At 73.3% G+C, this 42,658-nt stretch carries 47 protein-coding genes; 17 read left to right on the forward strand and 30 right to left on the reverse strand.

The window, feature by feature from the left end; translation table 11 throughout:
- A partial coding sequence (locus AB0K37_RS16215) for a phosphate acyltransferase PlsX (RefSeq protein ID WP_363980979.1) occupies positions 1 to 909 on the forward strand: 909 nt, incomplete at its 5' end.
- On the opposite strand, the gene AB0K37_RS16220 is transcribed toward AB0K37_RS16215, so the two are convergent.
- Positions 903 to 1,628, reverse strand: coding sequence for a spheroidene monooxygenase (locus AB0K37_RS16220; RefSeq protein ID WP_363980981.1), 726 nt, complete (start codon positions 1,626 to 1,628; stop codon positions 903 to 905). The two genes, AB0K37_RS16215 and AB0K37_RS16220, sit on opposite strands and share 7 nt — an antisense overlap.
- A gap of 52 nt (positions 1,629 to 1,680) precedes the next feature.
- On the opposite strand from AB0K37_RS16220, the gene AB0K37_RS16225 reads away from it, so the two are divergent.
- Positions 1,681 to 2,286, forward strand: a complete 606-nt coding sequence (locus tag AB0K37_RS16225) for a glycerol-3-phosphate acyltransferase (RefSeq protein WP_363980983.1) — start codon at positions 1,681 to 1,683, stop codon at positions 2,284 to 2,286.
- Here the strand turns inward: AB0K37_RS16225 and AB0K37_RS16230 are convergent.
- The 5 genes from AB0K37_RS16230 to wrbA form a co-directional block, all read right to left on the reverse strand.
- Positions 2,237 to 3,370 (reverse strand): glycosyltransferase family 2 protein, encoded by a 1,134-nt coding sequence (locus tag AB0K37_RS16230; protein ID WP_363980986.1) that lies wholly within the window; start codon positions 3,368 to 3,370, stop codon positions 2,237 to 2,239. The genes AB0K37_RS16225 and AB0K37_RS16230 overlap by 50 nt on opposite strands.
- Before the next feature lie 23 nt (positions 3,371 to 3,393).
- On the reverse strand, positions 3,394 to 4,863 hold the full coding sequence (crtI, locus tag AB0K37_RS16235) for a phytoene desaturase family protein (protein WP_363980988.1): 1,470 nt from the start codon (positions 4,861 to 4,863) through the stop codon (positions 3,394 to 3,396).
- Positions 4,851 to 5,663 (reverse strand): carotenoid biosynthesis protein, encoded by an 813-nt coding sequence (locus tag AB0K37_RS16240; RefSeq protein WP_363980991.1) that lies wholly within the window; start codon positions 5,661 to 5,663, stop codon positions 4,851 to 4,853. The genes crtI and AB0K37_RS16240 overlap by 13 nt, the downstream gene beginning before the upstream one ends.
- 52 nt (positions 5,664 to 5,715) lie before the next feature.
- Entirely contained in the window at positions 5,716 to 7,158 is a 1,443-nt protein-coding gene (locus tag AB0K37_RS16245; protein WP_363980994.1) for an MFS transporter, read from the reverse strand.
- A gap of 115 nt (positions 7,159 to 7,273) precedes the next feature.
- Complete coding sequence (gene wrbA, locus AB0K37_RS16250; RefSeq protein WP_363980997.1) at positions 7,274 to 7,915, reverse strand: NAD(P)H:quinone oxidoreductase; 642 nt, start codon at positions 7,913 to 7,915, stop codon at positions 7,274 to 7,276.
- 78 nt (positions 7,916 to 7,993) lie between these two features.
- On the opposite strand from wrbA, the gene AB0K37_RS16255 reads away from it, so the two are divergent.
- A complete protein-coding gene (locus AB0K37_RS16255; RefSeq protein ID WP_363981000.1) occupies positions 7,994 to 8,449 on the forward strand; it encodes a MarR family winged helix-turn-helix transcriptional regulator in 456 nt (151 codons plus the stop codon).
- Between the two features lie 53 nt (positions 8,450 to 8,502).
- Here AB0K37_RS16255 and AB0K37_RS16260 read toward each other — a convergent pair whose 3' ends face one another.
- A complete protein-coding gene (locus AB0K37_RS16260; RefSeq protein ID WP_363981003.1) occupies positions 8,503 to 9,510 on the reverse strand; it encodes a helix-turn-helix transcriptional regulator in 1,008 nt (335 codons plus the stop codon).
- Between the two features lie 181 nt (positions 9,511 to 9,691).
- Between AB0K37_RS16260 and AB0K37_RS16265 the strand changes: the two genes are divergently transcribed.
- Entirely contained in the window at positions 9,692 to 11,059 is a 1,368-nt protein-coding gene (locus tag AB0K37_RS16265; protein ID WP_363981006.1) for a carbohydrate-binding protein, read from the forward strand.
- A gap of 53 nt (positions 11,060 to 11,112) precedes the next feature.
- Here AB0K37_RS16265 and AB0K37_RS16270 read toward each other — a convergent pair whose 3' ends face one another.
- The gene (locus AB0K37_RS16270; protein ID WP_363981009.1) at positions 11,113 to 11,607 is read right to left on the reverse strand and encodes a hypothetical protein; all 495 of its coding nucleotides are present in this window, start codon (positions 11,605 to 11,607) and stop codon (positions 11,113 to 11,115) included.
- A 232-nt stretch (positions 11,608 to 11,839) separates the two neighbouring features.
- Between AB0K37_RS16270 and AB0K37_RS16275 the strand changes: the two genes are divergently transcribed.
- From AB0K37_RS16275 to AB0K37_RS16285, 3 genes are all read left to right on the forward strand, one after another.
- Positions 11,840 to 12,133: a hypothetical protein gene (locus tag AB0K37_RS16275; RefSeq protein ID WP_363981012.1), complete on the forward strand. Its 294-nt coding sequence runs from the start codon at positions 11,840 to 11,842 to the stop codon at positions 12,131 to 12,133.
- Between the two features lie 94 nt (positions 12,134 to 12,227).
- The gene (locus AB0K37_RS16280; RefSeq protein WP_363981015.1) at positions 12,228 to 13,268 is read left to right on the forward strand and encodes a permease; all 1,041 of its coding nucleotides are present in this window, start codon (positions 12,228 to 12,230) and stop codon (positions 13,266 to 13,268) included.
- Entirely contained in the window at positions 13,265 to 14,014 is a 750-nt protein-coding gene (locus tag AB0K37_RS16285; RefSeq protein ID WP_363981018.1) for a TIGR03943 family protein, read from the forward strand. Before AB0K37_RS16280 ends, AB0K37_RS16285 begins: the two co-directional genes overlap by 4 nt.
- A 182-nt stretch (positions 14,015 to 14,196) precedes the next feature.
- Here AB0K37_RS16285 and AB0K37_RS16290 read toward each other — a convergent pair whose 3' ends face one another.
- Both AB0K37_RS16290 and AB0K37_RS16295 read right to left on the reverse strand, forming a co-directional pair.
- Positions 14,197 to 15,120 carry a glycoside hydrolase family 19 protein gene (locus AB0K37_RS16290; protein ID WP_363981021.1) on the reverse strand — a complete coding sequence of 308 codons (924 nt, stop codon included), beginning with the start codon at positions 15,118 to 15,120 and terminating at the stop codon, positions 14,197 to 14,199.
- The gene (locus tag AB0K37_RS16295; protein WP_363981024.1) at positions 15,117 to 15,671 is read right to left on the reverse strand and encodes a lytic polysaccharide monooxygenase auxiliary activity family 9 protein; all 555 of its coding nucleotides are present in this window, start codon (positions 15,669 to 15,671) and stop codon (positions 15,117 to 15,119) included. The genes AB0K37_RS16290 and AB0K37_RS16295 overlap by 4 nt, the downstream gene beginning before the upstream one ends.
- A 545-nt stretch (positions 15,672 to 16,216) precedes the next feature.
- Here AB0K37_RS16295 and AB0K37_RS16300 point away from each other — a divergent pair.
- On the forward strand, positions 16,217 to 17,824 hold the full coding sequence (locus tag AB0K37_RS16300; RefSeq protein ID WP_363981027.1) for an FAD-dependent oxidoreductase: 1,608 nt from the start codon (positions 16,217 to 16,219) through the stop codon (positions 17,822 to 17,824).
- Positions 17,825 to 17,864: 40 nt separating this feature from the next.
- Here the strand turns inward: AB0K37_RS16300 and AB0K37_RS16305 are convergent, their stop codons facing one another.
- From AB0K37_RS16305 to AB0K37_RS16315, 3 genes are read right to left on the reverse strand one after another with little or no spacing between them, the layout of a single operon-like run.
- The gene (locus AB0K37_RS16305; protein WP_363981030.1) at positions 17,865 to 18,296 is read right to left on the reverse strand and encodes a protein-tyrosine phosphatase family protein; all 432 of its coding nucleotides are present in this window, start codon (positions 18,294 to 18,296) and stop codon (positions 17,865 to 17,867) included.
- On the reverse strand, positions 18,293 to 18,883 hold the full coding sequence (locus AB0K37_RS16310) for a CGNR zinc finger domain-containing protein (protein WP_363981033.1): 591 nt from the start codon (positions 18,881 to 18,883) through the stop codon (positions 18,293 to 18,295). The genes AB0K37_RS16305 and AB0K37_RS16310 overlap by 4 nt, the downstream gene beginning before the upstream one ends.
- A 51-nt stretch (positions 18,884 to 18,934) precedes the next feature.
- Entirely contained in the window at positions 18,935 to 21,433 is a 2,499-nt protein-coding gene (locus AB0K37_RS16315) for an ATP-dependent Clp protease ATP-binding subunit (protein ID WP_363981036.1), read from the reverse strand.
- Positions 21,434 to 21,621: 188 nt separating this feature from the next.
- Here AB0K37_RS16315 and AB0K37_RS16320 point away from each other — a divergent pair, with 188 nt between their 5' ends.
- The gene (locus AB0K37_RS16320; RefSeq protein ID WP_363981038.1) at positions 21,622 to 22,086 is read left to right on the forward strand and encodes a nitroreductase family deazaflavin-dependent oxidoreductase; all 465 of its coding nucleotides are present in this window, start codon (positions 21,622 to 21,624) and stop codon (positions 22,084 to 22,086) included.
- A gap of 33 nt (positions 22,087 to 22,119) precedes the next feature.
- Complete coding sequence (locus AB0K37_RS16325) at positions 22,120 to 22,422, forward strand: nuclear transport factor 2 family protein (RefSeq protein WP_363981041.1); 303 nt, start codon at positions 22,120 to 22,122, stop codon at positions 22,420 to 22,422.
- Between the two features lie 37 nt (positions 22,423 to 22,459).
- Here the strand turns inward: AB0K37_RS16325 and AB0K37_RS16330 are convergent, their stop codons facing one another.
- Positions 22,460 to 23,449 (reverse strand): pyridoxal-phosphate dependent enzyme, encoded by a 990-nt coding sequence (locus tag AB0K37_RS16330; RefSeq protein WP_363981044.1) that lies wholly within the window; start codon positions 23,447 to 23,449, stop codon positions 22,460 to 22,462.
- A complete protein-coding gene (locus tag AB0K37_RS16335) occupies positions 23,446 to 24,219 on the reverse strand; it encodes an SDR family oxidoreductase (RefSeq protein ID WP_363981047.1) in 774 nt (257 codons plus the stop codon). Before AB0K37_RS16335 ends, AB0K37_RS16330 begins: the two co-directional genes overlap by 4 nt.
- 85 nt (positions 24,220 to 24,304) lie before the next feature.
- Here AB0K37_RS16335 and AB0K37_RS16340 point away from each other — a divergent pair, with 85 nt between their 5' ends.
- Positions 24,305 to 24,925, forward strand: a complete 621-nt coding sequence (locus AB0K37_RS16340) for a TetR/AcrR family transcriptional regulator (RefSeq protein ID WP_363981050.1) — start codon at positions 24,305 to 24,307, stop codon at positions 24,923 to 24,925.
- A 53-nt stretch (positions 24,926 to 24,978) separates the two neighbouring features.
- Here the strand turns inward: AB0K37_RS16340 and AB0K37_RS16345 are convergent, their stop codons facing one another.
- On the reverse strand, positions 24,979 to 25,296 hold the full coding sequence (locus AB0K37_RS16345) for a DUF6191 domain-containing protein (protein WP_363981053.1): 318 nt from the start codon (positions 25,294 to 25,296) through the stop codon (positions 24,979 to 24,981).
- Between the two features lie 120 nt (positions 25,297 to 25,416).
- On the opposite strand from AB0K37_RS16345, the gene AB0K37_RS16350 reads away from it, so the two are divergent.
- Positions 25,417 to 26,115 carry a hypothetical protein gene (locus tag AB0K37_RS16350; protein WP_363981056.1) on the forward strand — a complete coding sequence of 233 codons (699 nt, stop codon included), beginning with the start codon at positions 25,417 to 25,419 and terminating at the stop codon, positions 26,113 to 26,115.
- 96 nt (positions 26,116 to 26,211) lie between these two features.
- Here AB0K37_RS16350 and AB0K37_RS16355 read toward each other — a convergent pair whose 3' ends face one another.
- From AB0K37_RS16355 to AB0K37_RS16380, 6 genes are all read right to left on the reverse strand, one after another.
- Positions 26,212 to 26,715, reverse strand: coding sequence for a potassium channel family protein (locus AB0K37_RS16355; RefSeq protein ID WP_363981059.1), 504 nt, complete (start codon positions 26,713 to 26,715; stop codon positions 26,212 to 26,214).
- A gap of 142 nt (positions 26,716 to 26,857) precedes the next feature.
- Positions 26,858 to 28,195: an NADP-specific glutamate dehydrogenase gene (gene gdhA / locus AB0K37_RS16360; protein WP_363981109.1), complete on the reverse strand. Its 1,338-nt coding sequence runs from the start codon at positions 28,193 to 28,195 to the stop codon at positions 26,858 to 26,860.
- 181 nt (positions 28,196 to 28,376) lie between these two features.
- A complete protein-coding gene (locus tag AB0K37_RS16365; protein ID WP_363981062.1) occupies positions 28,377 to 29,027 on the reverse strand; it encodes a DUF4360 domain-containing protein in 651 nt (216 codons plus the stop codon).
- A gap of 94 nt (positions 29,028 to 29,121) precedes the next feature.
- Positions 29,122 to 29,559 (reverse strand): DUF4360 domain-containing protein, encoded by a 438-nt coding sequence (locus AB0K37_RS16370; RefSeq protein WP_363981065.1) that lies wholly within the window; start codon positions 29,557 to 29,559, stop codon positions 29,122 to 29,124.
- A gap of 255 nt (positions 29,560 to 29,814) precedes the next feature.
- Positions 29,815 to 30,171 (reverse strand): DUF488 family protein, encoded by a 357-nt coding sequence (locus tag AB0K37_RS16375; protein WP_363981068.1) that lies wholly within the window; start codon positions 30,169 to 30,171, stop codon positions 29,815 to 29,817.
- An 83-nt stretch (positions 30,172 to 30,254) separates the two neighbouring features.
- Positions 30,255 to 30,569, reverse strand: a complete 315-nt coding sequence (locus tag AB0K37_RS16380; RefSeq protein ID WP_363981071.1) for a hypothetical protein — start codon at positions 30,567 to 30,569, stop codon at positions 30,255 to 30,257.
- A 104-nt stretch (positions 30,570 to 30,673) separates the two neighbouring features.
- On the opposite strand from AB0K37_RS16380, the gene AB0K37_RS16385 reads away from it, so the two are divergent.
- On the forward strand, positions 30,674 to 30,865 hold the full coding sequence (locus AB0K37_RS16385) for a hypothetical protein (protein WP_363981073.1): 192 nt from the start codon (positions 30,674 to 30,676) through the stop codon (positions 30,863 to 30,865).
- A gap of 62 nt (positions 30,866 to 30,927) precedes the next feature.
- On the opposite strand, the gene AB0K37_RS16390 is transcribed toward AB0K37_RS16385, so the two are convergent.
- The 3 genes from AB0K37_RS16390 to AB0K37_RS16400 all read right to left on the reverse strand — a co-directional run bounded on the left by AB0K37_RS16390 (position 30,928) and on the right by AB0K37_RS16400 (position 34,166).
- Positions 30,928 to 31,728, reverse strand: coding sequence for a hypothetical protein (locus tag AB0K37_RS16390; RefSeq protein ID WP_363981076.1), 801 nt, complete (start codon positions 31,726 to 31,728; stop codon positions 30,928 to 30,930).
- Between the two features lie 9 nt (positions 31,729 to 31,737).
- Entirely contained in the window at positions 31,738 to 31,989 is a 252-nt protein-coding gene (locus AB0K37_RS16395; protein WP_363981079.1) for a hypothetical protein, read from the reverse strand.
- Positions 31,990 to 32,573: 584 nt separating this feature from the next.
- Positions 32,574 to 34,166: a CocE/NonD family hydrolase gene (locus AB0K37_RS16400; RefSeq protein ID WP_363981082.1), complete on the reverse strand. Its 1,593-nt coding sequence runs from the start codon at positions 34,164 to 34,166 to the stop codon at positions 32,574 to 32,576.
- Positions 34,167 to 34,272: 106 nt separating this feature from the next.
- Here AB0K37_RS16400 and AB0K37_RS16405 point away from each other — a divergent pair, with 106 nt between their 5' ends.
- Positions 34,273 to 35,178, forward strand: a complete 906-nt coding sequence (locus AB0K37_RS16405; protein ID WP_363981084.1) for an arginase family protein — start codon at positions 34,273 to 34,275, stop codon at positions 35,176 to 35,178.
- Positions 35,179 to 35,198: 20 nt separating this feature from the next.
- Here AB0K37_RS16405 and AB0K37_RS16410 read toward each other — a convergent pair whose 3' ends face one another.
- From AB0K37_RS16410 to AB0K37_RS16420, 3 genes are all read right to left on the reverse strand, one after another.
- Positions 35,199 to 36,314, reverse strand: a complete 1,116-nt coding sequence (locus AB0K37_RS16410; RefSeq protein WP_363981086.1) for a hypothetical protein — start codon at positions 36,312 to 36,314, stop codon at positions 35,199 to 35,201.
- Positions 36,315 to 36,391: 77 nt separating this feature from the next.
- Positions 36,392 to 36,742, reverse strand: a complete 351-nt coding sequence (locus AB0K37_RS16415; RefSeq protein WP_363981089.1) for a DJ-1/PfpI family protein — start codon at positions 36,740 to 36,742, stop codon at positions 36,392 to 36,394.
- A gap of 6 nt (positions 36,743 to 36,748) precedes the next feature.
- Positions 36,749 to 37,696 (reverse strand): DJ-1/PfpI family protein, encoded by a 948-nt coding sequence (locus tag AB0K37_RS16420; protein WP_363981092.1) that lies wholly within the window; start codon positions 37,694 to 37,696, stop codon positions 36,749 to 36,751.
- Positions 37,697 to 38,035: 339 nt separating this feature from the next.
- Between AB0K37_RS16420 and AB0K37_RS16425 the strand changes: the two genes are divergently transcribed.
- Positions 38,036 to 38,191 carry a hypothetical protein gene (locus AB0K37_RS16425; protein ID WP_363981095.1) on the forward strand — a complete coding sequence of 52 codons (156 nt, stop codon included), beginning with the start codon at positions 38,036 to 38,038 and terminating at the stop codon, positions 38,189 to 38,191.
- Here AB0K37_RS16425 and AB0K37_RS16430 read toward each other — a convergent pair.
- The gene (locus tag AB0K37_RS16430) at positions 38,175 to 38,690 is read right to left on the reverse strand and encodes an ATP-binding protein (protein WP_363981097.1); all 516 of its coding nucleotides are present in this window, start codon (positions 38,688 to 38,690) and stop codon (positions 38,175 to 38,177) included. The two genes, AB0K37_RS16425 and AB0K37_RS16430, sit on opposite strands and share 17 nt — an antisense overlap.
- A 231-nt stretch (positions 38,691 to 38,921) precedes the next feature.
- Here AB0K37_RS16430 and AB0K37_RS16435 point away from each other — a divergent pair, with 231 nt between their 5' ends.
- Positions 38,922 to 40,265 (forward strand): HAMP domain-containing sensor histidine kinase, encoded by a 1,344-nt coding sequence (locus AB0K37_RS16435; protein WP_363981100.1) that lies wholly within the window; start codon positions 38,922 to 38,924, stop codon positions 40,263 to 40,265.
- On the opposite strand, the gene AB0K37_RS16440 is transcribed toward AB0K37_RS16435, so the two are convergent.
- A complete protein-coding gene (locus AB0K37_RS16440; protein ID WP_363981103.1) occupies positions 40,240 to 41,112 on the reverse strand; it encodes an NAD(P)-binding domain-containing protein in 873 nt (290 codons plus the stop codon). The two genes, AB0K37_RS16435 and AB0K37_RS16440, sit on opposite strands and share 26 nt — an antisense overlap.
- 91 nt (positions 41,113 to 41,203) lie before the next feature.
- Here AB0K37_RS16440 and AB0K37_RS16445 point away from each other — a divergent pair.
- A partial coding sequence (locus AB0K37_RS16445) for a BTAD domain-containing putative transcriptional regulator (protein ID WP_363981106.1) occupies positions 41,204 to 42,658 on the forward strand: 1,455 nt, incomplete at its 3' end.

Raw genomic sequence — 42,658 nt, forward strand, 5'->3', positions numbered from 1 at the left:
GTGCTGGACGCCATGGGCGGCGACCGCGGGCCCGCCGCGACGGTGCCGGGCGCGCTGGCGGCGCGTCGCGAGCACGCGGTCCCCGTCCTGCTGGTGGGACGGGCCGACGAGATCGACGAGGAGCTGCGGCGGCACGGCGGCGGCGGCGAGCTGGAGGTGCAGCACGCCGACGACGTGATCCCCATGGCCGAGCGGGGCTCGAACGCCGCGTTCCAGTCGAAGTCCAGCCTGATGGTGGGCTGCGAGCTGGCGCGGCGCGAGGGGGCGGCGTTCGTGTCGGCCGGGTCCACCGGCGCGGTGGTGACCTGCGCGGTCCGGGCCTTCGGGCGGCGCGAGGGCGTGCTGCGCCCGGCGCTGGCCGTGGCGCTGCCCGCCATGTCGGGCTTCACCGTCCTGGTCGACGCGGGCGGCACCGCCGACCCGTCGGCGGAGATGGTGGCGCAGTTCGCGACGCTCGGCGCCGAGTACGCGCGGAGCGTCCTGGGCGTGGCCGATCCCTCGGTGGGGCTGCTGTCGATCGGCGCGGAGCCCGGCAAGGGCAACCGGCTCGTCCGGGACGCGGCGCTGCTGCTGCCGGAGACGCCGGTGCGCTTCCACGGCAACGTCGAGGGCCACGACGTGCTGGCCGGAACCGTCGACGTGGTCGCGACCGACGGGTTCACCGGGAACGTGGTGCTGAAGAACATCGAGGGCTGCGTCCGCACGACGCTGGGCCTCGTCGCCCGCGCCGGGACCGTCGACGCCGGTCCGCTGGAGGCGGTCGCGCGGCTGTACGCGGCCGACACCCACGGAGGCGCCGCGCTCCTCGGCCTGGCCGGGACGGTCGTCGTCGCGCACGGCTCGTCGAGCGCGGCGGCCGTCACCCGCGCCTGCGTGGTGGCCCGCGACCTGGCCGCGGAGGGTCAGTGAGCCACGGGCCCGGGGCCGTGGTCGGCGGGGCGCAGCGGGTCGCGGCCGTCCCAGGAGCCCTCGCTGCCGTAGGGAGCGAAGCGGGCGAACATCTCCTCGCTGTACCAGTCTTCGCGGCGGACGCGCCCGATGACGGCGCGGTGGGCGCTCCCCTGGTAGGCGTAGCGGTGGACGGCCGCCGCGTCCCGCCACAGCGAGAACGTCGCCTGCCGGGCGAGCGGCCACTCCCCGATCCCGACCGAGGCCAGGCAGCCGTCCTGGCCGCGCAGCAGGCGGTCGACGTCCGGCACGGAACGGTAGAACGCCACGAGCCGTCCCGGACGGATGGAAGCCCTGGTCAGCACGGCCACCGGGCCGTGCGGCGCGGGGTGGGCCGCCGCTCCGGCGAGCGGGTCGGCCCCTCCCCACCGGCCCCGGGACGCCAGCGGCGCGAGCCGCACATGCCAGGACTCCTCGGCCTCCTCCCGCCACCGCGCCCCGATCGGCGAGCGCGCGAGGAAGCGCTCCAGCGCCGGTTCGCCGTCCCACACCGCGAACAGGGCCCAGCGGCGCAGGTCGGCGCCGAGGCTCATGGACGGGCCCTTCCCCGTCCCGAGCAGCCGCCAGAACCGCAGCCCGCCGGTGCCGCGCAGCACCGGACGGTCGAACGCCATGTGCCGCATGGCGTCCGCTCCCGCGTACCTGGCGAGGTGGAACGAGGCGATGATCTGCGTGCTCATGAGGCAGGTCCGATGGTCATGAGGTGGTTCCGATGTTCATGAGGCGGTTCCGGTGTTCGCGGTGGTGATTCCCGTGGTCGTGTCGGTCGCCGGCGGCTACCTGCTCGGCTCGGTGCCGGTCGCGGTGCTCGTCGGCCGCGCCCACGGCCTCGACCCGCGCGAGGTCGGCGACCGCAACCCCGGCTTCTGGAACGTCATGGAGCAGCTCGGCCGGAAGGCCTCCGTGCCGGTCTTCGCCGGGGACATGCTGAAGGGGACGGCGGCCGGGCTGGTCGGCCTCCTGGTGAGCGGGGCCGAGACGGGCCGCTTCGGCTCGGTGGCCGGGACGAGCGTCCTGCCGGTGTACGCGGCGGTCGGCGCGGCGATGGCCGGCCACGCCTGGCCGCTGTTCGCCGGACGCCGGGGCGGCCGCTCGATCCTCACCTTCGCGGGCGGGTTCGCGGTGATCTGCCCGGCGGCGTTCGCGCTCGGCCTCGTCCTGCTCTTCGCGGGCAGCGCCGCCTTCTCGTTCGCGTGGGGCACCCGCCTCGCGGTGTTCTCGCTGCCGGTGCTGCAACTGTTCTTCGCGCCGGTCGGGCAGGTCGCCGGGACCGGGGCGCTGATGTGCCTCATCGGGCTGCGGTTCGGGCAGGCCGCGCTGGCGGGGCGGCGGGCCTGACCGCCGCCGGGCCGTAGTCCCGGCCGCGCCAGGTGCGCGTCGGCAGCAGCGCCGACCAGGTGAGCCGGACGGCCGTCGCCACGTCCAGGAACGGGGAGGCCGCCAGACCGGGGCTCGCACGCGCGTAGCTGCCGCGCAGTGCCGTCACCAGCAGGAGCCGCTGCGCCAGCAGGCCGAGGTCGAGCGGTGTGGGCCGTCCCGCCGCGAGCCGCAGGACGGGGAGCGCGGCGGTCAGCCAGACCACGGCCAGGTCGCCCGCCATGTGGGCCGCGGGGGTGACGTCCCGCATCGCGATGGACCGTCCCCAGGCGTGCCACACGTCCGCGGCGGAGCTGTGCATGTCCACCTCCAGCAGCGGGCCCGCGTCCACGAACGCGACCCGCCAGCCGTCGCGGGCGAGCAGCCGCCCGAGCGCGACGTCGTCGGTGAGATGGCGCCTGACCCGAGCGAACCCGTCGGCCTCCCGCATCCGCGCCCTGCGGAAGGCCATGCACTGGCCGGTGACGAGCAGCCGCTCCACGGACGTCCCCGGCCCGGTCGACCCGATGGGGCCGAACCGGTAGACGAGCGTGGCCAGCAGCGAGGCGTGCAGTGCCTGCTCCACCGCGTTGTCGCAGATGAAGCGAGGACCCGCGCTCACCAGGTCGTGGGCGTCCAGGAGCGCCGCCAGTGCCGCGCAGAGGCCCGCCTTGGGACGCATGTCGGCGTCCAGCAGGACGACGATCGGGCCGGTCGCGGCCCGCACGCCCTGGTGCAGGGCCCACTGCTTGCCGACCCACCCGTCCGGCAGCGGCGCGCCGGGGACGACGGTGGCGCCCAGCCTCTTGGCCAGCCGCGCGGTGCCGTCGCGGGACTCGTCGTCCACGACGATCACCTCGTCCACGGCCGGGTCGGCGAGCAGCGGTGCCAGGCACCCTTCGAGGCGGGACTCCTCGTCGCGGGCGGGGATCACCACCGACACCCGCTCCGGCGGCGGTCCGGCCGTACCCGGCCCCAGCGGCGCGCGACGGCGGCGTCCCCGGGCCAGCCGCGCCGCGACGACCGCGGCGGCGGCCGCCTGGAGGACGGTCAGCGGCCTCACCATGCCTGGCCTCGTCTTTCCAGGACTCATCGTGTTTCCGGCCTTTCGCGGGGCGCGGTGCCGCGGGCGCCGCCGAAGTCCCGGTTCACCAGGGAGGCGACGATCCGCCCGCCCATCGCGACGAGCGGGAGGCCGCCGCCCGGATGCGCCGACCCGCCCACCAGGTAGAGGCCGCGCCGCGGCCCGCGGTTGCCCGGCCTGCGGAACGGCGCGAAACGTCCCCGGTAGGCGGTGCCGTAGATGGCGCCGCCCCAGGCGCCGTACCGGTCGCGCAGGTCGGCGGGCGTGAACATGTCCACGAAGCGGAGCCGTCCCGAGAGGTCGTGCCCGCGCTTCGCCAGCCGCTCCAGCACCAGGTCCCGGTAGGACTCGCGGGACATCGGCCACCGGCCGGGATCGCGCGCCGGGACGTTCACCAGCATCACCCAGTTCTCCGCCCCGTACGGGGCCTGCGCCGGGTCGTCCACCGCCGAGCAGCCGACGTAGACGGTCGGGTCGTCCGGCGGCACGTTCCGGCGGAAGATGTCGTCGAATTCCTTCCGGTAGTCCGCCGAGAACACGACGGAATGGTGCGGCAGTCCCTCCGTCCGGCCGTCGACCCCCGCGAGCAGCAGGAACGCCGACGACGACAGGCCGAGCCCGGCGAGCCTGCGCAGCCGGCGCCGGTCGGGCAGCAGCCAGCCGTACAGCGCGGCGGCGTCGGCGTTGACGATCACGGCGTCGGCGCTCACCCGCTCTCCCGACGCCAGCACCACGCCCGAGACCGCCGAACGGCCGGCGGTCACCTCCGCCACCTCGGTGCCCGTGCGGACCTCGACGCCGGCGTCGGTCAGGAGCCGGGCGAGGGCGTCGGCGATCCGGGGGAGGCCGCCCGCCACGTACCAGCCGCCGTCCCCGTGCTCGATGGCCGGGACGCAGCCGAGGGCCGCCGGCGCCTGGTACGGGCTCGACCCCGCGTACGTGGCATACCGGCCGACGTACTGGCGCATCCGCGGGTCGTCGAAGAAGCGCCGCGCCAGGCCGTCCAGCGTCCGGCCCGGCGCGACCGAGAACAGGTCGCGGATCCGGGGCTTCTCGGGGGGACGGCCCAGGGGCCCGGCGAAGAAGTTCCGCTCCGAGGCGGCGTAGCACTTCTCCGCCCAGCCGTAGAAGGACCGCCAGGCCGCGCCCTGCCCGGGGCTCAGGCGGTCGACCTCCCGCTCCATCCGGTCGGGGCCGCGGAACGCGCGGAGGCGCGACCCGTCGGCGAAGTGGTAGCGGCACAGTTCGTCCAGCTCCACCAGCGGGACGTTCACGCCGAGTTCCCGGAACAGGCGCGGCATGGTCAGCAGGGACGGCCCGAGCGAGAAGGCGAACCCGTCCCGCTCGTACTCCGCCAGCTTCCCGCCGAGCCTGTCCAGCCGCTCGTACAGCCGGACCTCGTGGCCGCCGCGCGCCAGCCGCAGCGCGGCGGTCATCCCGCCGACCCCGCCGCCGACCACGATCACTTCCGCCATGCGCGCCTCCATGCCGGGACGGCGAACGCCCCCATCGCCACCCCGCCCGCCGCCGCGACCAGCGGGTCCCGCGGCTCGAACACCGCCGCGAACGCCAGCGTCTCCATGCCCGCCATCACCGAGTAGAGGGTGACGAGCCCCCGGGACGGGCCCTGTCCGCGAGCCGGGCCGGGTCCGCGTGCCGGAACGGCGGTGTCCTCCCGTCCCGCCATCAGGTCGATCGCCATCATGACCAGGAAGGACACCGCCAGCCATCCGGCGAAGTTGCTGAGCGGCACCCCTCGGTAGGGGCCGCCGTCCGCCCACGTCCACAGGCCGAGCCGGAGCATCTGCGGGTCCAGGAACAGGTCCCATGCCGTCAGCGCGGCGGCCCCCGCCGCCCACCGCGCGGCCCGGTTCTGCGGCGCGATCGCGGTCGCGACGGCGTGCGCGGCCAGCCCCATGCCGCCCCACGCCGCCGCCACGACGACCGGCACGCCGCCCGCCTGCGGCCGCAGCACGGAGGTGTAGGAGTACTCCCCGAACGGCAGGCCCGTGCGGATGCCGACCCATTCGGCCGCGTACCCGATGGCCACCGTCGCGGCGAAGGCCCCGGCCGCGCGCCCGGGGCCCCGCCGGTCGGCGAGGAACGCCACGGCGCTCGCCGCCAGCAGCACCACGACCACGCTGGTCAGCCGGATCGGCTCGGGTCTCAGCCCGGACGCGACCTGGGCGACCACCATCGCGGCCAGCAGCCCGGCGCCGAGCAGTCCGAGGGGTCGCGACGCCGGCGCGTCCCAGCCGAGCCGCGTTCTGCGCACAAAGCCCACACGACCCCTTCGTACCGAGGCGGCTCGGCGGATGCATCGATCGTCAGGACGCGGTCCGTCCGCGGGGCAGCAGCAGAGCCACCACGGCGATGAGCACGCCCAGACCGGCCGCCATGAGGAACACCCGGTCGTAACCGGCGGCGAGGGCGGCGGCGGTGGTCGGGGAGCCGGGCGCCGCCCGCGTCCGCGCGGCGGCGGCCGTCGCGAGCACCGCCAGGCCCACCGCCCCGCCCGCCTGCGCGGCGGTGTTGGCCAGTCCACCGACGACCCCCGCGTCGCCCTCGGGCGCCCCCGCGGTCGTCGCGGCCATGAGCGTGGGGAACGTCAGCCCGATGCCGACCGCGACGAGCAGCGTCGGCCCGAGCACCCCGGTGACGTAGCCGCTGCCGGCTCCGGCTTGGGAGAGCCAGCCGAACCCGGCGAGGAAGAAGCAGCAGCCCGCCGGCACCAGGAGGCGCGCGCCTGCTCGCGGCAGCAGTCCGGCGGCGAAGCGCGCGACCACCATGAACACCACGGCCGCGGGCGTCTGCCCGAGCCCGGCCCGGAGTGCGCCGTAGCCCAGGACGTTCTGCAGGAACAGCGACGTGAAGTACCACATCGCCACGGTGATCCCTCCGAAGAGCAGGAGCATGCCGCCGCCCACGGCCACCCCCCGGATCCTGAACAGCCGCAGCGGCATCAGCGGCCGGGCGGCGAAGCGCCCCTCCACCACGAGGAAGACGGCGAGCAGGAGCAGGCCCGCCAGGACCGGGCCGGCGACCCGCGCGGACGTCCAGCCGTGGCCGGTGCTCTGCATCACCCCGTAGATCAGCGCGGCCAGCCCCGCCGTCCCGGTGACGGCGCCGGGCAGGTCGAGCGGCTCCCGCCGGGCCGTCCGCGCGCCGGACAGCGATGCCAGCGCCACCATGATCAGCACCGCGCCGATCGGCACGTTGACCAGGAAGACCCACCGCCAGGACAGGCCGGTCGTGAGGGCTCCGCCCGCGACCGCGCCCGCCATCCCGCCCACGCCGCCCGCGGCGGACCACGCGCCGAACGCCCGCGCCCGCTCGCGGGCCCCGGTGAAGCCGGTGTTGATCACGGCCAGCGTCGCCGGGGCCAGTACGGCGGCCCCGACGCCCTGGACGGCGCGGGCCGCCACCAGGATCTGCGGTGCGGTGGCCAGGCCGCCGACCAGGCTGGCGGCCGAGAACAGGAGCAGTCCGGCGGCCAGCGTCCGGCGGTGGCCGAACAGGTCGGCGGCGCGTCCGCCCAGCAGCATGAACCCGGCGAACGTGAGCAGGTAGCCGTTCACCACCCAGGCCAGTCCCGCGGCGGTGAAGCCGAGGTCCCGGTCGACCGAGGGCAGGGCGACGTTGACGATGGACGCGTCCAGAATCACCATGAACTGGCACGCGCACACCAGCGCCAGCACCACCCGGCCGGGCCCGCTCCCCGCCCTCACGGCCCCGCGGGCCGAAACCTTCGCCGACAAATCGGACGACACAAGCGCCTCCTAGATCGAATGAATGCGGCGGGGCCCGGCGAGCGAGGCCGCCCGATGCCCGCACCGTCCCGGCGATGCCGGGGTGAAATCGCCTCTGACACGGCTCAGCGGCCGTTCACGTCAGGGCACGGGCTTCCTCGTCGGCGGCACGGGCGCCCGCCAGCAGGCGGATCGCGGTCCGGGCGAGGCGGCGGCCCTGGTAGCGGGCCGCGTCGAGGGAGGCGTCGTCGGGCCCGTCACCGGACGGGCCGGTCACCGCCGAGGTGCCGTAGGGGTTGCCTCCGGCCGCGTAGACGGCCGGGTCGGTGTAGCCGGGCGGGACGATCAGCGCGCCCCAGTGGTAGAAGACGTTGGCCAGCGAGATGATCGTGGCCTCGCCGCCGCCGTGGCGGTTGAAGGCCGCGGTGAACGCCGTCACCGGCTTGTCGGCCAGCACGCCGTCGCGCCACAGTCCGACGCTCTGGTCGAGGAACTGCTTGAGCTGCGCGGCGGGCGCTCCGAAGCGGGTCGGCGTGCCGAACGCGTACGCGTCGGCCCACGCCAGGTCCTCGACGGCGGCCTCCGGGACCGCGGCGGCGGCGTCCATGTGCCGCCGCCACCGCGGGTTCTCGTCGATCGCGGAATCGGCGGCCAGCTCGGCGACCCGCCGCAGCCTGACCTCGGCGCCGGCGGTGGCGGCGCCCTCGGCGACGGCCTCGGCGAGCGCGTGCACGGCGCCCGTCGAGCTGTAGTAGATGACGGCGACCTTCACGGACATGTCGGCTCCTCGGCCTCGCGCTAGGATTAGTTATGCGCATAATGTTATGCGCATAACTAATCCGTCAAGGAGGGGCCCGTGGACTTCGACCGAGCCGACGCGATCAACCAGGCCATCCGCCTGCTGAGCCTGCGCCACCGGGCCCGGGCCGCGGCGCTGCTGACCCCGCTCGGCCTGCACCCCGGCCAGGAGGCGCTGCTGCTCGAACTCGCGCGGACCGGCCCGCGGATCCAGGCCCAGCTCAGCGAGGCGCTCGGCTGCGAGCCGCCCAGCGTCACGCTCATGACCCGCAAGCTGGAAGCGTCCGGGCACGTCCGGCGCAGGCCCGCGCCCTCCGACAAGCGCGCCAGCATCGTGGAGCTCACCGACTCGGGCGCGGCCCTGGCGGAACGGGTCAAGGAGCTGTGGTGCGCCCTGGCGGAGGAGACCGTGGCCGGCCTGCCCGAGCAGACCGTGGCGGACCTGCCCGGCGTGCTCGGCACCCTGACCGCCAACGTCGACCCCCGGCGCGCGCGCCCGAGACCGGGCATGTGACGCCAGGCGCGGGCGTTCGGAGCGCGAACCCGGGGCGGTGAGCCCTCCGGCCCTCAGACCAGACCGCGGCGAGCGGCGTGGACGCCCGCCTGGAACCTGGTGCGGGCGTTGAGGGTGCGCAGGAGGCGGGCGACGTGCCGGCTGACCGTGCGCGCGCCCATTCCGGTGTGGCGGGCCACCGCCTCGTCCTTGAGCCCGGCGGCGAGGAGGGTGAGCAGATGCCGGTCGGCCTCGGACAACCGGGGCCGGACGCCGACCGAGCCCGACTCGTCGTCGAAACGCAGCGGCATCGCCTGTTCCCAGCAGGTGTCGAAAACGTCGATGAGAATGTCGAGCAGGGTCGACGGGCGGATGAGGGCGGTGATGCTGGGATCGTCGCCCCGCAGCGGCATCAGCGCCATTTCGTCGTCCACGATGACGAGTTTGGCGGGCGGATTCTCCAGGATGCGGGAGCGCTCACCGAAGCCGGAATCCTGGCGGGCCAGGTCCATGCGCGCGGGGATGGCGAGGGCCTCGGGCGTGTAAATGGCGCGGTACTCCACGCCTTCCGCGAGGCGCTCGCGCTCGATCTCGTTGGGGCTGACCGGGTCGACGGCATAGGGCGGCTTGTCGATGGCCTTCACCTGCCTGACCGCGGCGCGCTGCACCTGCTCGTAGCGCTGGATCACCGCGTCCAGCCCGTCGACGACCTCGACCAGCCTCTCCGGGTTCGACCGCTGCTCGGCGGCCAGCAGATCGCCGCTGATCCGCTTGGCCTCGATCCGCGCGCGGATGAACTCCGCCTCCCGCCTGCGGATGAGCGCCTCGACCACGGCGTCCGGAGGATGGGCGGAGTACGCGCGGTCCGCCGAGGCGTCCGCCCCCGCGGCGCCCTCCACGCTGATCATGCCGAGGGCCTCCATTTCCAGGAGGAGCGCCGCCAGGCGACCCGGCGGCGCCTCCGACACCCCCGCCAACTCGCTCAGTGTGCTGCCGGGGTTGTACAGCAGGACGAGGTAAAGGGTCTGCTGGGAGGCGGTGACACCGAGAGCCGCGAATGGATTCTCATCTTTTGCGGTCACGGGGAACATGATCCGGATTATGGAGCCGATGGAGTGTGACTTCCAAGCCGTTCACGGCGAACGGATCGGTGGCGTATTCCGACAGCGGCGATAACTCGCCAGAACGTGGGGGCGGAGAGCCTTTCTCGTCGCGCGCGAGGACATCTACGTTTGCCGCACCCCCCACCCCCGAGGAGAGACCATGTCTCACAGACGCGGCATGCGCGTCGCCGTGCTCGCGGCCGGCGCGCTGGGTCTGGCCGGCACGCAGGGCGTCGCGGTCGCCCAGCCGGACCCCGCCGGGCCCGCCCGTCCGGCCCCCTACTCCGCGGCGACGGCGGCGAACGTGCCGCAGGCCATGCTGAAGGCCATGCGGCGCGACCTCGGCCTCACCGCGGCTCAGGCGAAGCAGGCGCTGGTCAACCAGTTCGACTCCGGCGTCACCGCCGGGAAGCTGCGGCTGAGGCTCGGCGGCGCCTTCGCCGGCAGCTGGGTCAGCGGCAGGACCGCCGAGACGCTGCACGTCGCGACCACCGACCCGGCCCGGACGGCCGAGATCACCGCCCAGGGCGCGCGGGCGACCGTCGTCGGCCGCAGCCTGGCCGACCTCACCGCCGCGAAGGCGAGGCTCGACCGTGCCGCCGCGCGCAGCGCCCCGTCCCACTCCCCCGTCTGGTACGTGGACGTCCAGGCCAACCGCGTCGTGGTGCTGAGCTCCGCGCCCGCCGAGGCCCGCGCCTTCGCGAAGGCCGCCGGGGTCGACGCCGCCGAGGTCACCGTCAGGCGCTCGAAGATCAAGCCGCGCACCTACTACGACCTGCGAGGCGGCGACGCCTACTACATGAACGGCTCGGGACGCTGCTCGATCGGCTTCTCGGTCACCCGCGGGGGGACGCCCGGCTTCATCACCGCGGGCCACTGCGGCCGGCCGGGCACGTCCACCAGCGGGTACAACCAGGTCCAGCAGGGCAGCTTCCAGGGCTCCTCGTTCCCCGGCAACGACTACGCCTGGGTCGCGACGAACGGCAGCTGGTCGCCGGTCGCGCGCGTGAACGGCTACGGCTCCGTCCAGGACCCGACCGTCTCCGGTTCGACGGTGGCGCAGACGGGCTCCCCGGTGTGCCGCTCCGGTTCCACCACCGGCTGGCACTGCGGGACCGTCCAGCAGCTCAACACCAGCGTCACCTACCCGCAGGGCACCGTCTCCGGGGTCACCCAGACGAACGTGTGCGCCGAGCCCGGCGACTCGGGCGGCTCGTTCATCTCCGGCACCCAGGCGCAGGGGACGACGTCCGGCGGCTCCGGCGACTGCCGCAGCGGCGGGACGACGTTCTTCCAGCCGGTCAACGAGGGGCTCCAGGCCTACGGCCTGACGCTCTACACCGGCACGTCCAACCCGCCCGACGACCCGCCGGACGACCCGCCGAGCGGCAGCTGGGCGGCGGGGACCGTCTACCAGGTCGGCGACGTCGCGACCTACAACGGCTCCACTTACAAGTGCATCCAGTCGCACCAGGCGCAGCCCGGCTGGACGCCGGAGAACGTCCCGGCGCTCTGGCAGCGCGTCTGACGCACCCGGCCTTTCCCCCCAGCGTGACGCTGGGGGGAAAGGCCGGATTCATGTCAGCCGGCGGTGAAGACGTCGGTGGCGGCGCTCTTGCGGAGGTCTTCGAGGAGATCTATCTGCGCCTGGGCGCGGTCGTGCAGTTTCTCCAGCTCCGCCGCGTCCAGGTCCGGGGTCCGGTCGGCGAGGATGCGCAGCGTGCGCCATCCGGCGGCCTTGCCCTCGACGGCCAGGCGCAGGAACTCGTACTCCACCAGGTCGCTCAGCGGGGAACGCTCCCTGAGGCGGCCGTTGAACTTGAGCCGTCCCGCCTTCTCGGCCACGGACAGCGCGATGCTCTTGTAGTGGCGGACGGGGACGCCGAGCGACGCCATGACGGACAGCAGCGCTCCCCGGTCGGCGGCGATCTCGTCGGCCAGCCGCCGCAGCCGCTCCTCCTCGGGCCTGCCCCGGTGCGCCTGGGCGAGCGCGCGAGAGCGTCCCACCCCGGCCGCCGCGCCCGCGAGATGGTCGTTCAGGTAGATCGCCAGGAATGGTCCGGCCGTCTTCTCCATGCGGATCCTTCCCGCCGCCCGGGGGCGGCCCTGCGCGTGAGGTGAGGGTGGCTCCTCGGTCGATGCACCTCGCGGTACCCAGCGGGCGGACGGGTACTCCCCGCGCCGCCTCCGGTGCGGCCGGCGGTCCGCGGCGGCCGGATACCCGCGCGTCCGGAGTGGGCAAAAACCGGCCAATGCGCGCTTGTGCAGGTGAACGCCCGGGTACGGCCCGACCGACCAAGGGGGGAAAATGATCAAGACACTGCACAAGCGAGGCCTGAAGTCGCACCACATGTACACGGCCGGACTCGGGTCGATCGCCCTGGCGTTCGCCTCGTGGGCGCTCTCCAACCAGCTGGAGGAGAGGGGCATGGACCGCGCCGACCGCTGGGGCATCTTCGTCGGCGAATGGGCCCCGACCTTCTTCTGCATCGGCGTCGCCATGCGCCTGGAGGAGATGCGCGAGGAGAGCACGGAGGTCCCGATGCAGCGCGGTGAGATGGACGAGAGAGTCGGAGGCCGCGCCTCCCACGCGATGCGCTAGCACCCGCGCCCGCGCGGTGACCGGCGGCCGCAGGCCGTCGGCGCGGCCGGGCGTGGTCTAGATCCCGGGCCCTGCGGGGGCGGGCTCTGGGACGATGGACCGCATGATCGAACGCACCGGCCCGCCGCTGGCCGAGGAGGAGCTGCTTCCTCCGGCGGAATGGGGGCGCGGGCGGGGCGCCGCGCCCGGCGCCCGTGCGGCCTGGGCGTTCGCGGCGCTGGCCGTGGCGCTCGTGCTCGGCCGGGCGTGGGCGGCGCCGCGCATCGGTGCGCGGGCCCTGGACGCATGGGCAACGATCTTCGTGGCGGTGTGCGTCCAGGCGCTGCCGTTCCTGGTGTTCGGCGTCGCGCTGTCGGCCGCGATCACCGCGTTCGTACCGGCGTCGGTGTGGCGTCGGGTGCTGCCGCGCCGGCCGGGCGCGGCGGTGCCGGTCGCGGGCGCGATGGGGGCGGTCCTGCCGGGGTGCGAGTGCGCGTCGGTGCCGGTCGCGGGCGGGCTGATGGCACGCGGGGTGGCGCCCGCCGCCGCGCTCACGTTCCTGCTCGCCGCCCCGGCGATCAACCCGATCGTGCTGGTCGCCACCGCGGTCGCCTTCCCGGGACGTCCGGAGATGGTGGCGGGACGGTTCGCCGCCTCGCTGCTGGTCGCGGTGCTGGCCGGGTGGGCGTGGCTGCTGCTGGGCAGGCGCGAATGGCTCAAGGTGCCGTCGCGTCCCCACGCGCACGGGGCGGCCGGGCGCCTCGACGCGTTCCGGCAGGCCATGCGGCACGACATCATGCACGCCGGAGGGTTCCTGGTCGTGGGCGCCGCGGCGGCCGCGACCATCAACGCCGCGGTGCCCTCGTCCTGGGTCTCGTCGGCGGCGGGCGATGCCGTGGTGTCGGTCCTGCTCCTGGCGGTGCTGGCCGTCCTGATGTCCATCTGCTCGGAGGCCGACGCGTTCGTGGCGGCCAGCCTGTCGCAGTTCTCCACCACCGCGCGGCTGACGTTCCTGGTGGTCGGCCCGATGGTGGACCTGAAGCTGATCGCCCTGCAGGCGGGGTTCTTCGGCCGGAGTTTCGCGGTCCGGTTCGTCCCGCTGACGTTCTGCCTGGCGGTGGGCGTCAGCGCGCTGGTGGGAGGGCTGGTGTCATGAGCAGGTCCGCGCAGAACCTGCTGCTGGTCCTGCTCGGCGGCGCGATGCTGTGGATCACGCTGGGCAGCGGCGAGTACGTCAACTACGTGCGGCCCGGGTTCCGCTATCCGCTGGTGGCCGCGGCGATCGCGCTGGTCGTTCTGGGCGCCGCCGGCCTGCGCCGGGAATGGCGGGGCACCGGCGACGACGGGCACGGCGACGAGCACCACGGCGAGCACGGCGGCGGCCATGCGCACGGTCCGGGCGTGGCGTGGCTGCTCTGCGCGCCCGTGCTCGCGATCTTCGTGATCGCGCCGCCCGCGCTCGGCTCGTTCACCGCGGCGCGCGGCGCCGGTCGCGCGGCGCCGCCTCCGCCGTCCCCCGCCGAGGGCTTCGCCCCGCTGCCGAGGACGGGGACGCCCGTCCCGATGAGCATGGGCGAGTTCATCGGGCGCGCCTACCTGGCGCAGACGGGCGACCCCGCCTCGTTCGAGGGTGTCCCGGTGCGGCTGACGGGCTTCGTGACCCCGCCGGCGAAGGGCGAGCGCGGCTGGCGCCTCACCCGGCTGAAGGTCGCGTGCTGCGCGGGCGACGCCATCCCGTTCCCCGTCATCGTGCGGGGCCTGCCGCGGCCGCCCGCCGACACGTGGGTGCGGGTCGACGGGGTGTGGGAGCCGCCCGCGACCGGGCGGCGGGCGACCGTCGTCCAGACGCTGCGCGGGCGGTCCCTCCAGCGGATCGGCAGGCCCGGCGATCCCTACGAGTGACCGGGCCCGCCGTCCCGGTCAGACGGGTCCCGGAGTTGACGAGGTAGTTGTTCAGAACCCCTCCCGGATCCCGGCACGGCGGACGGCCCGCACCCGGGGTTCCCGGGTGCGGGCCGCCGTCAGGCCGTGGCCGACGGCAGGCTGGGTCTCGTCGGCAGGCCGTGTCCTGCGTGCGGGGTCGTTCAGCAGGTCAGGTTGCTCCCCGCGGGGACGCCGAGGATCTGGGTGAAGCGCTGGTAGGCGTTCACCCGGCTCTGCACCTGGGCCGGATTCCGGCCGTCGCATTCCAGGGCGCCGTTGATGCTGCGGATCGTCTCGCCGAAACCGCGGCCGTTGACCATGGCGCTGTGGCCGGTCATGGTGCCCGGGCCGTTCTGGGTCATCCAGTACCAGAGCCCGGTCCGCCACGAGACCGACGCGTCCCGCTCCACGAGCCACGGGTTGTTCAGCAGGTCGATGCCGAGGGCGTCGCCCGCCGCCTTGTAGTTGAAGTTCCAGCTCAGCTGGATGGGACCGCGACCGTAGTAGGCGGCCTGCCCCGCCGGGCACCCGTAGGACCGGCTCGCGTCGCAGTAGTGCGGGTAGTTCCCGGTGTTCTGCTCGACGATGTAGACCAGCCCGCCGGTCTCGTGGTTGACGTTGGCCAGGAAGGCGGCGGCCTCCTGCTTCTTCACCGTGTCGCTTCCGGTGTTGGCGAACGCGGGGAACGCCGCCATGGCCGCCGTCAGACCGCTGTAGCTGTAGAACGAGCTGCGGCTCGGGAACATCTGGTCGAACTGCGACTCGCTCACCACGAACCCGCCCTGGCCAGGCGGGTCGCCGGGGTCGGACGACCCGCCGCAGGTTCCCTGGTCGGCCCACACGTCGGCGCGGCCCGGGGTCTCGTTCTGCGTCCACCATTTCGCCGACCAGTTGTGCCCGTTGTAGGACACCGCGGCGCCGCCGGTGTAGACGGCGGTGGAGCTCCACGCCGCCGCGCAGTCCGCGGCGGAGGCCGGCGCCATCGGCAGGACGGCCGACAGCGTCCCCGCCGCGAGCAGGAGAGCGCCGGTCAGCCGGGCGCCCGCCGGCAGGGGGACGCGCCGCGCCTTGCGTTCCGGCGTCACTGGACGTTCACGTCGACGCAGGCGTAGAAGGCGTTCGCCGTGTCGGCGATGTTCCAGATCGCCAGCACCTTCTGCCGGCCGGTGACGCCGCCGAGGTTGACCGAGTGCGAGACGGTGGACGGGGGCTGCTGGTTGTTGCCGTCGACCACGGCGACGCGCCTGCCGCCGACGTAGTACTCGTAGTTCGACGTGCGGTGCCGGGCGGTGAACGTCCAGGTGAAGGTCACCGTCTGGCCGACCGTCGTGGCCCTCCAGCCCCTGCTGTCGTCGTCGAGCTCGGCGAACCGTGCGTTTCCGCCGCTGCAGCTGCGCAGGCCCTTCGGGCCCTCGACGCTCTGCGGCTCCCACTGGATGGAGCCGCACTGGACGATGCGCTGCGCGCACTGGGCCTGCCGGCTCATCGGCGCCGACACGTATCCGTGGGCCCAGGCCGAGGTCGCCGGGATCACCACGGCGACGAGGGGGGCGATTCCGACGCCCGCCGTGACGGCGGCGATCCTGCGCGAGCGCTTCGTGCGGGGGGTCTTCTTCGTGCGGGGGGTCGTTTCCATGCGGGGGTCCTCGCGTGATGGGGGTGGTCATGGGACGTCGTCGCGGCAGGGCCTGCCGCCGGGGGAGCAGTCGACGAACGCGGTGGCGGGGCGCGGGGGCGGGACATGAACACTCCATCGGATAGGAAACTTTCCTATCGGATTGACCGAACGCTAACCCCGCGCCCGATCGCGGGCAAGAGTCCGCCGGAAACCGCCGAAACGGCGCCGCGAGGGTCCGGCCGGACCAGTGCAGGCAGGGAAGCGAACCACCGGATTCCGGTCGGGAGATTCGGCACCATTCCCCGCAACCGGACGCCGGTGGTCGGCGATTTGTGCCAACGGACCGGCAAAAGCCCAGGAAAGGACGTCGGCGACGGTGAGGTTCCGGTCACCGGGACACCCCTTGGAGGCCCGTCCCCGCCCTTCTACGATCGGGCCACCCATTTCTGTCGCCCGACCGGCGGGAACTCCCGCGTCCGGCCGGGACGGCGGCGCCGACAAGGGCCAGGCGCGGGCCCTCGTTAGCGGTCGCCTCGCTGCACGGCGTCCGCTGAGAGGAACACATGGACCGGAGCGCTGATTACGTCGTGGTGGGGGCCGGCAGCGCCGGCTGCGTGCTGGCCAAGCGGCTGGCCGAGTCCGGGGCGAGCGTCGTCCTGGTGGAGGCGGGCGGTCCGGACCGCACGCCGCTGGTCCGCAAGCCGGGGCTGATCGCCGTCTTCCACAACGTCCCGCAGCTGAAGAAGCGGCTGGACTGGGGCTTCTACAGCGCCCCGCAGAAGAACGCGCTCGACCGGAAGATCCCGCAGGTCAGGGGGCGCGTCCTCGGGGGCTCGGGGTCGATCAACGGCATGCTGTTCGTGCGCGGCCACCGCAGGAACTACGACGACTGGGCCGCCGAGGGCTGCACCGGGTGGGGCTTCGACGACGTCCTCGACAGCTACCGGCGGATGGAGAACTGGGAGGACGGGTCTTCCGATCTGCGCGGCGCAGGTGGGCCTATCCAGGTGACACGGCAGCGTGACCTCACTCCTGCCTCCGAAGCCTTTATCGAGGCGGTCGTCCAGGCGGCGGGCGTCAAGCGCAACGACGACTACAACGGCGCCGAGCAGGAGGGCGTGGGGGTCTTCCAGCAGAGCGTCGCGGACGGCCTGCGCTACAGCTCGTCCGTCGGCTACCTGGACGACCACGGCCTGGCGAACCTGACCGTCCTGACGAACGTGACCGTGCGGCGGGTCGTGATCGAGAAGGGGCGGGCCACGGGCGTCGAGGTCGCCGGCAAGAAGGGCACGGCGACGATCCGGGCGTCCCGGGAGGTCGTCCTCTCGGCGGGGGCGTTCGGCTCCCCGCACCTGCTGATGCTGTCCGGTGTGGGCCCGGCCGCCCACCTGAAGGACCACGGCATCGAGGTGCGCGCCGACCTGCCCGTCGGCGACAACCTGCACGACCACATGTTCGTGCCGATGACGTTCGTCATGGACACGGCCCGCCACAAGGGGACCGCGCCCTACTTCGCGAGGGGCGTCGCCAAGGAGTGGACGCGGGGCGGGACGTGGGTGGCCCGCAGCGTGTTCGAGGCGGTCGGCTTCGTCCGCAGCGGGCAGGCGGGCGAGATCCCCGACATCCAGTTGCACGCGTTGCCGTGGTCGTACCCGTTCCCGAACCAGGACGCGCCGGTGCGGCACGCCGTCGACAAGCGCTCCGCGCTCACGATCATGCCGACGCTGATCTACCCGAAGAGCCGCGGCACGCTCCGGCTGGGCTCGGCGGACCCGTCCGACGCGCCGGTCATCGACCCCGGCTACCTCACCGACCCCGACGACGCCCGGCTGCTGCTGGACGGCATCGAGCTCGTCCGCGAGGTCATGGCGAGCCAGGCCATCGCCGGGGACGTCAAGGAGGAGCTGTCCCCCGGGCCGCGGTACCCCGACCGGAAGGCCCTGGCCAGGGAGCTGCCGAACCGCGCCACGACCGTCTACCACCCGGTGGGGTCGTGCCGGATGGGCGCCGACGAGCGGGCCGTCGTCGACCCCGGGCTGCGCGTGCGGGGCATCGAGGGCCTCCGCGTGGCGGACGCGTCGATCATGCCGAGCATCATCGGCGGCAACACCAACGCCCCCAGCATGATGATCGGCGAGCACGCCGCGAAGCTGATCCTCGACGCGAGCTGACCCCGGCGAGCCGGAGGCGTTCCCGTCCTGGACCGGCGGTTCAGGACGGGAAGGCCGTGACCCAGCGGCGCTGCCAGGGGGTTTCGACGGCGCGGGGGTGGTGGTGCTCGCGCGCCCAGGCGACGGCCCCCGAGGAGTCGACTCCCGACAGGACGGCCAGGCACGCGATGACCGTTCCGGTGCGGCCGACGCCGCCTCCGCAGGCGACCTCGACGGCGGCGCCGGAGCGGGCCCGTTCGTGCAGGGCGCGGATCTGCCGCACGGCCTCGTCCCGGTCGCGGGGCAACAGGAAGTCCGGCCAGTCGATCCACGCGGACGGCCAGCCCAGGTCCGGCGCGTGCCTGCGGCGGAGGCGGCCGGAGCCCAGGTAGAGCCCGAAGTCGGGCACGGGCCCGTCGGGGAGCGGTCTCCGCAGGCCGCGCCCACGGATCAGGGTCCCGTCGGGAAGCCGGATCGCACCGTCGAGCGTCATCGGGTCACCGCCCGGCGGCGCGCGCGGTGGTTGGCGACGTTGACCCTGTTTCCGCACACCTCGGGCATGCAGTAGCGGCGGCGCCCGGCGCGGCTGGCGTCGGCGAACACTCCGCCGCAGCCGGGGGCGGCGCACGCGCGGAAACGGCCGTGGCCGAGCGCCCGGACGAGGCCGAGCAACGAGACGCCGACGACGGCGGCCAGTTCGGCGACGAGGGACGCGTCCCGAGCCGTCGGGACGTGCCACTGCCACCGGCCGGAGGGGTCGCGGCGCAGTACCGGCGCGAGCCCGACGTGCCCCGCCAGCATCGCCGCGCGCTCCACCGCCTCGTCCTCCGTCTCGGACTCCAGCACGGCCCGCACCTCGCGGCGCAGGAAGCGGACCTTCTCGACGTCCTCCGCGCTCGGCGCCCCGGCGGTGGACGCACAGGGGGCCACGTCATAGGCGGCGAAGTCGTATCCGGAGAGCAGCGCGGCCAGGTCGCCGGGTCCGGAGAGGGCCTCGGCCCCCCGCACGTCCGGCGACGTGGCGACCAGGTCGTTCGCGACCTCGACGCCCGCCGCGTAGTCGGCCATCGGAATGAGCACACGTCCTCCCGCACCCGGCGTTCCGTAAGGGTTATAGGAGGACTGTAACCCTTACCCGGTCGCGACGTCGAACTGGAGGCCGCCGTTCACCACGGACACGTCGACGTGCCCGCCGTGCCCCAGGTCGCCGGACAGGAGCAGGTCCGAGAGCTGGTCGTCCACCTCCCGCTGGATCGTCCGGCGCAGCGGGCGGGCGCCGAACTCCGGCTGGTAGCCGCGCTCGGCGAGCCAGTCCACGGCCTCGGTGCTGAAGGTGACGGAGACGTCCTGGGCGCGCAGGCGGCGGCGCGTCTCGTCCAGCAGCAGGTCGGTGATCTGGCGGAGCTGCCCCTCCTCCAGCCGCCGGAAGACGATGATCTCGTCGATCCGGTTGAGGAACTCGGGCCGGAACGACTCGCGCAGCCGCCGCATGATCCGGTCGCGCAGCCCGCCGCCGCCGTCGCCGGACGCGCCGAAGCCGATCTCGGTCGTGCCGGTGATCAGTTCCGAGCCGAGGTTGCTCGTCATGATCACGACGGTGTTGCGGAAGTCGACCGTGCGGCCCTGCGCGTCGGTGAGGCGGCCGTCGTCGAGGAGCTGGAGCAGGACGTTGAACACGTCCTGGTGCGCCTTCTCGATCTCGTCCAGCAGGATCACCGAGTACGGCCGGCGGCGGACGGCGTCGGTGAGCTGCCCCGCCTCCTCGTAGCCGACGTATCCGGGCGGCGCCCCCATCAGGCGGCTGACGGTGTGCCGCTCCTGGAACTCGCTCATGTCGAACCGGATCATCCGGTCCTGGCTGCCGAACAGGGCCTCCGCCAGCGCCTTTGCCAGTTCGGTCTTGCCGACGCCGGTCGGGCCGAGGAACAGGAACCCGCCGATCGGCCGGTTCGGGTCGCCCATCCCGGCGCGGGACCGCCGGACGGCCCGCGCCACCGCCGCGACCGCGTCCTCCTGCCCGACCACGCGCTCGTGCAGGTGGCCCTCCAGGTTCGACAGGCGCTCCCGCTCGGCCTGGGTGAGCTGGGTGACGGGGACGCCGGAGATCCGGGAGACCACCTCGGCGATGTCCTCCGTGGTCACCTCCGGGACCGTGGCCGGCGCGCCGTTCCCGCGCGTCTCGGTGAGGTCCTTCTCCAGCCGGGAGACCTCGTCGCGCAGCTCGCAGGCGCGCTCGTAGTCCTCGTCCGCGACGGCCTGGTCCTTCTCCCGGCGCCGCTGGTCGAGGCGCTGCTCCAGCTCGCGGCGCCCGCCGTTGCGCGTGCTGCGCAGCCGGACGCGGGCGCCCGCCTGGTCGATGAGGTCGATCGCCTTGTCCGGCAGGAACCGGTCGGTCAGGTAGCGGCTGGACAGGTCGACGGCCGCGACGAGCGCCTCGTCGGTGAAGCGCACCTGGTGGTGCGCCTCGTACCGGTCGCGGAGGCCGCGCAGGATCTCGATGCTGTCGTCCGCGCTCGGCTCCGGCACGAGGATCGGCTGGAAGCGCCGCTCCAGCGCCGCGTCCTTCTCGATGTTGCGGCGGTACTCGTCGATCGTCGTCGCGCCGACCACGTGCAGCTCACCGCGGGCGAGCGGGGGCTTCAGCATGTTCCCCGCCGACATCGCGCCCTCCGCGCTGCCCGCGCCCACGATCGTGTGGATCTCGTCGATGAACACGATCAGGCCTTCGGTGTGCTCGCGGATCTCGTCCACGAGCTTCTTCAGCCGCTCCTCGAAGTCGCCCCGGTAGCGGGTGCCCGCGACGACGCCGCCCAGGTCGATCTGGACGATGCGCTTGCCGCGCAGCGTCTCGGGGACCTCGTCGTCGACGATCCGCTGGGCCAGCCCCTCGGCGATCGCGGTCTTGCCGACCCCCGGGTCGCCGATCAGCACCGGGTTGTTCTTGGTGCGCCGCGAGAGGACCTCGACCGTCTCCTCGATCTGGTCCTCGCGTCCGATCACCGGGTCGATGCGCCCCTCGCGGGCGAGGGCGGTGAGGTCGCGTCCGAACTCGTCCAGCGTGGGCGTCCCGCTCGGCTGCCCGCCGCCGGCCGGCGGCGGCTGCCCGGGGCCTCCGCCGGGCGCCGCCTGCTGCAGCGAGTCGGGCGTCACGTGCTCGTGGTCGAGGATCCGTCCCGCGCTCGACCCGCGGTCGAGCGCCAGCGCGAACAGCAGGTGCTCGGGCCCGATGTAGGACGATCCGAGCGCCCGCGACACCTGGTGCGAGTCGAGCAGCGCCCGCTTGGCGGACGGGGTCAGCTCGGGCGGGACGTCCCGGGGCTCGCCCCGCCGCGCGTGGTCCTCGATCTCGTCCCGGATCTTGTCCGGGTCGGCGCCGGCCCGCACCATCCACTGCCGGGTCCCCTGCTGGCGCGTCGCCGCCCACAGCAGGTGATCGGTGTCCAGATCGTCGCTGCCCCACTGCGCCGCCTGCGCGGCCGCGTCCCGCACCAGTTCCCGCGCGGGCTCGCTCATCAGCCGCGCGATACTGATCCGCTCCATGGGCCGCCGGTGCGCCCGCGACCCGAAGAAGCGGGCGAGCATCTCCTCGAACGGGTCTGATCCCCCCGGCCCGTACCATCCCGCGGTCATCTCCGAAAACCCCCCGGTAGTCGAAGGACACGTCATAACAACGGACATCCCCCTGCCCATGGCATGCCCCAGGAAACCCCCACGCCAACCGTCCTGCGGCAAGCGGTCAGGAATCGAGAAGCGCCCTTGACCGGGCCGCGCCTAGCGTGAAGTCAACGGATACCAGCACCGCCGACCGGAGGCAGGCGATGGCACGGAATCAGCAGGTGAAAGCCCGCAAGAGCGGCCAGCCCGGGGCCGTGTCGCGGTGGCTGCAGCAGACGATGAACGCCCGCATCGCGCGCAAGATCCGGCGCGGCCGCGGGAAGTTCATGGGCATGGACGTCCTGGTCCTGAACACGGTGGGCCGCCGGAGCGGGCGGCCGCGCGAGACGCCCGTGTCGTGGTTCCCCGACGGCGACGACGCCTGGCTGGTCGTCGCGTCCGGCGGCGGGAGCCAGGACCCGGACTGGTACGCCAACCTCATGGCGCGCCCCGAGCGGGCGACGATCGAGCCGGCCGGCGGCGACGCCGTCCCGGTGACGCCGCACCGCCTCGACGGCGCCGACCGCGACGAGGCATGGGAGCGCATCACCGCCGCCCAGCCCCGCTACGCGAAGTACCAGAGCAAGTCGGACCGCCGGTACCCCGTCGTCCGCCTCACCCGCCGCTGACCCGCCAGGCGCCCTCGGCCGCTCCGGATTTCGTTGGCACCACCAACGAGAAACTCTATAGTTGGCGCTACTCGCGGCATCGACACGGTCGCCGACTTCCTTCGGCGGTCCCCGGTCGACGGGGAGCACACCCAGCACACGACCACCGACCTGCTGGCGGACGTCGACGGCGACCGGGCGTCCGTCTCGGCGAACTCGCTGGTGCACTACTACCGCGACGGCCGGGCGCCCCACCAGACGAGCGGCATGCGGATCGCCGGCACCCTCGCGCGCACGGCGAAGGGCTGGCGCTTCAGCGAGGTGGAGATCATGCTCGCCTGGCTGCGGACGGACTGACGGATCGCGCCGGCTCGACGGCCTCCGGCCACGAGCGTCACGGCTCGCGGCCGGAGGGCGCGCCGGTCCAGCGGCGGTGGGCGTCCAGGTCGACGTTGCCGCCGCACACGATCGTGACGACGTGCCGGCCGGCGAAGCGGTCGCGGTCTTCGAGTATCGCCGCGACGCCGAGCGCGGCCGACGGTTCGACCACGAGGCCGGCATGCTCGAACAGCCTCCGCATTCCGGCGACGATCGACGCCTCCTCGACCAGGACCGCGTCGTCGGCGACCAGGAGGAGGTCGTCCAGGACGTCCGGGATGGGACGCCGCCCGGCGACGCCGTCGGCGATGGTGTCGGCCGACTCGGTCGTGACGACGCGCCGCCGGTGCCAGGAACGCGTCATCGCCGGCGCGCCCGACGGCTGGACGCAGATCACCTCGACCCCGGGCGCGAGGGACTTGAGCACATGGCCGACACCGGTGGCCAGCGCCCCGCCGCCGAGAGCGATCAGAACGGCGTCGAACGGCGGCGCGGCGTCCACCAGCTCCAGACCGATGGTCGCCGCGCCCTCGCAGGTCTCGATGTCCAGGCTGTCCTCGACCAGCCGGATGCCGTCGTGCCGCGCGATGGCCGCCGCCCGCTCGCGCGCCATGTCGAAGTCGCCGTCCACCAGCTCCAGCCTGGCGTCCAGCGCGCGGATGCGGTCGAGCTTGGCCGCGGGCGCGAAGCGGGAGGCCACGACGGTGACGTCGAGGCCCCGGCCGCGCCCGGACCAGGCGAGGGCCTGGCCGAGGTTGCCCGCGCTGGCGCACACCGCCGCGCGCGGGCCGTTCTCGTCGAGCAGTGCGGCGACGAGCTCGGTGCCGCGGCCCTTGAAGCTGCGGACCGGGTTCGCCGTCTCCAGCTTGACGGTCACCGCGCACCCGAGGTCGGGCTCCAGCGCCTCGCAGCGGTACCGGGGGCTGTCGAGGAAGACCGGGTCGATCACCTGGCGGGCCGCCCGGATCCGGGCCATGTCGAGCCGCGTCCCCGGCGGAGGACTCACAGCCCGGAGCCGCCCGTCGCGTCGATCACCCGTCCGGTCACCCAGCGTGCGTCGTCGGAGGCGAGGAAGGCCACGATGTCGGCCACGTCCTCCGGCTGCCCGATCCGGCCCAGCGCGGCCAGGGACGCCGCGCGGGCCTCGGCCTGCGGATCGGCGCGCAGCCAGCCCGCGTTGACGTCGGTGTCGATGATGCCGGGCGCGACCGAGTTCGCCGTGATGCCCCGGGGGCCCAGTTCCTTGGCGAGGTTGAGGGTGAAGTTGTCGAGCGCGCCCTTGGTGGCGCCGTAGGCCACGATCTCCGGCATGGCGATGCGGGACACGCCGCTGGAGATGTTGATGATCCGGCCTCCGTCGCGCAGCCGCGGCAGCCCCTGCTGCACGATGAAGAACGGTGCGCGGACGTTCACGGCGAAGACCTCGTCGAACTCGCGCTCGGTCAGCGAGGCCAGGTCGGAGCTGCGGCCGATGCCGGCGTTGTTGACGATGATGTCGACGCCCCCGCCCGGCGCGTGCTCGTCCACATGGGCGTCGAAGGCCTCCCACAGGCGGGCCGCGTCACCGTGGCGACCCAGCTCCTCCCGCAGGGCGAAGGCCCGGCCGCCGTCCTTGCGGATGCGCTCGACCACCTCGTTCGCGGCCGCCTCGTCGCGGGCGTAGGCGACGGCCACGGTGGCTCCGTCCCGGCCGAGGCGCTGCGCGATGGCCCGTCCGATGCCGCGGCTCCCGCCGGTGACCAGCGCGACCTTGCCCTCAAGAGCGCGTGCGTCCATGGTTGCGACCCCTCTCTCTTTCTTGAGCGATGACTCAAAAAAAAAGGTAGCACGACTTCTTGAGCGTTCGCTCTAGAATGGGGGGGTGAGTGACACACGGGCGAAGCGAGGACGGCCGAGGGCGTTCGACCGTGACGCGGCGCTGACCGCGGCCACACGGCTGTTCTGGGAGCGCGGCTACGAGGCCACCTCCGTCGGCGAGCTGACCGAGGCGATGGGCATCAGGCCCGGCAGCCTCTACGCGGCCTTCGGTGACAAGAAGTCACTGTTCAAGGAGGTGGTGCACAGCTACGGGCGATCCCCCGTGGGCGCCTTCATGGGCGTCGCCCTCGACGAGGAGCCCACCGCCTACGGCGCCTTCGCCCGGATCCTGCGCGAGGCGGCCGCCAACTACGCCGACCCGTCCCACCCGGCGGGCTGCCTGACGATCAGCGCGGCCACCAACGTCACCCCTCAGGACGCCGAGGTGGCGGCCTTCCTGCGCGATCTGCGGAACAGGAACCTGGAGGTCTTCCAGTCCCGCCTCCAGGCGGCCCGGCAGGCCGGCGAGCTGCCCGCCGCGACGGATCCCCGCGCCATGGCCTCGTACTTCGCCGCCATCATCCAGGGCATGTCACAGCGTGCCTGCGACGGAGCCTCGGCGGCCGAGTTGACCGAGATCGCCGAGCTGGCCCTCGCCGCATGGCCCGCGCCACAAGCGCGCTGAGCCCCCGCCCGGCCGAAGCGATGGCGACCCTCCGCGTCCCGCGGCCGAGTCGCTCAGGCGGAGTCGAGCGGACGCCGCACGACGGCGGTTCCGGCGTCGAGATCTATGCGGCTTCGCGGGGGCGCACCGTCGTTCTCCTCGTCCCGCAGGATGAGGGAGGAGCGGCGCTGTTCCTGCTGGTGGCGGTGCGTGCCGTGAAAGAAGGCGTCCAGTTCCCCGACGGCGATCGCCGAGATCGGGCGCCCCACCTCGTCCCTTCTCCACGGCAGGCGGAACCTGCGGTGCGCCCACAGGCCCGCGCGATCGAGGGCGGCGAAGGCGACCAGTCCGATAACGAGCCCAGGGATCGTCATGAAGCCGATGAATGCCACGCGTCTCCAACGAACGTGCCCGCACGACGGTTGCGGTCTCCGTCCAGTAAGCGGCGGCACGGTTATGTAGGGGGCATGCCGGCCTTGACTACCTACTTGCCGATCCTCATAGTAGGCGCCATGAACCTGAACGCCACCTACATTGGCGACGCCGTGAGCGCCGCACGGTCTCTGATGCGTGCCGGGCTCTGGGATCCGGCGCTGGAATCACCGGCGGCCGAGTCGGGGGCGCTACGGGCAGAGGTTCTGACCGACAGGTTCTTCTGGCGGCTCGACAAGGCGGCCGAGGCCGAGGACGCCGTCGCCGCGCTGTCCCAGGACGATCCTGCCCTCGCGGGGTTCTACGACGCGCAGCTCGCCTGCACCCGCCTGCTCTTCGAGCTCGACCCTCGCCCCGACGACGAGGCGCGGGCGCGTGCCGGGCTCTCCGCCTCGGTGGAGGACGAACGCGTCGCGAGCTGGGCGACGTTCTGGACGGGCATCGTCGTCGAGAGGTTCGACGACGACTCGGAGCGGGCGAAGGCGCACTACACCGAGGCCCTCGACTCCGCGCTGAAGGACGAAGACCTCCTGCTGGAGTCCTACGCGATCCGGCACCTGGGGGCCCTGGCGCTGGAGAACGGCGACGGGACCGGGCTCGATCAGCTGCGCAGGTCGTACCACCTGCGCGCCGCGCTCGGCGCTCGTCCCCAGACCGCGGCAGCGGCGGCCGCCTACGCCGCCGAGCTCCCCCCGGGGCCCGAGGCCGACCAGCTGAACGAGCTGGCGGCGCGGACGGCCCGTGAGCTCCGGCTCACCTGGCTGGTCCAGGACCAGTGACGACGTCCGGCGACAGCGGGCTCACGGAGCCTTCGCCGCGGCTCGCGGATCTGCGCTTGGGGGACGACGGCCTGTAGGCGCTGCCGCTGACGGCTCTCAGAGGTCTTCACCGCCCTCGGGGGGTTCGCCCGTCTTGCGTTCGACGCCTCGTCGCATCGCCTCCAGGAAGACCTTGGCCACGAGGCCCAGGAAGGCCAGGTCGCCGAGCATCTGGACGGCCGTCAGGGCGCGGGCCGTCTGCGAGACGGGGACGATGTCGCTGAAACCGACCGAGGTGAAGATCGTTATGGTGAAGAACAGGGCGTCGATGTGCGTCAGCGGCTCGGAGAAGCCGGGCGGGGTGTCGTGGCTCATCAGCCGGTAGCTGGAGGCGAACACCAGCAGGAACAGCGCGACGGTCGTCCCCAGGGACTCGACGGTGCGGAGCCTCGGGGAGCGCGAGCGCGCGATCGACCTCGCCTGCCACGCGACGAGCGCTCCGAGGGCGAGCAGCGCCACGGTCAGCACCACGCCGGTCACCACCGTGAACGACCTGTTCAACGGGGCCGTGAAGTAGACGACGATCAGAGCCACCGTGATCAGCGTGGTGCGCACCGCCACCTGGACCAGGGGACGGAAGCGGCCTCTTCGCGATTGCGCGGTCACTCTCCGTCCATGCCCAGGACCGACTTCCCTGAGCCCTCCGGCAAGCCCGGAGGCGAGCGCCCGGAGGCGGCGGGCGCCTCCGGGCGGTGGCGGCTCCCTAGATGAGGCCCTGGGCGAGCATCGCGTCGGCCACGCGCTCGAAGCCGGCGATGTTGGCGCCGACCACGTAGTCGCCAGGGGCGCCGTACCGGTCGGCGGTCTCGTAGCAGGTGTCGTGGATGCTCGTCATGATGGCCAGCAGCTCCTCCTCCACCTGGGAGAAGCGCCAGGAGGAGCGGCTCGCGTTCTGCCGCATCTCCAGCGCGCTCACCGCGACGCCGCCCGCGTTGGCGGCCTTGCCGGGACCGAAGGCGACGCCCGCCTCCTGGAGGACGCGCACGGCGTCGGGGGTGGTCGGCATGTTGGCGCCCTCCGACACGGCCTTCACGCCGTTGCGGACGAGGATCGCGGCGGCGTCGGCGTCGAGCTCGTTCTGCGTCGCCGACGGCAGCGCGATGTCGGCGGGGACGTCCCACACCCGGCCGCCCGGGACGAACCGGGCGGAGGAGCCGCGCAGGTCGGCGTAGTCGGAGACGCGGCCCCGGTCGACCTCCTTCACCTGCTTGAGCAGGTCGAGGTCGATGCCCTTCTCGTCCACGACGTAGCCGCCGGAGTCGGAGACGGTGATGACGTTGGCGCCGAGCTGCTGCGCCTTCTCGATCGTGTAGATCGCGACGTTGCCGGAGCCGGAGACGACGATCTGCTGGCCGTCCAGGTCCTCGCCGCGGCGGCGCAGCATCTCGGCCGTGAACATCACGTTGCCGTAGCCGGTCGCCTCGGTCCGGACCGCGGAGCCGCCCCACAGCATGCCCTTGCCGGTCAGCATCCCGGCCTCCCACCGGTTCGTGACGCGGCGGTACTGGCCGAACAGGTAGCCGATCTCGCGGGCGCCGACGCCGATGTCGCCGGCCGGGACGTCGGTGTGCTCGCCGACGTGGCGGTGCAGCTCGGTCATGAACGACTGGCAGAAGCGCATGACCTCCGCGTCGGAGCGGCCGTGCGGGTCGAAGTCGCTGCCGCCCTTGCCGCCGCCGATGCCGAGCCCGGTGAGCGCGTTCTTGAAGATCTGCTCGAAGCCGAGGAACTTGACGATGCCGAGGTTCACCGTGGGGTGGAAGCGGAGGCCGCCCTTGTACGGCCCGAGCGCGCCGTTGTACTCGACGCGGAAGCCGCGGTTGACGTGGATCTCCCCGTTGTCGTCCTGCCACGGGACGCGGAACATGATCTGGCGCTCCGGCTCGATCACCCGCTCGACCAGCTTGGCGGTGGCGAGGCCCGGCCGGGCGGCCAGAACCGGGCCGAGGGACTCCAGCACCTCGTGCACGGCCTGGTGGAACTCGGCCTCGCCGGGATCGCGGCGCAGCACCCCCGCGTAGGTCTCCTCCAGGACGGCCATGGTCTCGGGCGGGGCCGGCAGGCGTGAGGCGAGGGGCATGGTGAGGATCCTTCCTTGAGACCCCCTCACTCTAGAACCCGTCCCGGACTCCGCCGGGACGCCCCGCCGCAGCGCCCCCTCCCGGACGGCGGCCGGGCCGCGTCCTGCCTGGCAGGGGACGCGGCCCGGCGCGACGGGCGGATCAGCCCGGGCACTTCTTCCACGCGAAGTGGTACGTCGTCTTGACGCTCCCGTCGGTGGAGTCGAAGGCCATGAAGCTGGTCCTCGCGGCGTCCGAGGTGCCCCTGTACACGCGCAGCTCGGTGTTGATGTTGAAGTTGCGGTCCTCGCCGCACGGCTTGAAGACGAGTTCGGAGACGTCCGTGCGGTCCGAGAACTGCCAGTTGTCGGAGTATCCGCCGCGGATCGTGTGGCTGACGGGCGTCGTCTGCGCCATGCCCTGGTGGTAGTAGTTCGCCTTCTCCATCCCGGACGCGCCGTCCTCCAGGTGCGCGAAGCCGCGGTAGTCGGCGCCCGCGATCGCGTACGTGAAGCCCTGCGGGACGTGCACGTTCAGGTTGATCTGGCAGTTCTTCCGGAAGTCGGTCGGGTTGGAGCCACCTCCGGCCTGGGCCAGGTAGTCGCTGTAGGTGACGGTGAACGCGGTGTTGTCGCTCGCCGCCGCCACCGCGGTCGTCCCCGCGCGGCAGCCCGACCCGTTCACGGTGTTGACGTCGATGACGATCCGGTCGGGCGGGGGCGGGTCCGCCGCCGCGGCGGCCGCGGGCACGGCGGCCAGGGGGAGCGCCAGGGCGGCCAGGCAGGCCGCCGGGACGGACAGTCCTGTGCGCATGGGTTGTTCTCCTCTACTCGGGGCTGGATCGAAGCCGGCACGCTCGGCGCCGGTGGTCACGCTCGGCGCCGGTGGCCACGGCCGGGGACGGCCGTCACCACGGGGGGCACTGCTTCCAGGCGAAGTGGTAGGTGGTCTTGATGCTTCCGTCGGTGGAGTCCATCGAGATGAAGCTGGTCTTCGCGGGGTCCGAGGATCCCTTGAGCACCCGCAGTTCCGTGTTGACGTTGAAATTGCGCTCCTCGCCGCACGGCTTGTAGACGAGCTGCGCCACTTCATTGGTGTCGGTGAACTGCCAGTTGTCGGCGTACTGGCCTTTCAGGGTGTGCGAGACGGCAGAGGTCTGGGACATTCCCTGGAAGTAGTAGCTCGCCTTCTCGACGGCGGAGGCGCCCGGTTCCAGGGACGCGAAGCCGCGGTAGTCGGTGGACGAGATCGCGTAGGTGAAGCCCTGGGGGACGTGGACCTTCATGCTGATCTGGCAGTTCCTCCGGAAGTCGGTCGGGCCGGAGGAACCGCCCGCCTGCGCCATGTAGTCGCTTGCAAAGGGAGCGTGAACTCGCCTGTTCAGAGGGGTCAATCGCCGCTTTTTCACTTCTTTTCAGCGAGACCGGGAAGGTGAAAGACCTCTTTTCAGGGCCTTTGATCAGGAGGGATGGAACGTCCAATGACGGCCCTTCGAGGGCGCCATCGAAAGGGAGCGTTCCATCCCGATGAACAGAGAATCAACGCGCGACTTCCAGAAACGGTAGAAGCGGGGCGCGATCAAGGATGCGCGAGGAGCGCGTCAGGAGGGGTCACGGAGCCGGGCGGCGATGACGGCCGCCTGGCTGCGGTCGATCTCCTTGGTCGCCGTGAGCAGGGTGACGGTGCCCTGCCGGGCGAGTTCCCGCAGGTGGTCGAGGGCCGCGGCGCGTTCAGGCTCGGCCAGTTCGGCGTCGTAGCGGCGGGTGAACTCCTCGAACTTGTCGGCGTCGTGGCCGTACCACTTGCGGAGTTCGGTGGAGGGGGCGACGTCCTTCTCCCACTCGTCCAGGCGGGCCTTGTCCTTCGACAGGCCCCGTGGCCACACCCTGTCGACCAGGATCCGCGCGCCGTCCTCGGCCGACGGCGACTCGTACACCCTGCGCAGCCGTACGTCCATGGCGCGTCTATACCCCGAGTCACGGAAGTGACGCTCAGCCCCATGCCCCCGTGCGTGCGCCGGCCCCCTCCGGGCGGTCTGGCTCACTGCGAGGTTCGCGGACGTCCCGGCGGCGACGTCAGGGGCGGGCGGGGCGGCCCGTCGACATCCGGGGAGGCGGGACGGGGCTCTCCGGTGGCCGGTCCGCGGCCGGCGGCGGCGCGGCGGGCGAACTCGGCGGCGGCCGTCCGGCGGGCGAACTCGCCGGCGAGGGCGCGGCCGAGGACGTCGTCGTCGGGACGGTGCCTTTCCAGGTATTCGAGGGCCTCGGCGAGTTCCCCGGCGGTCAGTCCCCGAACCGGCTTCCCGGTCCAGCGCGGAGGGCCGGCGGGCGGGGCGGCGCGGGGTTCGGTGCTCACGGCGGGGTCCTTTCAATTCCGGTGCCGGCAAAGCCTTTTCCGTGCCGGCCGCGGGGCGGCGCGGCGCAATGGGCCGCATTCGCGGCACCGAATAGAATCGGTACGTGCATTGGTGGAACCAGCAGGCCTGCGAGGCGGCCGCGGAGGCCCAGGCCGCCGATCCCTCGCCGGGGAATCTCATGGCCGCCGCGCAGGTGCAGGCGCTCGTCTCCATGGCGGAGGCGCTGCACCGCATCGCGGCGGCGCTGGAGGCGCGCGACGATTCCGAGGCGGCCCTTTCCGTCCGGCCGAAATAGCGGGCGCGCCGGAGAAGACACCGGTGCGCCCTGCCAGGGGCGCACCGGTACATCACGGGGTGTCAGGCGTCGCTGAACGATTTGCGTTCCGCCCTGCCGTTCGCGCTCGGCGCGAGGCGGGAGGTCTTGGCGACCGAGGGGCGCGGCGCGGTCTCGGCCAGGTAGTCGTGGTCGTGCGCCGGGGCGGCGGGACGCTGGTCGGGTTCGGCCGCCGGGCGGGCCTCGACGCGGGGCCGGTCCCGCAGCCGCCGGGCCGCCTGCCGGAGGGCGCGCTCGCCGACGAGCCGCGTCAGCTCCAGCCCCCAGCAGTCCAGCTTGTCGGCGTCGGTGAGGTCCTCGCGGCCGCTCAGCTCGGCCGCCAGGCCGCCGAGCCGCTGGGCCTCGGCCAGGTCGAACTCCCGCATGAGGTGGCAGCACAGCTCCGCGAGGGCCGCGTGGTCGCGTTCGAACGACAGCCCCGCCAGGTCGTCGTGCGACAGCCTGCTGAGCGCGCGTTTGCGCTCCAGCTCGCCGTCGGCGATCCGCAGGATGCCGCTGAGGAGGGCGACGGGGCCGGTGCCGGCGCCGCGGGCCTGCGCGGGGGCGAACGACATGCGCAGCACCGCCGCGGAGCCGAGTCCGGCGGCGATGACCCGGACGACCACGAGGCTCGCCGGGGGCATGGTGGGAGGCAGCCCGAACGTCCAGCCGGAGGCGGTCACCGCGATCAGCGCGACGATCGACGCGCTGGCGTTGACGAAGACGAACAGCAGCCCGCCCGGGGAGAGCAGGGCCGCGGCGGGCCGGTCGCGGTAGCGCGCGACGAGTTCGGCGAAGCCGATCGCGCCGCCGATGAGGGCGGCGAGGAGCATCTCGATGGTCATGATCTTCCTTTACGCGCTGCGGGCGGACAGCCGGCCGAACGGTGGCTCCTCGTTCCTGCCGCGCCGGGACGGCAGGGCGGCCGGGCGCTGCCGGGCCGCGAGCCCGGCGCGTTCGACCTCCAGGAAGACCAGCAGCCACTCGGCCGGGCCGGAGGCGTTCCCGGAGTGCGTGCGCAGCGCCTTCTCGCGGGCGCCGAGAAAGGCCAGCAGCCACTTGACGGGGCCCGACGCCCTGCCGGCGGCTCGAATTCTTGGATCCATGCGGGAGACCATTCCGCAGCCGTGCCCCGAAGTCGAACCTCTTGGGGTCAATTTTTCCATCCGGGCCCGCGAATCCACCGTTCTCCGCCAAATCGGACACGTCCTCCGGACCCTATGATCTACGTTTCTTTGAAGCGTCGCACGAGACGCTGGAACAAATGCGGGGACGCCTTTACCTGAATTGGCGACAGTACGCCGCGAGGCCCGCGAGGGGAGATCCCCATTTGTTCGGCGGCGCCCGACCCGCGCCGCCGGGCCTCGCGGCTCGCGACACGCCGGGGCGTCCGCCGGCCGGCTGCCGGTTCAGAGCCTGGAAACGGATGGAGGGGCCACTCCCCCCGAGTGACCCCTCTCCCCCCGTTCCGCCGTCGCGGTCCCGGCGCGGACGCGGAACCGAGCCGCTCCCCCCGAAGCGCCTCGCGCGACCGTCCGGCGGATGTGAAGAACGTAGCGAGGGGCCCGTCGGCGCAACGCGGCTTTGCCCGGCCTTGTCGACGAGCGGACCACCGTGTGCGATGAACGGAACACGCTGAGCGTTCGGCTCGCTGGGCGGCGGTCAGGCGGTCCCCGGCCCCTCGCCCAGGTCAGGGTCTCCAGAGAGGGAGGTGGACGGCGGAGGGGTGGGCGGCGTCGCGGAGGATCTCGAAGTGGGTGCGGCGGGACGCGACGGCCTGCCCGGCGGGCTCCCGGGTGCCGTGGTTGCGGGCGAATCGGGGGAACGCACCGCCCGCGAGCATGACGCGGAGGCGGTGGCCGCGCCGGAAACGGTACGCGGTCGGATGCATCTCGATCTCGGCGCGCACGGTCCCGGTGGACGTGATGCGCAGGACGCCGTCGGTGACGTTGCGGGAGACGCCGCTCCGGTCGACGTCGCAGAGGCGGACGAACAGGTCGCCTCGCCCGGTGCTGGTGCGCACGTGGATCGTCGCCGAGACGGGTCCGATCACGTCGAGGTCCTCGGGCAGCGGCGCGCCGGTGAGGACGACCACGTCGTCGCGGCGTTCGAGTGGGGCGTTGTCGCGCTGCCTTCCCTTGCCCGGTGACAGGAGCGGGCCGCCGACGTTCGGGGTCGGGTCGAAGGGGTCGTAGGTGAACGTGGCAGGGGCCGCGTCAGGCTCGTCCCAAACGAGGCCGTGGGAGAGGTAGAGCGGCGTGGGCTTGGTTTCGGGCGGGGGCCATTGGTCGAAGTCCAGCCAGGTGTTGGCCTGTTGCAGGTGCAGCCTTACCGGCGCCCTGCGGAGTTGGGCCTTGTCGCCGTTCAGGTGGGCGTTCAGCCAGGAGACCTGGTCGTGGAGCGTCGCGCGAAGGGCTTTGGCATCGTGTCCCCAGGGCCCGATGGTGATGCGGACCTGGCGTCCCTCCGCGTGCAGTGCGGCGAAGTCCCTGAGTTGGCCGCGCAGGAAAAGGTCCCACCAGCCCGTGACCATCGTGGTGGGCGTGGTGGTCGCGGGAACGGCGGCGCTGTGGTCGGTGGCCTTCCAGAAGCCGTCACCCGGCTCGGCATGAGCCGCGACCTCGCGCAGGAACGATTCGGGACGTCCGATGGCCGCCAGGTCGGCCTCGCCTACCGGCAGGTGCCGCATCGCATGCCTCACGCGCCTGTTGTGGAAGGGCCGCCTTCTGCCCTCTTGCGTCCCCATCAAGGACGACCAGACGAGCGTGTTGTGCAGGGCGAGCGCACCACCGGGGTAGAACGAACTGGCGAACTCGGACGCGGTGATGCCCACCCCCATCGCGGTGAGCGGCGGGTCCGCGTAGGGCGCGACAGCCCACTCGGTGAACCCGAGGTAGCTGGCGCCGACCATCGCCACCCTGCCGTCGCACCAGGGCTGCGCGCGGAGCCACCCGAGCGTGGCCAGGCCGTCGTCCTTCTCGTCGTGGAAGGCGTGGAACTCGCCGCCGGAGCCGAAGACGCCGCGCACGTTCTGCACGACGACCTGGAACCCGCGCCGGACCAGGACGCCGGTGAACAGCCGGACCACGGCCTGCCGCTTGCCGTACGGGGTGCGCAGCAGCACGACGGGCAGCGGTCCCGCGCCGCGCGGCCGGTACAGGTCGGCGACGAGCACGACGCCGTCCGGCATGGGCACCCGCAGGTTCCGCGCCGACTCGACGTGGGGGGACGGCGACTCCGGGAGACCGAGGAGGCGGTCGACGAGTCGTCCCGATGCGGTCATCGAACGCCTTCCCGTTGTTCCGGCGGTTCACCGATGTTCCGGCTTTTCCCGATGTTCAGGCTGCCGGGCGATGTGCCGGGTCGTCCCGATGTTCTAGATTGCAAGAATGATCGCAGTGCTCGACGCACCGTCCAACCTGGGGCTCCGTCCGCCGCGCGAGGGGCACGAGCCCGGCGTGCGGCGGCTGGCACGCGCGCTGCGCGGCCACGGCGTCGTCGGCCGCCTGCGGGCCGAGGACGCGGGCCGGGTGGACCCGCCGCCCTACGTGTTCGGCCCGGACCACGAGACCGGCTACCTGAACGGCCCCGGCCTCGTCGACTACACCGAGCGGCTCGCGGCCTGCGTCGGCGAGGTGCTGGACCGCGGCGACTTCCCGGTCGTGCTCGGCGGCGACTGCGGCATCCTGCTCGGCCCGATGCTCGCGCTGCGCCGCCGCGGCGTGTACGGGCTGGCGCACCTGGACGGGCACGACGACTACTCGCCGCGGCGCGACCCCGCGGCCGCCGCGGGCCGGCTGGTGGCCGGCGGGACGGCGCTCGGCCTGGTCACCGGGCACGGCCCGGCCGCCCTCACCGACGTCGGGGGGCTGCGCCCCTACGTGGAGGAGGAGCACGTCGCGCACATCGGCGTCCAGCGGGAGCCGGAGGACTTCGAGCTGTTCGACCTGGACGCCTTCGATGCCTCGCGCGTGCGGCGCTTCCCGATCGAGTACATCCGCGAGCACGGCGCGGACGCGGCCGCCGAAGGGGCCCGGGCGCATCTGGAGGCCGCCCCGATCGAGGGGTACTGGATCCACCTGGACGCCGACATCCTCGACAAGAGCGTCATGCCGGCTGTCGACTCCCCCAACCCGGACGGCCTGTCGTTCGAGGAGCTGACGTCCGTCCTGCGGACGCTGGCGGCGAGCCCGCGCGCGGTCGGCCTGCACGTGGCCATCTACGACCCGGAACGGGATCCGGACGGCATGGCCGGCGCGGCCCTCACCGACACGCTCGTCGCCGCCCTCTCCTAGACCTGTCGCCGCCCCCGGGGTCAGGGGGCCGTCAGGCGTTCGTATTCGTAGAGGACGCCGGCGAACTCGCCTGTCGGGAGCTCGCAGGCGTGTCCTGGCAGCCAGAGGTGCTCCAGGCGGACGGTCTGGACGTCCATGCGGATGTGGCAGGCGTTGCCCGTGTGCTCCCAGCCGGGACGTGCCGCGCGGACGACTTCCAGATGGTGGCGATGGCTCTGCACGTCGTGGAGCAGGAAGGCCGTGAGGACGTGCCGTGGTCCGTGCACCGATGGCGTGAACTCGCTCGCGCCGGCCGCGGCGGCGGCCAGGTCGACACCGGAATCGGCGAGTTCGGGGAAGAACACCTTGACGCGCCGGACGACGCCGCCGATCTCGATGGGCTGGCAGGGCAGCCGTAGGACGGCATCCGGATCGACGTAGCCGTGCACCGGCACTCCCGCGACCGTGCCCGCCCACGCCCCGGGGATCCCGTCGAGGAAGCGGGCCTTGGTCAGGGCGTTTCCAAGTTCGCCCATGATGCGTTCCGCCTCGATGCCCTTCGGCATGAAGGTCTTGGTGCCGCCGCGCAGGCGCTTGCCCGCTTCGTCCAGGACGGCGAGGTCGGCCCAGCAGGCGCCGGAGCCGGTCTCCATGACGCCGTGCGGAAGGCAGGCGTCGGGGTGCGGGGTCAGCCCGGCCAGATCCTCCAGCACGGCGCGCGGGGTCTGGACGAGGCCCCATCCCTGCGTCCGCCGGGAGACCGAACCGAGGGCGAGGGACGCCGCCATCGGCTCGCCGTTGCCCTGCCCGCCGAGTTCGCGCTCCAGGCTGCGGCGGCTCTTGAGGGCGCCGACCTGGTGGAGGTACTCGTCCAGGCACCGGCGCAGGACGGCCGGTTCGAGGTCGCAGGACGCCCATCCGGCGACGTCGCGCACGTGCACGGTCGTGCCGTCGAAGTCGAGGCGGTGGTAGCGGTAATGCTCCTGCCAGGGCCGGACCGCGCCGTCGCTCAGCCGTCCCTGGGCGCGCGCTATCGCGGAGACGTCCTCGCCCAGGTCGTTGATGAGGAAGTCGCGCAGCGGGGCGTGCAGGGGGTCGGTCTCCACCGCCACCCGCACCCCATCGCTGCGGAACCGTACCGGAAGCGACATCGCCATTCGGGTGATTATGCCGATAAGCGAAGATCATCACCGGTTTGACCGAATGTTCGTTCCGATCGCGTCACCCCGGACCACTACTCGTCCGCCAGGTACGGGGGCGCGGGCTCATACTGGATGTAGCGACGAACCTTGCGCGCGTGGTCGCGGCCGTGGATGCGTCCGACCAGCCAGAGAGCCATGTCGATCCCGGCCGACACTCCTTGGCTCGTGAGAAGGTTGCCGTCGACGACGTAGCGCACGTCCCGGACGACGGTCACGTCCCCGCGTGCCTCCAGAGCGTCCTCGGAGGCCCAGTGGGTCGCGACCCTACGTCCCTTGGCCGGACCTGCGGCATGCAGCAGGAAAGACCCGGTGCACACGCTCGTCACCCAATCGGCCTGTTCGGCGACCCTCGCTCTCGGCGTCCTCGAACACCAGCAGCCCATACGTGGTCATGCGTACTCCCTCGTTCCTCTGAAGCGAACCCGGTAGTCCGTCGGCGCGACGCCGACATGCCGGTGGAACGCCCGGCGCAGCGTCTCGCCCGTTCCGAAGCCCAGCCGCCGCGCCAGCGTCTCGACCGGCTCGTCCCCCTCCGCCAGCGCCCGCCTGGCCGCCTCGATCCGCACACGCTCCACGTACGCGGCGGGCGGCACGCCCAGCTCGGCGGTGAACCGGCGTTGCAGGTGCCGCGCGCTGAGACCGGAACGCTCGGCCAGGTCGGCGATGGTGTGCCGCGCGCCCGGATCCGCCTGGACGGACGACACCGCCGCGCGGACCGGGTCCGTCGCGGGCTGCGCCGACCACAGCGGGACGCTGAACTGCGACTGGCTGCCCGGCCGCCGGAGGAACATCACCAGCTCCCGCGCCACCGCGTGCGCCACATCCCGCCCGTGGTCGTCCTCCACGAGCGCCAGCGCCAGGTCCATCCCCGCCGTGACGCCCGCCGACGTCCACACGTGCCCGTCCTGGACGAAGATCGGGTCGCAGTCCACGGCGAGCCCGGGGTACTCCGCGCGGAGCTGCTCCGCCCGGCCCCAGTGCGTGGTGACCCGCCGTCCGTCCAGAACCCCCGCCTCGGCGAGCAGCAGCGCGCCGCTGCACACCGACGCGACCCGCCGCGCCGTCCGCGCGGCCCGCGCGACCCAGCCGACGAGCGCGGCGTCGCTCCGCGCGCGGTCGACCCCGACGCCGCCCGCCACGACCAGCGTGTCGATGGTCTCGGGCGCGAGGTCCGTGCCGCAGGGCGCATCGACGCGGATCCCGCCGGACGCCGTCACCGGCCCGGGGCGCGGGCCGACGACCAGGCACTCGTACCGCCCGGTGGCCTCGAACACCTCGTGCGGGCCGGTCAGGTCCAGGATCTGGAAGCCGTCATAGATCACGAAGGCGACGCGCATGGCTCCAGGCTGGCACCGGGGTTCCCATGGCGTCCACGACGGGCACCCCACACATCACGCCACCCGCTCGTATCGCCGCTTTCCCGCCTTCGGGCCCGCGCCCGGCGGGAATTAATGGTTGACACACCGCCCGGGGTTATGGCTAACTGTTCCGCATGAAGCTTTGATACTTCTCCGGTTGAGCCGCCCCCCGCGTTGCCGCAGGCCCGCTCCCGTCTCTCTCCATCGCGCTCCTCCCCGCATGACACGTCTGTGTCCTGCGGCGATGCGGCGCGCCCTGCCACACCTTTTCGCGGCCTTTCACGGCCGAATTCAGACGTGCCCGGAGGTGGTTCCTTCATGCGTGCCATGAACCAGGAAATGAACAGCGACCCCTTCGCCAAAGCCCGGAAGAAGGGCAAGCGAAAGAACTCCGACCCCAGGTCGGCGAATTTCGCGAACAACCGCCGCAACGCCCGTCAGATGCCGACCCGGCAGCTCAACCGGGGCCGCTGACCGGCGCCCCCCGGCCCCGGCCCCGCTCCACCGCGGCGGCCGGGGCCTGCGGCACTCCCGGGGCGGGCAGGGCCTCCCGGGGCGGGAACTCCGCCCACACCACCGTCCGGACGCCGTCCGCGTGGAACCCCCACCGCGACGCGAGCGCCTCCACGATCCGCATCCCGCGTCCCGACTCCGCGCCCTCTCCCGCCTGCTCGTCGTCGGCATGCCCGCCTTTCACACGGGGGCGCCCGCCGGCCGCGCCCTCGTCGGCGACCTCAAGCCTGTACCCGCCGTCCCCGGCCAGGACGGCGACCCTCACCAGCCCGCCCTCCAGCCCGGACGCCGTGTGCGCGATCGCGTTCGCGACCGTCTCGCTCACCACCAGCACCATGTCGTCCAGGGCGGGATGACCGGCCGCCGCGTTCCGGACGAAGCCCCGCGCGCACCTGACCGACCGCCGCACGCCCGGCAACGTGATCTCGCCGATCACCACACGGTCCCGCGTCCCGACCACAGCACCGCCTCCCCGTCCCGGCCGCCCTCACGTCCGGAAGACAGCCCGTCACCCTCGAAGTACGGATCGCGGCCCTTGTCCTGTTCACGGCGCCTGTACCGGTGCCGCACGCGGTGCGAGCATCTCACATCACGTCACTTAGAGTGACGGTGTGCACGGTTCCGGGAATCCACTGTGACGGCGGGGAGGCGGCGTCCCTCCCGCCTTTGGGGCAGGCCCCTGCTCTTCTCGGTGCGGGGACGCGCGACGCTCATCACCGTCTCGGTGTCCGCGCTGATCCTGGTGCTGGCGCTCGTCCTGATGCTGCTGCTGGCGCGGGACTGGGCGGAGAACAGGGTCGGCCGCCGGACGGAGCGGACCGCCGAACGGATCGCGTTCGACCTCTCCAGGGGACGCAACCCCGGCATCCTCGACGTCCGCCCGGACGAGGCGCAGATGGTGCAGGTGGTCACCCCGCAGGGAAAGGTCGTGGCCGCCAGCGACGCGATCCGCGGACGCCCCGCGCTCGCGACCGCCGACCTCGCGCGGGGCGAACTGCTGATCGACCAGCGGGTCTGCCCCCGTTTCCCGAGGGCGTGCGTGTGGGCGTTCGGCCTCCGCATCCGCACGTCCCCGTGGGGCGCGGACGTCATGGTCATCGCCGCGGCACCGCTGCCCGGCCTGCTGAACGTGTGGCTGCTGCCCGTCGCCCTCTTCTGCCTGCTGGTCGCGCTGCTCAGCCTGATCGCGTGGTGGACGTGGCACACGATCGGGCAGGCGTTCGTCCCGGTCGACATCATCCGCTCCGAGATGGCCGACCTGGACGCGCGGGGCCTGGACCACCGGGTGCCCGTCCCGCAGGGGGGCGGGAGGATCCAGGACCTCGCCGAGACGGTCAACGCCACCCTGGACCGGCTGGAGGAGGCGGCGACCCGGGAGCGCCGCTTCGTCTCCGACGCCTCCCACGACCTGCGCAACCCGATCACGGGCCTCCAGACGCGGCTGGAGGTCGCCCTCGGCGAGCCGGACGACGCCGACTGGAAGCCGATGGTCCGCGCCGCGCTCCGCGACACGCGGCGCCTGAACGACATCGTCGCCGACCTCCTGGAGCTGTCCCGGCTCGACGCCCGCGCCCCGCAGCCCGTGGAACCGGTCGACCTCGCCGCCCTGGTCCGCCGGGAGGTCGGCCTGCGGGCCGGCGACGTGCCGATCAGGACGCGGCTGGAGCCCGGCGCGGTCGTGCGCGCGAACCCGGTGCGGCTGAGCCGGGTGCTCGGCAACCTGCTGGGCAACGCCGAGCGGCACGCCGAGTCGCGCATCGAGGTGACCGTGGCGCGCGACGGCGGCGACGCGGTCGTGGAGGTCCTCGACGACGGCTCCGGCGTCCCCGAGGAGGCCCGCGAACGCGTCTTCGAGCGCTTCGCCCGCCTGAGCGAGTCGCGCGTCCGGGATCCCCAGGGCACCGGTCTCGGGCTGCCCATCGCCCGCGAGATCGCCGAGATCTACGGCGGTTCCCTGCGCATCGCCGACTCCCGCGCGGGCGCCCGGTTCGTCCTGCGCCTCCCGCTGGTCACGGGCGGCGAACCGCCTCGATGACGCTGGACAGCCCGTCCTCGCCGTGACCGGCGTCGACGGCACGCCAGAACAGGTTCCGCAGGGCGGTCGGGCCCGCGACGTCGATCCCGGCTTCGCGGGCGGCCTCGACGACGTGGTCGGCGCCGACGGCCTGCATCCGCAGGGTGTTGTCGGCGCCCGGGTAGACGCCGGCCTCGATCTCTCCCGTGAGGTGCTTCACGAAGCCCATCGGCCCGTCGCCCGCCAGGTCGAGCAGCAGGGACGTGGCGAACGGGCGGAACTCCTCGGCGGAGGCTCCCGCACTGCCCAGCATGGCCACGGCGTGCATGTAGGCGGTCAGGGTCGACCAGAAGAGGTAGAGCTGCGACTGGTAGTAGAGCATCGCCAAGCCCGGGTCCTCACCGACGAAGGTGACGTCCCCTAGCTCGCCCAGGGCATCGCGGTGGCGGTCCAGTACCTGCTCCGGACCGCTGTAGAAGACGTACGCGCCCGGCTGCCCGATGCCTGGCGGAGGCACCATGATGCCGCCGGTGAGCAGGACGCCGCCCCGCTCGGACGCCCAATCGCTCGCACGGCGCAGTTCGCCGGGGCTGCCGGAGCTGAGGTTGACGATGACGCGTCCTTTGAGGTCCGCGCCGTCGAGTGAGTCGTACATCGCCTTGTAGTCGGTCTGGCTCACGACGACCAGCTCGGCGTCCGCGAGGGCATCGGCGGCGGTGGGGGCGAGGGTCGCGCCGTCCTTCACCAAGGGGGCCGCCTTGGACGCCGTCCGGTTCCAGACCGTGGTCGGGCGGCCGTTCGCGAGGAAGGTCTTGGCCATCGTCGCGCCCATGGGTCCGAGACCGATGACGGTCACTGGAGACTTCACATGTCCTCCTGGGTGTGTGTTTCCTCCACCCTCGTCCTAGGCGCTACGGACGTGCTGCGGGTCTGTCCGTAGCGGCGACTACCCTGACGCCGTGCGTTTCGGGGTGCTGGGGCCGCTCGCGGTGTGGACGGACGCCGGGGCGCCCGTGCGCGTGCCGGAGGCGAAGGTCCGGACGCTGCTCGCCGTCCTGCTCACCCGGCCCGGAGAGCCCGTGTCCGTCGATCGGCTGATCGACGCGCTGTGGGGCGACCGGCCGCCCCGCAACCCGCTCGGGACGCTCCAGGCCCGCGTCTCGCAGCTCCGCAAGGCGCTGGAGGACGGCGAGCCGGGCGGCCGGAGCCTCGTCGCCTCCCGCCCGCCCGGTTACGCGCTCGACGCCGCCCCCGAGGCGGTCGACGCCGCGCGGTTCGCGGCGGCGCTCGGCCGCGAGGCCGCCGATCCCCTCGCCCGCAAGCGGCTGCTCGGCGACGCGCTCGCGCTGTGGCGGGGCCCCGCCTTCGCCGATTTCGCCGACGCCGAGTTCGCCCGCGCCGCGATCATCGAACTGGAGGAGGGGCGGCTCGTCGCACTGGAGCGGCACGCGCGGGCCCGGCTGGAGCTCGGCGAGCACGCGGCGGTGGCGGCCGAACTCGCCGCGCCCGCCGCCCGCCATCCGCTCCGCGAGCCGCTCCACGCCCTCCACCTGCGCGCCCTCCACCTGGCCGGCCGGCAGGGCGAGGCGTTCGCGGGCTACCACGCGCTGCGCGAGCGGCTCGCCGAGGAGCTCGGCGCCGACCCGGGCCCCGAGCTCGCGGAGCTCCACCGGTCGATGCTCGCGGAGGGCCCCGCCCCGCCGCCGCGGCCGGCCCCCCGGCTGCCCGCCGCGCTCGACGAGCTGATCGGGCGCGAGGACGCGGTCCAGCGGGGCCGGGCCCTGCTGGCCGGGCACCGGCTGGTGACGCTCACCGGGCCGGGCGGCGTCGGCAAGACCCGGCTGGCCGTGGAGATCGCCTCCCGGTCGATGGCCGACCACCCCGACGGGGTGTGGATGGTCGAGCTGACCGCGCCCGGCGACGTGGCCGAGCAGGTCGCCCGCGCGCTGGGGCTCCGCGAGGAGTCCGGCGGGGCCCCGCTCGCGGAGGCGCTGCGGGGGCGGCGGGCGCTGCTCGTCCTCGACAACTGCGAGCACGTGCTCGAACCCGTCGCCGAGCTCGCCGGGCGGCTGCTCGCCGACGCGCCGGGGCTGCGCGTCCTCGCGACGTCGCGGGAGCCCCTGGGGATCGCCGGTGAACGGCTGGAGGCCGTCCCGCCGCTCGACCTGCCCGGGCACGAGACCGCGCCGGACGCGCTGCGGGAGTCGAGCGCGGTCCGGCTGTTCGTCGCGCGGGCCGCCGCGGCGGCCCCCGGCTTCGCGCTCGACGCCGGCACGGCGCCGTGGATCGCGGCGATCTGCCGGCGCCTGGACGGGGTGCCGCTCGCGCTGGAGCTGGCGGCGACCCGCGTCCGCGCGCTCGGAGCGCGGGAGCTGGCGGCGCGGCTGGACGACCGCTTCCGCGTGCTGGCGGGC

It is taken from the genome of Actinomadura sp. NPDC049753 (assembly GCF_040674655.1).
In the GTDB taxonomy this organism is placed as follows: domain Bacteria; phylum Actinomycetota; class Actinomycetes; order Streptosporangiales; family Streptosporangiaceae; genus Spirillospora; species Spirillospora verrucosospora.

What these genes read in the sequence shown, in the direction of transcription:
- AB0K37_RS16220 (WP_363980981.1), bottom strand. Translation starts at nt 1,628, where the DNA reads ATGAGCACGCAGATCATCGCCTCGTTCCACCTCGCCAGGTACGCGGGA.
- AB0K37_RS16230 (WP_363980986.1), bottom strand. Translation starts at nt 3,370, where the DNA reads ATGGTGAGGCCGCTGACCGTCCTCCAGGCGGCCGCCGCCGCGGTCGTC.
- crtI (WP_363980988.1), bottom strand. Translation starts at nt 4,863, where the DNA reads ATGGCGGAAGTGATCGTGGTCGGCGGCGGGGTCGGCGGGATGACCGCC.
- wrbA (WP_363980997.1), bottom strand. Translation starts at nt 7,915, where the DNA reads ATGTCCGTGAAGGTCGCCGTCATCTACTACAGCTCGACGGGCGCCGTG.
- AB0K37_RS16265 (WP_363981006.1), top strand. Translation starts at nt 9,692, where the DNA reads ATGTCTCACAGACGCGGCATGCGCGTCGCCGTGCTCGCGGCCGGCGCG.
- AB0K37_RS16270 (WP_363981009.1), bottom strand. Translation starts at nt 11,607, where the DNA reads ATGGAGAAGACGGCCGGACCATTCCTGGCGATCTACCTGAACGACCAT.
- AB0K37_RS16275 (WP_363981012.1), top strand. Translation starts at nt 11,840, where the DNA reads ATGATCAAGACACTGCACAAGCGAGGCCTGAAGTCGCACCACATGTAC.
- AB0K37_RS16280 (WP_363981015.1), top strand. Translation starts at nt 12,228, where the DNA reads ATGGACCGCATGATCGAACGCACCGGCCCGCCGCTGGCCGAGGAGGAG.
- AB0K37_RS16285 (WP_363981018.1), top strand. Translation starts at nt 13,265, where the DNA reads ATGAGCAGGTCCGCGCAGAACCTGCTGCTGGTCCTGCTCGGCGGCGCG.
- AB0K37_RS16295 (WP_363981024.1), bottom strand. Translation starts at nt 15,671, where the DNA reads ATGGAAACGACCCCCCGCACGAAGAAGACCCCCCGCACGAAGCGCTCG.
- AB0K37_RS16300 (WP_363981027.1), top strand. Translation starts at nt 16,217, where the DNA reads ATGGACCGGAGCGCTGATTACGTCGTGGTGGGGGCCGGCAGCGCCGGC.
- AB0K37_RS16305 (WP_363981030.1), bottom strand. Translation starts at nt 18,296, where the DNA reads ATGACGCTCGACGGTGCGATCCGGCTTCCCGACGGGACCCTGATCCGT.
- AB0K37_RS16315 (WP_363981036.1), bottom strand. Translation starts at nt 21,433, where the DNA reads ATGACCGCGGGATGGTACGGGCCGGGGGGATCAGACCCGTTCGAGGAG.
- AB0K37_RS16320 (WP_363981038.1), top strand. Translation starts at nt 21,622, where the DNA reads ATGGCACGGAATCAGCAGGTGAAAGCCCGCAAGAGCGGCCAGCCCGGG.
- AB0K37_RS16335 (WP_363981047.1), bottom strand. Translation starts at nt 24,219, where the DNA reads ATGGACGCACGCGCTCTTGAGGGCAAGGTCGCGCTGGTCACCGGCGGG.
- AB0K37_RS16350 (WP_363981056.1), top strand. Translation starts at nt 25,417, where the DNA reads ATGAACCTGAACGCCACCTACATTGGCGACGCCGTGAGCGCCGCACGG.
- gdhA (WP_363981109.1), bottom strand. Translation starts at nt 28,195, where the DNA reads ATGGCCGTCCTGGAGGAGACCTACGCGGGGGTGCTGCGCCGCGATCCC.
- AB0K37_RS16365 (WP_363981062.1), bottom strand. Translation starts at nt 29,027, where the DNA reads ATGCGCACAGGACTGTCCGTCCCGGCGGCCTGCCTGGCCGCCCTGGCG.
- AB0K37_RS16370 (WP_363981065.1), bottom strand. Translation starts at nt 29,559, where the DNA reads ATGGCGCAGGCGGGCGGTTCCTCCGGCCCGACCGACTTCCGGAGGAAC.
- AB0K37_RS16375 (WP_363981068.1), bottom strand. Translation starts at nt 30,171, where the DNA reads ATGGACGTACGGCTGCGCAGGGTGTACGAGTCGCCGTCGGCCGAGGAC.
- AB0K37_RS16390 (WP_363981076.1), bottom strand. Translation starts at nt 31,728, where the DNA reads ATGACCATCGAGATGCTCCTCGCCGCCCTCATCGGCGGCGCGATCGGC.
- AB0K37_RS16395 (WP_363981079.1), bottom strand. Translation starts at nt 31,989, where the DNA reads ATGGATCCAAGAATTCGAGCCGCCGGCAGGGCGTCGGGCCCCGTCAAG.
- AB0K37_RS16400 (WP_363981082.1), bottom strand. Translation starts at nt 34,166, where the DNA reads ATGACCGCATCGGGACGACTCGTCGACCGCCTCCTCGGTCTCCCGGAG.
- AB0K37_RS16405 (WP_363981084.1), top strand. Translation starts at nt 34,273, where the DNA reads ATGATCGCAGTGCTCGACGCACCGTCCAACCTGGGGCTCCGTCCGCCG.
- AB0K37_RS16410 (WP_363981086.1), bottom strand. Translation starts at nt 36,314, where the DNA reads ATGGCGATGTCGCTTCCGGTACGGTTCCGCAGCGATGGGGTGCGGGTG.
- AB0K37_RS16415 (WP_363981089.1), bottom strand. Translation starts at nt 36,742, where the DNA reads ATGGGCTGCTGGTGTTCGAGGACGCCGAGAGCGAGGGTCGCCGAACAG.
- AB0K37_RS16420 (WP_363981092.1), bottom strand. Translation starts at nt 37,696, where the DNA reads ATGCGCGTCGCCTTCGTGATCTATGACGGCTTCCAGATCCTGGACCTG.
- AB0K37_RS16425 (WP_363981095.1), top strand. Translation starts at nt 38,036, where the DNA reads ATGCGTGCCATGAACCAGGAAATGAACAGCGACCCCTTCGCCAAAGCC.